This is a genomic window from Kitasatospora sp. NPDC059827, assembly GCF_042731675.1.
Lineage (GTDB): Bacteria > Actinomycetota > Actinomycetes > Streptomycetales > Streptomycetaceae > Kitasatospora.
Map to the genome: position 1 here is coordinate 1 of NZ_JBHWIV010000011.1, position 56,363 is coordinate 56,363.

The following is a 56,363-nucleotide window of genomic DNA, read 5'->3' on the forward strand; positions in this document are numbered from 1 at the left end:
GGGCAGCCGCCCCGGCCGGCCGCGCCGTTTCCCGGTGTCGGCGATGGCGGTGGCGGTGGTGTCGGGGCCGCAGTTTCTCATCACCGACCGGCACAATGCGGTCCGGCCCGACCGGGCCGGACGGCGGCCGGAACGACGGACGGAACGGCGACGGAACCGCGGACGGAACGGCGGGTTTCAGGCCGTAACCGTACCGACCGGTACGGTCGGTGGGCTGCGCCTGAACCCCGACCGGGGTGGGCGCCGTAGAGCGGGACGGAACGGGACGGGGGAGGAACGCCGGATGGAAGCGGACGGGCCGGAGGTGCGGGAGTACATCGCGGCCCTGGTGCAGATGGGCGCACCGGTGGTGCCGGGGCCGTCCGGGCTGGCGGTGCCGGCCTGCGGCGCGGCCGAGGTGACGGCCGTCGCCCGGCGGCTGGCGCTGGGGGTGCTGCCGGAGCGCCAACGGCGCGCGGAGCCCACCCCCGGGCTGCTGGGCCTGGCCCGGGCGCTGGTGGTGGACGAGCACCCCTCCGCACCGGGGTGGACGGTGGCCGAGCGCGAACGGCTGGCCGGCTGGGTCGCGGTGCTGATCGAGCACCGGGGCGAGGACGGGGTGCAGGACCTGGTGGAGGCGCTCAACGGCGGCCCGGCGGCACCCGGCACGGACTGAGCCCGGCGCGGCCGGTCCCGGCACGACGGGGCGGCACCCGGCGCCGCGCCGGGTGCCGCCCGGTCCGGGCGTTGGCGGATCGTTGGCAGGTCCTTGGCGGCGCCCGGCAGGCTGATGTCTACCGCCACGGGGGATGTCCGGCGGAAGCCCTGCCATGTGCCCTTGCCCGACCTGAGAGGTAGCGCGTGTCGAAGCAGTCCGTCGCTCCGCCCACGTCCGTCGCCCAGCCGCCCGCGGGCCCCCCTGCCGACCCCGTCGCGGCGCCGGAGCCGGCGCCGGTCCGACGGACCCTCGACCCCGACACCCTGGCCGAGATCCACCGGCTGCACGGCGGCTACCTGTTGCGCGCCCTGCTGCGCAACACCGGTGGCGACCGCGGCAAGGCCGAGGACATCCTCCAGGAGACCCTGCTGCGCGCCTGGCAGCACCCGGAGGCCCTGGCCGCCGGCCCGGAGCACAGCCGCCCCTGGCTGTTCACCGTCGCCCGCCGGATCGCGATCGACCACTACCGGATGGCCGCCGCCCGCGCCCAGGAGGCCATCGGCGAGCCGGTGGAGGACCGCCCGCTCGCCGACGACCCGTACGAGCAGGTGGTGGTCGCCCGGGACATCGCGCTGGCGCTGCGGCGGGTGCAGAAGCACCACCGCGAGGTGCTGGTCGAGCTGCACCTCAAGGACCGCTCGGTGCTGGAGGCCTCGGCGCAGCTGGGGGTGCCGCCGGGGACGGTCAAGTCCCGCAACTTCTACGCCGTCCGGGCCCTGCGGCCGGTGCTGGCGGCCGAGCACGGGTACGCGCCGGCCACCGGCTGAACCCTCCGGCCGAACCCTCTGGCCGAACCCTCGGTAGGAACTCCGGGGGACGGCCGTTGGGCGACCGCTACGCGACCGGACCGTCCACGGCGGTCCGGTCGCCGCCGGGCGCGCACCCGGCCTCCGGTCAGTCCCCGTCCCCGGCGCGCAGGCTGAGCGAGGCCTCCAGACCGGCCGTGAACTCGCTGCGGTGCCCGGCCAGCCGGTCGTGCCGGCGGAACCGCTCCAGCGCCGAGGCCAGCCGCTCGCGCACCTGCGGCGCGCGGCCCCGGGCCACCAGGTGGGCCGCGTAGGACTGTTCGGTGACCGCGTGGAGGTAGAGCAGGCCCGCCTCCTCGCAGGCGGCCAGCAGCCGGTGCCAGGCCAGGTCCGCGGCGTGGTCCCGGACGGTCGGCGGCAGGGCCTGCGCCTCGGTCAGCAGCGACCACAGGTGCACCTGGGTGACCGGGCGGGGCGGCAGCAGCTCCCGGGCCTCCTGGGACAGCCGCTGGGCGGCCGTCGGATCACCGGTCGCCAGACTCACCCAACCCTGGTGGACCAGGGCGTCGACCAGCCGCTTCCGGTCTCCCGACCGGACGGCGAGCGCGGTCGCCCCCGCCGCCAGCCGCTGCGCCCCGGTGGAGTCCCCGAGCATCGCGGTGACCAGGGCCAGCGAGGCCTGGGCCCGCACCCGGGCCGAGGCGGCGGCCGGCCCCTCGGCGGACTCGGCGGCCGCCACCGCGCGCCGGGACGCCTCGGCCGACTCGTGCCGGCGCTCCAGGGCGACCAGCGCCTGGGCCCGGCAGTTGTGCAGGAACGCCACCGCGACCGGGTCCGCGCAGCGCTCCGCCGCGGCCAGGCCGACCTCGGCGCGGGCCAGCCAGTCGGTGAAGCGGCTGGCGCCGTAGTAGAGCGAACCGGTGGTCAGGGCGAGCCGCCAGGCCCGGCCGGGGTCGCTGACGGCGGCCTCGTCGATCAGCACCCGGAGCGCGGGCTCCTCGGCGCGGAACCAGTCGAGCGCGGTGCGGATGTCCACCGCGGGCGGGACGGCCTGCGGGCTCCGGGCGGGCACCCCGGCGTCCTCCTGGCCGGGGTCGAGGTAGCCGCCGCAGTGCTGCAGCGCGGCCTGGTAGTGGTCCAGCAGCCGGGCGCGGGCCTGCTCCCGGAGCTGCTCGGGCTCTTCGGCGAGCAGCTGGACGCCGAACAGCCGGACCAGCTCGGTGCGGTGGTAGCGGCCCGGGGCGGTGCCGGTGAGCAGGTGGCGGGAGGCCAGTTCGCCGAGCGCCCGGTGGGCGGTGGCCGGGTCGGTGTCGAGCAGGGCGGCGGCCGCCTGGCCGTCCACCTCCGGGCCCGGGTGGACGGCCAGCAGGGCGAGCAGCCTGGCTGCCACCAGCGGCAGTTGGCGGTGGCTGAGGAGCAGCTGCTGGCGCAGGCCGGTGCGCTCGTCGAGCTCCAGGGCGGCCAGCCGGCCCTCCTCGTCGGCGAGGTCGGCGACCAGCGCGGCGACCGTCCACTCCGGGTGGGCGGCCAGCCGCGCGGCGGCGATCCGCAGGGCGAGCGGCAGGGCCTCGCAGAGCCGGACGAGTGCGGCGGCGGCGGACGGTTCGGGGCGCAGCCGGTTCGGCGTCAGCAGGTGCTCCAGCAGGGCCAGGGCGTCGTCCTCGGGCAGCGCGGTCAGCCGCAGCAGGGCGGCGTCGTCGGTGGCGACCAGCTTCTCCAGGGAGCAGCGCGCGGTGACCACGGCCGCGCAGCCCGGCCCCTCGGGCAGCAGGTCGGCGAGCTGGTCGGCGTCGGCGGCGTCGTCCAGGACGACCAGCAGCCGGCGGCCCCGGGTGCGCTCGCGGTAGAGCGCCGCCCGGCCGGCCCGAGTGGGCGGGACGGCGCACTCCGGGACGCCGAGGGCGCGCAGGAAGCGGCCGAGGACGGCGCCGGGTTCGGCCGGACCGGCCGGGTCGAGGCCGCGCAGGTCCGCGTACAGCCGGCCGTCCGGGAAGCGGTCGGCGGCCCGGTGGGCCCAGGCGGCGACCAGGGCGCTCTTGCCGGTCCCGGCGGGGCCGACCACCAGGGCCGGTCCGTCGGTGGCCCGGTCGGGGGCGCAGGCGCGGTCCAGCCAGCGGAACTCGGCGGTGCGGCCGATCAGTTCCACGCGCAGCCCGGGCAGCTGCCGGGGGACCGTCGGGAGCGGTTCGGCGGGCGGGGGAGCGGACCCGCCGGCCGCGGCCGGCACCGGGACGGCCGTCGGGGCCGCGGCCGGTACCGCGGCCGGCGCCGGCCGGTCGTCCGCCAGCACCTCGGCGAACGCCGCCCGCAGCGCCGGGCCGGGCCGGATGCCCAGCTCGCGGTCCAGCCGCAGCCTGGTCCGGTGGTAGGCGCTCAGCGCCTCCGCGGGCCGTCCGGCCTGGTGCAGACAGCGCATCAGCAGCGCCACCAGCTCCTCGCGCAGCCCGTCCCGCCGGACGCTCTGCTCCAGCAGCGGCACCGCCGCCGCCCCCGCGCCCTGCCCCAGCCGCAGCGCGGACCACCGGAGCAGGGCCGCCGTCGCGGACTGCTTCAACTGCTCCGCGGTCGCGGCCCGCAGGGGGGTGTCCGGCAGGTCCGCCAGAGCCTCCCCGCGCCACAGCCACAGCGCCTCCTCCAGCAGCGCGACCGCCTCCCCGTCCGCACCCCGGTCGGCGCGGTCGGCGGCCCGCCCGGCCAGCCCCGCGAACCGCAGCGCGTCCACCTCCTCGGCCGGCCCGCTCAACAGGTAGCCGTGGGCCCGGGTGTGCAGCTCGAACGGGGTCTCGGCGAGCACCTTGCGCAGCGCCGCGACGTGCCCCTGCACCGCCGCCCGGGCACTGGCCGGCGCACGCTCGCCCCACAGCAGCTCGCAGAACTGGTCCATGCCGACCACCTGCCCCAGCCGCAGTGCCGACAGCGCCAGCACCGCGCGCCGCTGCGACCCCGCCAGCGTGGCGAGGCCGCCCGCCGCGAGCCGCAGCTCCACCGGCCCGAGCAGCCGAATCCGCACCCGTACCCCCACCTCGTCTCGCCCGATGATCCGACGGCGGCCCCCCGGGACGGAGCAGTCGTCCTGCGCGCACCGGCCCGGTTCGTGCCCGGACGCTCGTCGCCGCGCGGGCCGCCAGGGGTACAGAGTCCCAGGAGGGGCCGGATGGTTGCCTGGGGGAGTGCCCGGGAGTCCCGCAGTGCCACGCAGTGCCCCGCGGCGGCCCGTGGCCGCCGGTCGCTGCCGGTTGCCGCAGTGGTGCCCGGGCCGGATAGCGTGCGGGCATGGACGAGCACTCCGAGAGACACGTGAACGCCCGGTACGAGCGGATGGCCCAGCGGGTCCGCGACGAACTCGCCGCCGCCGGGCTGCCGGTGACGGCCCCCGGCCTGCACCGCGGCCTCGCCACCGGCGCCGAGGTCCGGGTCAGCACCTGGAACCAGCACTTCGGCGCGGCGGACCCGGAAGTGCTGGTCAGCTGGCACGTCAGCCCCCGGCTGCGCGGCCGGGCCGGGGAGGAGGCGCGGCGGGCCGACGGCGAGACCCCGGCGGTCCGGCAGTCGGGCGAGGCCCAGACGGCGATGGCCACCGCGATGATCGCGATCCTCACGGCGGCCGGCTACACCGCGCGCGACCACGGCAACGAGTACGCGCCGTTCGACGTCCAGGTCCTCGCCGGGCCCGAGCGCCGGACCGCACCGGCCTGGGCCGACCGCGAACCGGCCCCGGGCGGGCCGGCCGACGGGCCCGGGAACTGAACCGCGCAAGGATCGGCAACCGAACCGCGCAGGATCGGCAACCGAACCGCGCAGAGCCCGGGAACTGAACCGCGCAGGGCCCGGGAACTGAACCGCGCGGGCCCGCCCCGTCGTCCCTCCCTACGGGGACGACGGCGCGGCACCGGAGGCCGACGACCCCCGACGGGAAGGGGAGCATGGAGATCGAGCTGCTCGGGCCGATGACGGTCCGGCGGGCGGACGGCACGGTGGTCACCCCCTCGGCCCCCAAGCGGCGCGCGCTGCTGGCGGCGCTGGCCGTCCGGCTGAACCAGCCGGTGGGCGCCGAGGAACTGATCGAACTGGTCTGGGACGGCGCCGCGCCGCCGACCGCCCGGGCCGCCCTCCAGGGGCACGTGGCCGCGCTGCGCCGCCGACTGGACGACCCCCGGCTGGTGCTGGGCACCCGCGGCGGCGGATACGTCCTGGAGGGCGACGCGGACCGGGTGGACTTGGTCCGCTTCGGCGCGCTGCACGACCGGGCCGGGGTGCTGCTGCCCGGCTCCGCCGCCCGGCTCGGCGCCGACGACCCGGCCGTCCCGCTGCTGCGCGCCGCCCTCGACCTGTGGCGCGGCCCGGCGCTCGCCGACTGCGGCTCCGAGCTGCTGCGCACCCGCACCCTCCCGGACCTCACCGACCTGCGGCTGCGCACCCTGGACCGGCTGGCCCAACGGCTGCTGCTGGCCGGCCGCGGTGGCGAACTGGTGGCCGAACTCGGCGCGGCCGCCGACGCCCACCCGGGCCGCCAGCCGCTGGCGGCCCGGCTGGTCCAGTGCCTGGAACAGGCCGGCCGCGGCCTGGAGGCCCGGGCCCGGTACGACCACGCGCTGACCCGGCTGTCCGGCCCGCCCGGTCCGGAACTACGGATGGCCGGCGAGCAGTTGGCCCGCCACACCCCGTCCGACCGGCGCTTCGTCGGCCGCAGCGCCGAACTCGCCGGCCTGCACGAGGCCCTGGCCGTCGCCGCCCGGACCGGCCGTCCGATCCTGGTGACCGGTCCGGCCGGAGCGGGCAAGACCGCCCTCGTCCAGCACTGGGCGGCGCAGCGCTTCCCGGACGGCGTGCTCCGCGCCGACCTGCGCGGCACCCACCCGGACGGGCCGCGCGAACCCGCGGACGTCCTGGCCGGGTTCCTCACCGACCTCGGCATCGCCCCCGAGGCCGTCCCCGTCGGGCTGGAGGAACGCGCCGCCCGCTACCGCGCCCTGCTCGCCGACCGCCGGATCCTGATCCTGCTGGACGACGCCGCCGACCACCCCCGGCTCGCCCCGCTGCTGCCCGGCCGGCCCGCGACGGCCGGCTCCGTCCTGGGCCCGGTCGCCGTCGTCACCAGTCGCGACCGGCTGCGCGCACTGCTGCTCCACGAGGACGCCCTGGCGCTGCCGCTCGGCCCGCTCAACGCCCAGGACGCCCGCGCGCTGCTCGCCCGCGCCCTCGGCCCGGACCGCCCCGCCACCGCCCCGCAGACCGCCGCCGAACTCGACGAACTCGCCGAACGCTGCGACCGGCTGCCGCTGGCCCTGCGCCTGGCCGCCGCCCGCCTGGCCGCCCGCCCGGACTGGACCCCGGGGGACCTCGCCGCCGAACTCGCGGACGAGCAGACCGGCCTGACCGCCCTGGCCGGCGTCGGCGGCGGGCCCGACCCGAGCGGCATCACCGCCGCCCTGGACCGCACCTACCGGACCCTGCCGCCCGCCGCCGCCCGGCTGTTCACCCTGCTGGGACTGCACCCCGGCGCGGTGATCGACACCGCCACCGCCGCCGCGCTCGCCGACCTGCGGCCCGCCGCCGCCCGCACCCTGCTGACCGCGCTCGACGCCGTCCACCTGCTCGCCGAGACCGCACCCGGCCACTACGCCCGCCGCGAGCTGGTCCGCCGCTACGCCGCCGGACAGGCCGCCGAACTGGACTGCGAGGAACGGTTCGGCGCCCTCGACCGGCTGATCGCCCACTACCTGGAGCTGACCGCCCCGTGGGGCCCGGACGGCAGCGGCGGCGGCGGCAGCGGCGGCGGCCACGGCGACGGCGGTGGCGACGGTGCCCGGCCGGCGGCCTGGTTCCGCCGGGAGGAGAGCGCGCTGCACGCCGTCGTCCTGTGCGCCGAGCAGTACGGGCGCACCGGCGCCGCCTGGCTGCTCGCCCACCGGATCGGCCGGCTGTACGAACTGTCCGGGGACACCGGCGGCGAGGACCGGGCGCACCGGCGGGCCGTCGCCGAGACCGGGCTGCGCGCCGCGAAGGCCGCCCGGGACGACGCGGCGCTCGCCCGGCTGGGCACCGACCTGGCCGTCCTGCACGTCCACCGGGCGGCCCACCGCACTGCCCTGGAGCAGCTCGGCGCGGCCGTCGCGGCCGCCGACCGGGCCGGGGACGCGCTGCTGCGCCACCACTGCCGCAGCCGGGTGGCGGCCGCCCTGGCCCGGGCCGGGCAGTACGACCGGGCGGTGCCGCTGCTCACCGAGCTGGTGACCGCCGCCCGCGCCCCGGCCGCCGGGCACCTGCTGGTCGGGGCGCTCACCGAACTCGCCGAGGCCCTGGTGCGGGTCGGGGCCCCGGAGCAGGCGCTGGCGCACGCCGACGAGGCGGTCCGGATCGCCACCGACCGTACGGCCCGGGGGCGTTCGGGCCCCGCCCGGCCGGGCGCGGAGCGTTCCGGTACCGGCGAGGGGGTCCGGACCGACCGCGCGGCGGTGCTCGCCACCCACGGCCGGGCCCGCGCCCTGCACGCCCTCGGCCGCCGGGACGCAGCGCTGTCCTCGGCCCGGCTCGCCGTCGCCCTCGGCCGCACCGTCGGCGACCCGGCCGTGGAGGCGCGCTCGCACGGGCTGCTCGCCGACCTGCTGTTCGCGCTCGGCCGCAGCGTCGAGGGGACGGAGGCCCGACGGCAGGAACGGGCGCTGGCCGCGGGGGAGCGCTGAGCGGGGGTCCTGAGGGGCGCTCAGGGGGCCGCTGGGGCCCCGGCGTGGTCGAGGGAATGGTCGAGGGCGTGGTTGAGGGAGTGGGATAGGAAGTGCACAACTGCCTCCCGGGCCACCGGGGTAGGCGGAACTACAGGCGGTTCCGCTGGGCGGTTCCGCCCGCCGGGCGCCCGTCCCCCCGGCATCCCCGCAGGCCGCGGCCGGGTACGCGCGGTCCGTCCCACGGGGCATACTTCTGCCTGAGACGATCTGCCCGGCGTGCGGCCCGGCAGAACTGCGGCGGAACTGTGCGAGCGCGGACCAGGGGGCGGGGCGGGCAGATGGTGGTTGCGAGCGGAACCGGGGAGTTCGGCCATCTGCTGGCCGGCCACCGGGTGACGGCCGGGCTGACCCAGGAGGACCTGGCGGCCACCGCCGGGGTCAGCCTGCGGGCCCTCGGGGACATGGAGCGCGGCCGCACCCGAGGACCGCAGCGGCGCACCGTGCAGGCGCTGGCCGCCGCCCTGGGCCTGGACGGCCCGCAGACCGCCGCGCTGGAGCGGGCCGCCCAGTCCGGCCGCCCCCGGGGCGTGCGGCAGGTGCCCCCGCAGGGCCCGGCGATCGGCGCTGCGAGCCCGTCGGCCACCGGCCCCGGCGGACCGTCCGCCGCCCCTACCGGACCGTCCGCCGGGCCGTCCGCCGGGCCGCACCTGGCCGCCGGGGCGCCCGGGCCGGGTACGGCCCCGGACCAGGCACCGGCCGGCGGCCCCGGGCCCCGGACCGACCCGCCGGTGCCCGGCGCCCTCGCCCTGCCGCGCGACCTGGCCGACTTCACCGCCCGCGAGCAGGCCCTCGCCGACCTCGCCGCCCTCACCGCGGACCGGCGACCCGCCCACCCCCGGGTGGTGCTGATCAGCGGCCAGCCCGGCCTGGGCAAGACCGCCTTCGCCCTGCACGCCGCCCACGCCCTCGCCCCGGCCTTCCCGGACGGCCAGCTCTCGCTGGACCTCGGCGGCATGGCCGCCACCCCGCTGCCCGCCCGGGAGGCGCTCGGCCAGGTGCTGCGCGCCCTCGGGGTCAAGGACGGCGCGGTGCCCGCCGGGACGGAGGAACGGGCCGGACTGTTCCGCGCCCTGGTGCGCGACCGCCGGCTCGTCCTGGTGCTGGACGACGCCGTCGACGAGAGCCAGGTGCGCCCGCTGCTGCCCGGCGCCGGCCCCGCCGTCACCATCGTGACCAGCCGGCACGCCCTGCCCGGCCTGGAGGCCGTGCACCGGCTGCGGCTCGACGTGCTCTCCCCGGTCGAGGCCACCGCCCTGCTGGCCCGGATCGCCGGGCCGGAACGGGTCGAGGCCGCGCCGTCCGCCGCCGCGGACCTGGCCCGGCTGTGCGGCTACCTGCCGCTCGCGCTGCGGATCGCCGGGCAGCGGCTGGTGGCCCGGCCGCAGCAGCCGGTGGCCCAACTGACGCGCCAGCTCGCCGCCGAGGAGAACCGCCTGGACCTCCTGGAGACCGGGGACCTGGCGGTCCGTCCGGCCTTCGAGCTGTCCTACCGCAGGCTGCCCGACGAAGCCCGGCTGGTGCTCCGGCGCTGCGCGCTGACCGCCGGGCAGGACTTCACCGCGGCCGTCCTGGCGCACTACGCGGGGCTGTCGGCCGGGCGCACCGAGCTGGTCCTGGAGCAGCTCATCGACGCCGGCCTGGTGCAGCCCGCCACCCCGGAGCGCTACCGGCTGCACGACCTGGTGCGGCTGTACGCGGGCGAGCGGCTGGCCGCCGACGAGCCGGCCGGGGCCGTCGCCGAGGCCCGTACCGAGGCCGGGCGCCGGCTGCTGCGCGAGGCGGCCGAGCACGGCCTGCGCTTCGACCCGGACGCCTCGGCCGGTAGTTCCGCCGACGATCCGGCGCTGCTCCTCACCGAGTCGGCCCGCTGGCTGGAGGAGGAGCACCCGGAGTGGCTGGCCGCGCTGTACCGGGCCCAGCGGGAGGGCCGCCACCGGGAGGTGATCGACACCGCCGAGGCCATGCACTGGTTCTCCGACCGGCTGCTGAGCTGGGACCTCTGGGGCGAGGTGTTCCAGCTGTCGGTGGACGCCGCCCGGGCCTGCGGCGACCGGCGGGCCGAGGCGGTGCACGTGAACTACCTGGCCTGGACGTACATCACCTGTCTGCACCGCTACCAGCGAGGCATCGAACTCGCCGGTGAGGGGCTGGAGTTGGCCCAGGAGCTGGGAGACCACGAGCAGCAGGGCTGGGCGCTCACCTACCTCGGCTCCGGGCTTCGGCAGCTGCGACGCCACCGGGAGGCGAGCGAGAGCTACCAGCGGGCGGCGGACGCCTTCGCCGAGGTCGACAACCGGGCCGCCATGATCGGACGGCTGGTCACCCTGCGCGGGGCGGCGACCTGTCTGCGCGAACTGGGCCGGGCCGAGGAGGCGGTGGACGTCCGCCGCCGCGCGCTGGCCGGCGCGCTGGAGCTGGTGGAGCGCTGGTCCTCGCCGCTGATGCACCTGCTGGCGGCCATGACGGCGCACGAACTCGGCCAGGACCGGGCGGCGTTGAAGCGCTGGCCGGCCGCCGAGAAGGCCTACCGGCAGGCCCTGGTGCACTACGAGGCGGTCGGGCGCCCGGACAGCATGACCAAGGCGCTGACCGAGCTGGGCACCGCGCTGATCGAACAGGGGCGGGCGGACGAGGCCCGCGAGATCCTCACCGATGCGCTCACCGACCTGAGCGCGGACGGCCGCCCGGGCCGGGCCGTCGCGCCGTAGCGACGGTCCGGCCGGAGCGGCCGGTGCAGGACCAGGACGTCCGGTCCGGGATCGCGTCGTCCGGTCCGGGGTCAGATCCCGGGTCAGATCCGGGTGTCCTCCACCACCGGCAGCCCCTGGTCGTGCTGGACGGTCCGCTGGTTCTGCTGGGCCGGGGCGTTGCCGGTGCGCGGCGCCACCTTCACCGGCTTCTTCCCGCAGAAGGCCGGCTCCAGCGCGTTCATCAGGCCCTGGGTGACCGAGCCGTTGTTGGAGGCGTTGGCGAAGACCACCACCGAGCGCCGCCCGTCCGGGGTGGCGAAGGACTGGGTCTGGAAGCCCTGGACGATGCCGCCGTGCCCGTACACGTCGCCGCAGGTCAGCGAGATGCGGCGGAGCCCCAGCCCGTAGGAGATCTTGGCGGTCGGGGTCGGGATGGCGGCCTCCATCTGGCGCAGCGAGTCGTCGGAGACGAGCCCGCCGTCGCCGCCGGCCATCAGCGCGCCGAGGAAGCGGTCGAGGTCCGAGGCGGTGGAGATGACGGCTCCGGCGGCCCACACCCAGGAGCCGTTCTGCTCGGTGGAGTCCAGCAGCGGCTTGGTGCGGTCGTCGTTGGTGAGGTAGCCGGTGACGTGGTCGCCCGCGATCTTCTGGTCGGGGACCACGAAGGAGGTCTGGGTCAGGCCGAGCGGCTCGATGATCCGCTCGCGCAGCACGTCGGCGTAGGGGCGGCCGGTGAGGTTCTCGACGGCCATGCCCATCAGCACGAAGTCGGTGTTGGAGTAGGAGTAGCGGCTGCCCGGGGTGTACTGCTGCCCGTGCTTGACGGACATGGCGACCATCTGGGCGGGGGTGTAGACCGTGCTGCGGATCCGGGCCTCGAAGGCGGCGGTGGTCTCCTCGCCGGCCTGCTCCAGCAGGTCGTTGGTGTGGTCGTAGATGCCGGCCCGGTGCTCCATCACCTGGCGGCCGGTCATCGCCCAGCCATCCGGGAGGGTGCCGGCCGGCAGGTAGTCGCGCAGCGGCTTGTCGAGGTCGATCCGGCCCTCCTGCGCCAGCTGCATCACGAGAACGGCCGTGAACATCTTGCTGTTGCTGCCGACCCGGAACCTCCACGAGGAGTTCATCGGGGTCCCGTCCAGATCGGCCTTGCCGACGGTCAGGGAGCGGGTCCGGTCGTCGTCGCCGTGGTCGCTGATCACGGCGAAGGCGCCGGGGGCGCCGGCGGCGGTGGTGGCTTGAAGCGCGCTCTGCACCCCCGCGGTGTCGGGGGCGGGCAGGGCCGGGCCGTCCTGGCCGGCGGCCAGGGCGGGTACGGCTCCGGTGGCCGCCAGGACGGCAGCGGCGGCGGCCACCGCGAGCGGACGCAGCAGACGGGTCTTCGCCATGTTCCTCGGCTCTCTCGTGCGCTGACGCGGTGTCGGATCGCGTCGGGTCGATGATCACTATCACCGGTTCGGACGGTCGGTGGCAATGTGAACCTTCGTGCCCGCTTCGTCCGTTGTCGGGCCGTTTTGCCGGGGCACGGTCCGTTCTCCGGCCCGGGGGCAAGGTTTTACCTCCCGTCATCTACCCGCGTTGACCACCGCGACCGCATGCTGTTCGGGCTGCTCCGTTCGGCGTGTCCACGTCGGCCGCGCCGGCCTGGTCGTCCGCGCGGGCCGCGTCGGCCAGGTGGACCACGCCACCTGACGCGTCCGCTCCCCGGCGCCTCCGCACGCCGACCTCCCCCTCACCGACCATGGAGTCCCCATGCCCCTGGCCACCTTCGCGCGCCGTGCCGGCGCCCTGCTGCTCGTCGGCGCCGGCCTGATATCCGCCTCCGGCGCCGCCCACGCCGACGCCGTCGCCGGCGGCTACTCGACGATCGTCTTCCCGGACCAGGACCACAGCGCGGTCTACGGCCTCATCAACGCGGCCACCAAGTCCGTCGACGTGACGATGTACGAGCTGCGCGACACCACGGCCGTGAACGCCCTGATCGCCCGGCAGCGCGCCGGCGTGCGGGTCCGGGTGATCCTGGACGGGAAGCACGGCTCGGTCAACGGCGCCGCCTACTCCGCGCTCAAGGCGGCCGGCGTCGGCGTGACGTACTCCTCCTCGGCGTTCGTCTACACCCACCAGAAGACCGTCACCGTGGACGGCGCCAAGTCGCTGATCCTGACCGGGAACCTGGACGCCACCTACTACTCCAGCAGCCGCGACTACGGGGTCGTCGACACCGACGCCAACGACGTCGCCGCGATCGAGCAGGTCTTCGCGGCCGACTACGCCAAGACCTCGATCACCCCCTCGGACGGCGACAACCTGGTCTGGTCGCCCACCGACTCGCAGGACCGCCTGCTGGCGCTGATCAACGGCGCCCAGACCTCGCTGGACGTCCAGGAGTTGGAGTTCGGCGACCCGGCCCTGGTCGACGCCGTCACCGCCGCCGCCAACCGCGGCGTCACCGTCCGCGTCGTCGGGATGAGCCCGGACACCTACGGCTCCTCCTTCGACCAGGTCACCGCGGCCGGCGCCAAGGTGGTCACCTACTCCTCCACCACCGGCCTGTACATCCACGCCAAGGCCATCGTCGCCGACTACGGCACGCCCACCGCCAAGGTGTTCGCCGGCTCGGAGAACTTCTCCGACAACTCGCTGAACAACAACCGCGAGCTGGGCCTGATCGTCTCCGACTCCGGGGTGCTCAGCACGATCGAGTCGACCTTCGCCACCGACTTCGCCAACGGCACGCCGTACTAGGCCCTGTCCGGCCCGGACCGGTTCGGTCGGCACTCCGGGTAGCTCAGTCACCTCCCGTCCGGGCGGTCCCGCCGGGGCCGCCCTCCACCCGAGGAAACGTCATGACCTCGTCCGCGAAGCCCCTGAACGACGCCCCCCGTCCGCGCTCCCGCTCCCGCCGCACCGCGACCGCGATCGGCTCGGCCGTCGCACTGGTCGCCGCCTCGGCCGGGCTGTGGGCCGCCACCGCCAGCACCGCGCAGGCCGCCGGGCTGCCCACGCCCGACCACATCGTGGTCGTGGTGATGGAGAACCACGCCTACAGCCAGGTCATCGGCAGCAGCAGCGCCCCCTACCTCAACAACACCCTCAAGGCGGGCGGCGCCAACCTCACCCAGTCCTTCGCCATCACCCACCCCAGCGAGCCGAACTACTACGCGCTGTTCTCCGGCTCCACCCAGGGCCGGGTCGACGACAGCTGCGTGACGGTCGGCGGCTTCCAGGCCCCGAACCTGGCCTCCGAGGTGCTCGCCGCCGGGAAGACCTGGGCGAGCTACAACGAGACCCTGCCCAGCCAGGGCAGCACGGTGTGCAGCAGCGGCAAGTACGCGCAGAAGCACAACCCCTGGTTCGGCTTCGGCAACGTCCCGCTCAGCAGCGCCAAGACCTTCGCCCAGTTCCCGACCGACTACACCACGCTGCCCAACGTGTCGTTCGTGATCCCGAACCTGTGCAGCGACATGCACGACTGCTCGGTCGGCACCGGCGACACCTGGATCAAGAACAACCTCGGCGCGTACGCCGCCTGGGCGCAGAGCCACAACAGCCTGCTCGTCGTCACCTTCGACGAGGACAACAGCCTGTCCGGCAACCGGATCCCGACCCTGGTCTACGGTGCCCACGTGGCGCCGGGCAGCAGCAGCTCCACCACCTACAACCACTACAACGTGCTGCGCACCCTGGAGGACCTCTCCGGGGCGAGCGGCCACGCGGGCAACGCGGCCGGCGTGACGGACGTCACCGGCATCTGGAACTGACCCCGCGCGCCCGCCGCGCACCCCGGACCGGCGACCGCCCCGCGGTCGCCGGTTCCGCCGCTCCCACCGCCGCTGGCGGGGTCGGGCGTCCGGCTGGTATCGATAGGGGCGTGCGATTCGAACAGGTGCCGATGCCGGACCAGGTGGGGGAGCGTCCCCGGGACGCCCGCGGGTACCCGGTGCCGGCGATCACGCCGTGGCAGGACGGGCAGCCGCAGTTCGCGCTGACCGACCACGGGCGCAGCGCCGACTGCGCGCTGGAGCGCCGCTGTTCGGTGTGCGGCGCCGTCATGCCGCGCGGTCCGGTCTGGCGGGTGGTCGGTCCGGCGGAGAGCGCCGCGATGGCGGCGGCGCTCGGGTCCGGGCACCCGTACCGCAACCTGGCGCCGACCATGGAGGGCCCGGGGCACCGCGCCTGCATGCTGTACGCGTCGATGGTGTGCCCGTACCTGGCCCGGCCCAACGCCCGTCGGCGGGTGAGTGCCGAGGGCGCGGGGGAGGGGCTGACCGCCGCCGCCGTGCGCGGTGCGGCGCGCGGCGGGACGGGGGCGGTGGTCGGGTTCGGCGACTACGAGTACGCGGTCACCGAGGAGCGGGTGCTGTTCCGCTTCCTCGACCTGGTCGAGTTCCTGCCGCACGAGTCGGCCGACGAGCACCTCGCGGAGCTGCGCGCCGAGTTGGCGCGCCCGGCCTCGGATCAGGGCCGGTAGACCGGCAGGCCCTTGAGGGTGGAGACCTGGGCCGGGGCCGCCGAGCCGTCGGCCGGTACGGTGCTGACGCCGTCCGGGGTGCGGGCCGCGACGGTCCTGCCGTCGGGGGACCACGCGGGCTCGGTGTAGTCCGTGGTGGCCGAGGGGGTGAGGTCCTTCTCGGCCGTCCGGTCGTGCTCGGTGGAGCGGGTGAACAGGTGGTCGTGGCCGTTCACCGAGCGGACGAAGACGATGGTGCCGGCGTCCGGGGACAGCGCGGGCTGGGAGCCCTTGCCGATGTCCCGGGTGGCCGGGCGGATGTAGTCGTCGTAGATGTACACCTCGCCGGCCGGGGTGTTGGCGTACGCGATGTCGGCCTGCTGCCCGCCCGCGTTGGCCCAGGTGTTGCCGGTCTGCGGCGGCTGCGGGGCGCCGGCCGCGTCGCCGGCCTCGGAGTTGTGCGGGGCGAGCTCCTCGACGGCGCCGCCCTTGGCGGGCACCTTCTCCAGCCGCAGCACGCCGCCCTTGTCGGCGGTGAACACGATGTTGTTGTAGCGGTCGGTCTCGTCGGGCACCGCGCCGCCGCTCGGCCCCTTGTCGGCGTGCTGCCAGGTCGGGTGGGACCAGGTCTCGCCGCCGGGGGCCTTGGCGAGGGTCGCCTTTCCGCTGCCGTCCGGGGCGGCGGTCAGCAGGTTGCCGTTGCCGTCGACGAAGACGACCTTCTTGCCGTCGGGGGACCACGCGAGGTCGCGCACCACGGTGCCGAAGTCGACGGTGGTGCCGTTCATCGCGACCGTCCGGGTGCCCGTGCTGATGGTCAGGTGGTTGGCCGCGGAGGTGCCGTTGACCTCCTTGCCGCCCGGCGCCGGGCTGGCGGAGTGCGATCCGCCGCCCGGCGCCGCCGTGACCGGGGCGCCGGTGGCGGCGGTCGAGCCGGAGTCGCCGTTCTCGGGGCCGCAGGCGGAGAGCAGGACCGCGCCCGCGGTCGTCATCAGGGCGATGGCGGCGGCGGTGCCGAATCTGTTGCGCACGGACATCTCTTGGTCCCCCTCGGTGGTGCCTGTCGCTTCGACAAGGAGGTTCCCAGTCCGAGGTCCGCGGCCGGTGCGGGCTTCGTCACAGCCTTGGAACAGTGCGGACGAAGCCGTCCGACGCCACGTCAACCGCCGCTGCTCGCCCGGTCGGTAGCGCTCAGAGGCCCAGCTCGGTGAGGCCCGGGTGGTCGTCCGGCCGGGGGCCGGCCGGCCAGTGCAGGAGCCGCTCCCCGGGGGCGATCGGCAGGTCGTTGATGCAGGCGAGCCGGCGGGCCATCAGGCCGTTCGCGTCGAACTCCCAGTTCTCGTTGCCGTACGAGCGGTACCACTGCCCGGCGTCGTCGTGCCACTCGTAGGCGAAGCGGACGGCGATCCGGTCGCCGTCGTGCGCCCACAGCTCCTTGACCAGGCGGTAGTCGAGTTCGCGCTGCCACTTGCGGGTGAGGAAGGCGGCGATCTGCTCGCGGCCGATGAGGGACTCGGCCCGGTTGCGCCAGCGGCTGTCGGGCGTGTAGGCGAGGGCCACGCGCTGCGGGTCGCGGGTGTTCCAGGCGTCCTCGGCGGCGCGGACCTTGCGGTGGGCGGACTCCTCGGTGAAGGGGGGTAGGGGAGGGCGCTGTTCGGTCACGGGATTCTCCTCGGGAACGGGCATTCCGCCGGTGAGAACGATCGTTCTCACGTCAGTCGCTACCCTAGGAGAATCATCGTTCTCACGCAAAGGTCACGGCAGATGGAACAGGTGGACCCGCGGACCCGGATCCTCGACGCGGCCGAGGAGCTGTTCTACGGGCGGGGCGTCCAGGCGGTCGGGATGGACGCCGTCCGGGCCGCCTCCGGGCTGACCATGCGCCGCGTCTACCAGCACTACCCGTCCAAGGACGAGCTGGTCGAGGCCTACCTGCGACGGCGCGACGCGCGGTGGCGGGCGAGCCTGGCCGTCCACGTCTCCCGGGCCGGCGGCACGCCCCGGGACCAGGTGCTCGCGGTCTTCGACTGGCTCGGCCGGTGGTTCGCCGAGCCCGGGTTCCGCGGCTGCGCCTTCGTGAACTCCTTCGGCGAGCTGGGCGCCACCAGCCCCGCCGTCGCGGCCGCCGCCCGGCACCACAAGGCGGAGTTCGCCGGCTACCTGGCCGGCCTGGTCGACGCCGCCGGCGCCCCGCCCGCCACCGCGGCCCAGCTCGCCCTGCTGGCCGAGGGCGCGATCACCGTGGCCGCCGTGCACGGGGACCCGGAGGCCGCCGCCGACGCCCGGGCGGCCGCCGCCCTCCTGCTGGACGCGGCGGTACGCGCACGGAGCTGAACGCGGGGGCCGCCCCGGGGTCGGGGTCCGGGCCCACACTCCCGGACCCCGGACCCCGGGCCGGCGGGTGGGGGCGGCTCAGCCGATGGTGTAGCCGGAGCCGTAGGCGGTGATGGTGAACGGGCCGTCCAGGTCGTAGTTGCCGGTGGCGGCGATCCGCCGCAGGCACTCGACCCGGTCGACGGACTTGCGCCATTCCTCGGCGGTGGAGGAGTTGGCCGGGTTGTTCAGGTCGTCGATCCGGACGTCGAAGAAGGCGTCCAGCCAGGCGCGCTCGCCGGCGGCCGAGGGCGCACCGACCTTGGCCGTGGTCCGGCCGATCAGCGCGGGCAGGGCGTCGTACTCGCCGCCGTTCCCGTGTTGGATGGAGGCGTCGTAGAGCTCGGCGCGGGCCAGCGCGGTGGTGAGGCCGAGCCGGTCGGCCTGGTCCATGGCCGGGGTGAAGTAGCGCTGGTCGACCTGGTCGTCCTGGACCTGCCGGAAGGCCGGGTCCTGGGCGGCCTGCTGCCAGGCGGCGATGTAGTCGGCCTCGGGCAGGCCGCCGGTGTCTCCGCTGCCGGCGGCGGCCAGGCGCTCCAGTTCGGGGATGAAGCGGGCGAGCGGGTTGTCGGGGGCGACGGCGGTGTAGGCGCGGACCACCTTGAGGGCGTCGCCGTCGTTGGTGGTGAACCCGGCCCGGCCCGCGGTGACGCCGCGGCCGTCGTTGATGTTCTCCGCGTAGCCGTACTGGATGGTGGTGGTGCTGTTCTCGAAGACGCTGACCAGCTGGTCGGCGCGGCGGCGCTGGTCGGGGGTGAGCCCGCCGGCGGTCACCCGGGGGGTGGTGCCCGCCTGCCGGGCGGCGGCCGCCGGGGCGGCGGGCTGCTCCGGTGCGGCCTGGGCCGGGTCCACGGCCCAGGCGCCGCAGGCGGCGGTGGACAGGAGGAAGGCGGCGAGCGCCGTCCCGGCGGTCACGGCCCGGGTGGTGTTCCTGGTGCTCCTGCGGGAGGTGCTGCGGTCCATGGGGAAGTCGTCCTCTCGGTGGGGGGAAGAGGTCGTGCTCGGATCCGACGATTCGTTGTTAGGAAACCTTCCTAACGATGGGCATTGAACCACCAGCCGATGCCCACGCCAAGCCGTCGGGCGGGGTGGAATGCGGTGCGGGTACGTCCCTTGCGCCCCACACGCCCCTCGTTTATCGCCCGTTGATCGCCGCCGCCTAGCGTCGGGGGCATGGACGACAGGACGGCCGAGCGGCCGAGGGTGGCGCCCGAGGGGCGGATGACCGAGCAGGACGCCGAGCGGTTCCGGCAGTTGCTGGCCGGGTTGGAGAACTCGCTGGCGGCGGACCGGGAGGTGGCGGGGCGTGAGGCCTGAGGCCGCCGAGCCGCGCGGCCCGGTGGCGGTGCTGCCGCTCTGGCGGCGCGCGGAGGAGTACCGGGACGCGAACCGGCCCGGGGTGCTGCGGGGGCACCCCGGGCCGGTGGCGTCGGATCAACCGGAACCGGAACCGGAACCGAAGGGGGCACCGGAGGCGGAGGAGGCGCCGGTGCCGGAGGCGAACTGAGCGATCGTCAGCAGTCGCACCCGCAGTCGCAGCCGTCGCAGCCGCAGGAATCGCAGCAGTCGCACCCGCACTTGCCGCACTCGCAGCAGCTGGGGTCGCAGCAGTCGCAGGCGCTGCAGCAGTCGTGCCGCTCGCAGAAGCCCTTGCGGCGCTCCCGGCTGAACGGGTCGTCGTGCTCGCAGCAGAGCAGCTGGCAGGAGCAGGCCATCAGGGCCCACACCGCGCACCCGGCGAGCAGGTTGCGCGGGTGCGGCGGCTTCCCGCCGATCGGCGGGCCGAAGCCCGGACCCTGGGGCACCCACGGGGGAACGGGCGCCTGGCCGGGCGGCGTCTGGCGCGGCGGCGCGTCCTGCGGGTGTTCGGCGCCGGCGTGCTCGGCGCCGGTGCGCTCAGCGCTGGCGTGCTCGGTGGTGGCGTGTGCGGCGCCGGCCGGCCCGCGGCGGCAGTTCGCCGCGTGCCCGGCCCGGCCGAAGACCCGGTCCACCGCGGTCTCCGTCTCGTGGGCGAGCAGGACGTGCACCAGGGCCCGGTCGGTGAGCTCGACCTCCCGCAGCGCGAGCCGGATGCCGTGCACGGCGTCCCGGCAGAGCCGTTCGGCCTCGGCGCGGTCGGTGCCGGTGGCGGTCAGCGGGTTCCAGGCGCCCGAGGCGGCGTCGGCCGCCTGGTCCTCGGCGGCGTCCAGCAGGTGGGCGAGCCGTCCGAACAGCCGCCCGGCCTCGGCGAGCGGGGCGGCGTTGCCGGGCCGCCCGGCGATCACGGCGGTGTGCGCGAAGGCGGCCGAGGTGGCGGTCTCGGTGGGTTCGGTGACCAGCAGCACGGAGCCGCCGGGCCGCAGCGAGCGCTCCAACTCGCCCTGCCGGGAGGCGGCGTCGAGCAGCACGGCGGTGTCGAAACCGATCGTGGAGGCGCTGCCCGCGCTCTGCCGGTCCCAGCGCCTGGTCACCGCGCGGGCCCCGGCGGCGACCGGGCGGCGGGCGAACACGCCGTCCCGGTCCTCGACGTGGTCGCGGATCTTCACCGAGGCGAGCGTGAGCGAGACGGCGGCCGCCAGCCGGGCGCCCTCGCCCTTGGCGACGGAGGCCGTGCGCATGCCGCGCAGCGGGCAGGGCCCGGCGGTGCGGCGCCAGTTGGTGTCGGTCGGGGCGGCCTGGGCCTCGACCAGGACGGAGATGATCAGGCCGTCGTAGTTGGTGGCGGTCCGGGCGAGCTGCCCGTGGTCGTCCCGCAGGGCGAGGCAGAGCCCGCACAGGTGCGCCATCCAGGAGGTGCGGAGGCCTTCGGACAGTCGGTGGCTGCACGGTCTGATGATGCCGAACACGATCGTTGCTCCCCCTCGCCGGTGGGCCGCGGAAGGGCCCCTCGGGCCGCTGACCGGCCCCTTTGTCGGCGGACATCATATGATCACCGGCTCGACATCGGCCGACGGGCGACCGAACCGAGGCCGCCCCGAGACCGAGCCGCCGTCAGACCTCCACAGTTCCCGGAGAACTCCCGGGAAGATGATCCCGTATCCGGGATAGCATCACGGATATGGGAATCGACACCGCCGCCGACGAACGGCTGGCACAACGGCTCGCCGAGTTGCGGGTCGAACGCGGCTGGACGCTGGAGGAGTTGGCGCAGCTGGCCGACGTCAGCCGGTCCACCCTCTCCCGGGTGGAGCGGGCCGAGGTCAGCCCGACCGCCGCCCTGCTCGGGCGACTGTGCACCGTGTACGGGCGGACCATGTCCCGGCTGCTCGCCGAGGTGGAGTCCGGCCCCGCCCGGCTGGTCCGGGCCGGGGAACAGCAGCTCTGGCGCGACGAGGCCACCGGCTTCGTCCGCCGCTCGGTCTCCCCGCCGCACGGCTCGCTGCACGCCGAGATCGTCGAGGGCCGGCTCCCGGCCGGCGCCGACATCGCCTACGACCGCCCCTGCCTGCCCGGGCTGGAACACCACCTCTGGCTGTTCGACGGGCGGTTGGAGCTCACCCTGGACGGCGAGGCCGAACTGCTCGGCCCCGGCGACTGCCTGCGCTACGGCTCCGGCAGCATGCGCTTCCGCAGCCTCGGCCCCGGCGAGGCCCGCTACGCCCTGGTGGTGGTCGAGTCATGAGCACCGCCACCGGCCCGATACCGGAGCGGGCGGGCAAGCTCCGCTTCGACGCCGCCGGGCGCCGCGTCCTGCTGGTCTGCGTCGCGGGCGGCTTCACCACCCTGATCGACCAGTCCGTCCTGAACACCTCCATCCCCGCCCTGCGCGAGGCCCTGCACGCCCAGCCCGCCCACCTCCAGTGGATCGTCGCCGGGTTCTCGCTCGCCTTCGGCCTCGCGCTGATCCCCGGCGGACGCCTCGGGGACGTCAAGGGCCGCAAGTGGTTCTTCGTCACCGGCCTGGCCCTGTTCACCGCGGTCAGCCTGGTCTCCGCGACCGCCACCGCCCCGGAGGTGCTGATCGCCGCCCGGCTGCTCCAGGGCGTCGGCGCCGGACTGGTCAACTCCCAGATGATCGGCACCCTCCAGGACGTCTTCGACGGGCAGCTGCGCGCCCGCGCCCTCGGGATGTACGCCGTCACCGGCAGCCTCGCCTTCGCCCTCGGCCCGCCGGTCGGCGGCCTGGTCCTGGCGGCGGCCGGCCCCGAACTCGGCTGGCGGCTGACCTTCCTGCTCAACGTCCCGTTCGGCCTGGCGACCCTGCTGCTGGCCGTCCGGCACCTGCCCGCGCCCCGCCCGGCCACCCGGCACGCCGACCTCGACCTGCTCGGCCTGTTGCTGGTCGGCGCGCTCACCCTCGTCCTGATGCTGCCCTTCGTCCAACCGCCCGGCTGGGCCGGCTGGCTGGCCTTCGGGGTCGGCGCCCTGGCCCTGCTCGGCGCACTGGTCGGCTGGCAGCGCCGCTACGCCCGGACCGGCGGGCACCCGCTGATCCACCCCGCCCTCAGCCGCTCCGCCCCGTACGCGCTCGGCACGGCCACCGCGATGGCCCAGTTCGGCTCCTCGCTGGCCGCCTCGCTGGTGCTCACGATGTTCCTCCAGGACGGCCTGGGGCTGTCCCCGATGGGCGCCGCCCTGGTCTCGCTGCCCTCCGCGCTGGCCATGGCGACCGCCTCCGCGCTCGCCTGGCGGGTGGTGCAACGGCTCGGCCGGCGCACCGTCACCCTCGGGATGACCGGCTCCGCGCTCGCCATGCTGCTCAGCGGCGCCGTCGCGCACTGGGCCCCGGCCGCCGTGCTGCCCTGGCTGCTCGCCCTGCTCCAACTGCTCAGCGGCGCCTCGGTCGGCCTGATGGGCTCCACCAACCAGGCCTACGTGCTGCGCCACGCGCCCGCCGAGGCGGCCGGGGTCAGCGGGGCGATCCTGCAGATGGCGCAGCGGATCGCGGCGGCCGTCGCGGTCTCCGCACTGTCCGGGGTCTACCTGCGCGAGACGGCCGGGGGTGGCGGCCACCGCTCCGCCTACCTGGCGGCGAGCCTGGTCTGCGCGGCGGTGGCCGGACTCGCCGTGCTCGCCTCCGTGTTCGCCGGGCGGGCGACCGGGCCGGACCGCACCCCCGAGGACGCCGCTCCGGTGCGCCGAGGGCGAACGGCCGTCCGGTAGCGGCCGGTCGGCGCATACGGTGGGGTCCATGACGACAGTACGAACGGTGGAACTGCCCGGCGTCACGCTCGCCTACCGGGAGAGCGGACGCCCCGACGGCCCGCCGCTGGTGCTGCTGCACGCCCTCGGCGAGCGCGCCGCCGACTGGGACGCGGTGCTGCCCGACCTCGCCCCCGACCACCACGTGTACGCGCTCGACCTGCGCGGCCACGGCGACAGCGGCCGCACCGACCACTACGGCCTGGCCGAGCTGCGCGAGGACGTGCTCGCCTTCCTCGACGCGCTCGGCCTGGCCCGGGTCGACCTGGTCGGCCACTCGATGGGCGGCGTGGTCGCCTACCTGCTCGCCCAGGCCGCGCCCGAGCGGATCGACCGGCTCGTCCTGGAGGACATCGCCGCCCTGTACCCGCGCCCGTCGAGCGTGCCGCCCGAGGGCGCGGACGAACCGGCGCACTTCGACTGGGCGATGGTCCGGGCGATCAAGGCGCAGATCGACACCCCCGACCCGGCCTGGCGGGAGGGACTGGCCCGGATCACCGCCCGCACCCTGGTCGTCGCCGGCGGCCCCACCAGCCACATCCCGCAGGAGCGGGTCGCCGAACTCGCCCGGCTCGTCCCGGACTGCCGCCTGGTCACCATCGAGGCCGGGCACCTGGTGCACAGCACCCGGCCCGCCGAGTACGTCGCCGCCGTGGCGCCGTTCCTGGCGCGCTGAGCGACCCGTCCCGTCGGGTCGGCCTCAGCCGAAGACGATCGCGTTCCCGCTGTCCAGGCTGGCGCGGCAGGCCCGGTACAGCTGGTGCCAGGTGAAGACCTCCGGTTCGAAGGGGTCGTCCGCGGGCAGATCGGTCAACCGGGCGGACTCCGCCGGGCCGAGCGAGCCGTCGGCCGCCAGTCGGACACCGATGGCGGCGGCGAACCCCTGGAGTTCGGCGAGCAGGGCGGCGCTGGAACCCACCATGGCGCCCCCGGGCACGCCGGACTCCGCAGGCAGGAACAGCGGGTCCTCGTCCTCGAACTCCGCCGGTACGTAGTAGCCCTCGCAGTCGGAGTGGCAGAGCAGGTGCGAGTCGAACATGACCGTCTCGTCGTCGACCTGCTCCAGCTCCTCCTCGTACTGCTCCCGGCTCACCCCGCGCGCCCCGGTGACCGGCTCGCCCAGCCGGTGGAGCACGTACACCCGGCGCAGCCCGGACAGGTAGCTGTACGGGAAGCCCGCCGAGAAGACCGCGCCGTCACCCCCCGGCGCGGCCGGCTCCCGCCAGGCCACCCCCGCGGCCTCCAACGCCCGGTGCAGCACCTCGGCGTCGTCCCGCATCTCCGGGGAACCGAGCGTCCCCACACTGATCGACAGTCCCATGACCCTGCAACCTAGTACCGCCCTACGACAACGGAGGTCAGACCCCCTGCTCGGCGGGCAGCCGTCCGCTGCGCACCGCCGCCAGCAGCTCGGCGTGGTCGGCCTCGGTGCGGTCCGCGTAGGCGACGGCGAAGGCGGCGACCGCCTCGTCCAGTGCCTCGTTCTTGCCGCAGTACCCGGCGAGCAGGCCCGGGTCGGCGGTGTGGGCGTGCGCCCGGGCGAGCAGCGCGCCGGTGATCCGGGCGTAGTCGTCCAGCTGGCCCGACAGCAGCGCGGCCGGGTCGACGCTGCCCTTGCGGTTGCGGAACTGCCGCACCTGGTAGGGGAGTCCGTCCACGGTCGTCCACCCGAGCAGGGTGTCGCTGACCACCTGCATGTGCTTCTGGCCGCGCACCACGCGCCGCCCCTCGTGCTCCTGCGGCCGCGACCCCCGGCCGCCGTCCAGGTACGGCAGCAGGACGGACGGCCGGGCCTCCTTCACCTGGAGCACCAGCGGCTGGTCCCGGTGGTCGGTGAGCAGCACGACGTACGAGCGGGTGCCGACGCTGCCGGTGCCGACCACCCGGAAGGCCACGTCCTGCACCCGGTACCGGGACAGCAGGGTGCGCACCTCGGCGGGCACCGTCGCCACGTACGGGCCCAGTGCCCCGGCCACCGCCTGGGCGGTCGCGTCGGTGACCTCGGTGAGCACCGGCGGAGCGGCCGCGAAGCGCCAACCGCCGTCCGCGGTCCGGGTGGTGCTGCGGGCGGCGAACCGGGCGCTGGTGTTGCCGAGGGCCTTCGCGCCGACCTTGCGCAGCACCTCGGCGAGGTCGTGCGCCTCGGTGAAGGACACCAACTGCTCGTCCGCCACGGCGTTCCAGGCGTCCAGGGCGGGCAGCTTGGCGAGGGTGCGCATGGTGCGCCGGTAGGAGCCGGCCGCGTGCGCGGCGGCGTCCCGGGCGGTGGTCTCGCTCGCCCCGGTCTCCCGCCCGGCCAGCACCAGGCTGGTGGCCAGCCGCTTGAGGTCCCACTCCCAGGGGCCGGGCACGGTCTCGTCGAAGTCGTTGATGTCCATGACCAGTTGGCCGCGGGCGTCGCCGTACAGGCCGAAGTTCGCCGCGTGGGCGTCCCCGCACAGCTGCGCGGTGACGCCGGTCACCGGCGTGCCCGCCAGGTCGGCGGCCATCAGCCCGGCCGACCCGCGCAGGAAGGCGAACGGGGTGGCGGCCATCCGGCCCACCCGGATCGGCACCAGCCCGGGGATCCGGCCCGCGTTGGAGGCCTCGATCGCCGCCACGGCGGTGGGCCGGTCGGGCGCGGGCGCGAACTCCGCGTGCCGCTCCCGGGGGACGCGTTCCCGCAGGGCCTTGCCCTGCTCGCGGGCCCGCTGCGCCCGGCCGTCCGGGCCGGTCGCGAATCCGGGGACGCCGAACTGTCGCCGTGCCGTGCTGCTTCCGTTCTCCGCCACTGTCCCCGCCCCGCCCGCCTTGCTCGAACTCCCGCCCGTGACCTGCACGGATGGCTTGCCAGGGGGAGTGACGTCCGGGGCGGCGCGGTGGTTCCCGGGGCCGGTGGGCCCGGTGGGGCCCGCCGCGCCGCGCGGACGTCCCAGGCCTTACCGTGGGGCGGATGACAGAGCTTCGGAACGGCCTGACGGTACGGCTGCCCGCCGTCGGGGCCGCGCTGGTGACGGTGGCGGCGGGCCTGGGCGTGCGCGCCGTGCTCACCGGTGAGGTGGCCAAGTACGCGGGCGACGCGCTCTACACCGTGCTGGTGTACGCCCTGGTGGTGCTGGTTGTGCCCCGGGTGCGCCCGGTGCGGGCCGCCCTGGTGGCGGCCGCGGTGAGCTGGGCGGTGGAGCTGTTCCAGGCCACCGGCCTGCCGGACGCCTGGGGGCGGCACAGCGCGCTGGTGCACCTGGTGCTCGGGTCGACCTTCAACCCGCCGGACCTGTTCTGGTACCTGGTCGGCGCGGCGGCTGCCGCGCTGCTGCACCGGGCGCTGTGGGCCGGTCGGACCGGCCGAGTCGCAGCGCCCGGCGCAAATGCCTGACGGAGCATCAGTACTGACGGTGCATCAGTGTTGACGGTACGTCAGATCTGACGGGGTGTCAGAGCGGCAGCAGGTCGGGGCGCTTGGCCTCCACGTGGTCGCCCGAGGACTCCCCGCGCAGGCGCCGGCCGACCCAGGGGATCAGGAACTCCCGCGCCCACTGGAGGTTCTCCCGCCGCTGGTCGGCGGGGGTGAGCGCGCGGGCGGTCGGCCACGGGGCCTCCGGGTCGTCCTGGGTGCGCAGGCCGAGGGAGCGGGCGGCCAGCAGGGCGACCCGCTGGTGGCCCTCGGGGGAGAGGTGCAGCCGGTCCTCGCTCCAGGCCCGGCGGTCCTGCACCGCGCGCAGCGACCACAGGTCGGCGACCTTGCAGTCGTAGCGGTCGGCGACGGCCCGCATGTGGCCGTTGTAGGTGGCGATCTTGCCGCGCAGGTGCTTGATCAGCGGCACCTCGCGGGTGTCGAAGCCGGTGCAGATCAGCACCGTCCCGGCGTTCTCGGCGAGTTGGGCGACGGCGGCCTCGAAGCGGACGGCCACCTCGTCCGGGTCGCTGCCGGGCCGGAGGATGTCGTTGCCGCCGGCGCAGAAGGTGACCAGGTCGGGCTGGAGCCGGCGGACCTGCGGCACCTGCTCGGCCACGATCTGGTCCAACAGCCGCCCCCGCACTGCCAGGTTGGCGTAGCGGAACCCGCCCGGCGGCCGCCCGTCGGAGAGCAGCCCGGCCAGGCGGTCGGCCCAGCCGGCGAACGCGCCGTCGGCACCGGGGTCGTTCAGGCCCTCGGTGAAGCTGTCCCCGAGGGCGGCGTACGAACTGAGGTCAAGGGTCTCCTGGAGGTTCGGCATGAAAGAGATAGTTCACCCATTCAAGTGACCTACGCCACCGTAGGTGAGCCTGGCGGAACGTGAGATGGGCCACGTACGCTCTACGGCCCCGTCCGGGCGGCAGAGCGGCCGGTCCGGCAAAGCACAAGGTCCGCTCCCCCTTCCGCTTTCCGGCGCGCCCGGACGATGCTCGAAGGACGGCGCGCCGCTCCGGCCGCCGTACCTTCCTTGGGGGAGCACCGGCCATGAACAGCTCCGAGCACTGGACCGTCGACGACCGCTGCACCAACTGCGACGTCGCCCGGCAGCTCGCGCCCGACCTGATCCGGGAGCGCGACCGCAAGTCCGAGCTGGTCCGCCAGCCGCGCGACGAGGCCGAGCGCCGCCAACTGCTCGCCGCCGCCCACGCCTGCCCGACCCGTTCCATCCGCCCCGGCGACGGCCCGCTCGACCGGGCCACCGACCCCTTCCCGCTGGCCCTCGACGAGGCCGGCGAGGTGCTGCTGCTGGGCCACAACTCCCGGCGGACCGCGGGTGCCACCGCCTACCTCTGCCGCCGCCCCCACGGCTGGGCGATGATCGACACGCCCCGCTGGAGCGAGGCCCTCGCGGCCCGCTACGAGGCGCTCGGCCCGGTCACCGACGTCCTGCTCACCCACCGCGACCACGCGGCGCACGGCCGCGCCTACGCCGACCGGCTGGGTGCCCGGCTCTGGATTCACGAGGGCGACCTCGCCGCGGCCCCGGACGCCGACCGGGTGCTGCGCGGCACCGACCCGGTGGAGGTCTCGCCCGGCCTGGTCGCCCACCCCTTCCCCGGCCACACCCGCGGCAGTGTGCTGTACGTCGCCGACGAGCGGTACTGCTTCACCGGCGACAGCCTGTACTGGTCCCGCACCAACCGGGACATCGAGGTACAGGAGGCGGTGACCTGGTACTCGATCGAGGAGCAGGCGGCCTCGCTGGAGCGCAGCCTGGACGCGCTGCGCTTCGAGTGGCTGCTGCCCGGCCACGGCGACAAGCACCGGATGCCCGCCGAGGAAGCGGACCGCCGACTGCGCGCCCTCGCCGTTCGGGCCCGGGCACTGCGGACCGAGCCGGTGGACTTCGCCGCGGTGCGCTGGTGACCGGTCCGGCCCGCCCGGTGAGCCGATCCGGTCCGGCCCGCCGGTGAGCCGACTCGGGCAGTCGGTGACCGGCCCGGCCCGCCGGTCCGTGCGCCGGGGCTCGCGCCGGGTGCGCGGGGGGTTGCGCCCGCCGGGGGCGCCCGCGCGGGTGTGCGAGCGGGGATCGCGGGGCAGCCGCCTGAGCAGCGACCCGCAGCTCCGCACCCGAACTCCCCGCGATCCTAGGACGGTTGAGCAATGCCCACGCACACCCCGGCACGTACGGCGCGGCCCCGGCGCTACCTGATGTGCCGGCCGACGTACTTCACGGTGGACTACGCGATCAACCCGTGGATGGACCCGGCGCAGCCCACCGACACCGCGCTCGCCGTCCGCCAGTGGGAGCGACTGCACCGCACCTTCCGCCGCCTCGGCCACACCGTCGAGCTGATCGACCCGGTGCCCGGCCTGCCCGACATGGTCTACGCCGCCAACGGGGCGACCGTCCTGGACGGCCGGGCCCTGGTGGCGACCTTCCGACACCAGGAGCGGGCCGCCGAGTCCGAGGCCTACCAGTCCTGGTTCCGGCTGCACGGCTACCGCGCGGTGCGCCGCGCCGGGTACGTCAACGAGGGCGAGGGCGACCACCTGGTGGTCGGGCGCCGGGTGCTCGCCGGTACCGGCTTCCGCACCTCGCGGGCCGCCCACGCCGAGGCGGAGGAACTGTTCGGCGTCCCCGTCGTCAGCCTGACCCTGGTCGACCCGCGCTTCTACCACCTGGACACCGCACTGGCCGTGCTCTCCGACGACCACGTCATGTACTACCCGGAGGCCTTCGACGCCCACAGCCGCTCCGTGCTGCGCACCCTCTTCCCGGACGCGATCCTCGCCGACCGGGCCGACGCCGAGGTGTTCGGACTGAACGCGGTCTCGGACGGCCGCCGGGTGCTGCTCCCGGACACGGCCAAGAACCTGGCCGGCCGGCTCGCCGAGGAGGGCTACGAGCCGATCCCGGTGGACGTCTCCGAGCTGCTCAAGGGCGGCGGCGGGGCGAAGTGCTGCACCCTGGAGCTCAGGCTCTGACCGCACCCGGGCGCCGGAAGCGCCGGCGGCCCGCCCGTGGCCGTACCGGGCGGGCCTCCGGCGCCCGGTGAACCCGGACGCCGTGGGACGTCAGGCGCCCAGCCAGAGGTCCGGCCCGAACACCTCGTAGTGGATGTCCGCCGCCGGGACGCCCGCCGCGAGCAGTTGGCCGCGCACGGCGCGCAGGAAGGGTAGCGGTCCGCACAGGTAGGCGGTGGTGCCGGCCGGGACCTCGACGGTCGACAGGTCGACCAGGCCGGTGCGCTCGGCCGGCCAGTCGCCGAGCGGCCGCTCGTAGAAGACGTGGGCGTCGGCGTCGGCGAGCCGGGCGGTCAGCTGCTCCAGGTCGGCGCGGAAGGCGTGGCTGAGCTGGTCGCGGTCGCCGTGCACCGAGACGATGCGTCGGGTGGAGCCGGTGGCGGCGAGGTGGTCGAGCATCGCCGTCATCGGGGTGTTGCCGATGCCGGCGGAGGCGAGCAGCACCGGGCCGTCGCCGTCGGCGAGGCTGATGTCGCCGAGCGGAGGCGCCAGTTCGACGGTGTCGCCGGCGTGCAGGTGGTCGTGCAGGTGGCCGGAGACCTCGCCGCCGGGCTCGCGCTTGACGCTGAACCGCAGGGCGCCGTCGGCTCCGCCGGACAGGCTGTACTGGCGGATCTGGTGGGCGCCGTCGGCGAGGCGGGTGCGCACCGAGACGTACTGGCCGGGGCGGGAGGCAGGGGCGGGGCGGCCGTCGGCCGGGCGGACTAGGTAGCTGGTCACGGTCGAGGTCTCCTGGTGGCGGGCGATCACCGTGTACGTGCGCCACAGGTCGGCCGGGTCGCCGCTGGCCGCGGCCTCGGCGCGCAGCCGGTCCTCGATCGCGATCAGCGCGTTGGCCATCAGCCAGTACACCTCGTCCCAGGCGGCGGCGACCTCGGGGGTGACGGCCTCGCCGAGCACCTCGACGATCGCCGCGAACAGGTGCTCGCGGACGATCTTGTACTGGGCGCTCTCGATGCCGACCGAGACGTGCTTGTGGGCGATCCGGGCGAGCATCGCGTCCGGCCGCCGGTCGGGGTGGGCGATCAGCGCGGAGGCGAAGGCGGCTATCGAGCCGGCCAGCGCCTCGCGCTGGGTGCCGTTGGCCTGGTTGCCCCGGTTGAACAGGTCGCGCAGCAACTCGGGGTGGGCGGCGAACAGCCGGTCGTAGAAGCGCGGGGTGATGTCACCGATCGCGCCGCCCACGACGGGCAGGGTGGCCTCGACGACCTCGGCGGACTTCGCGGACAGCATCAGAGGAGCTCCTGACGGGTAGCTGAGAACTGGTATCTGAGACTCTTATTTAATGCCGTGGGCGCCGACCGACCCCTCGGGGGCGGGGTCAGTCGGCGGGTCGGGTGGTGAGGGCGAGCAGGACCGGTCCGGTGGGGGAGGCCACCAGCTGGTCGATGCTGAGCGGGTCGAGCGCGGCGAAGAACGCCTCCTGGGCGGTGCGCAGCGCCCCGCGCAGCCGGCAGGCGGCCCGCAGCGGGCACGGCGGGTCGTCCTCGCAGCCGACCACGTCGCCGACGCCCTCCAGTTCGCGCAGCAGCAGGCCGAGCGAGCCGGTCCGCCCGGCGAAGGTGATCATCAACCCGCCGCCGCGTCCGCGCCGGGCTTCCACCACCCCGAGGTGCTGCAGCCTGCTCACCACCTTGGCCGCGTGGGTGTACGGCACGCCGACCGACTCGGCCACCTCGCGGGTGGTCGGGTTCTCGCCCTCGCCGATCACGGCGAGCCGCATGGCGATGCGGAGGGCGATGTCGGTGCTCTTGGTCAGCCTCACGTTCGAAACGCTATCGAATGCGACTCCAGAACTCCAATTTCCCGCACGAGGCGATCCGGCGGTGACCCCGACCCCGGCGGTGACATCGACCGCGATCCCGGCCGCGACCCGAGCGCATCCCGGTCGAATCTGAACAGTTGGCGACATTACCGATCAACTCCTGACGTGCCGTCACCACCCGATCTACGCTTCGCAGCGGCTCCGGAGCCAGATCCCTTCGGCACCACCCTTCACCACCTCCCCCTGGTTCGACCTCCCCTGGAGAATCCGTGAGATCACCGCGCGCACCCCGGCGCACCTGGACGGCCGTGGCGGCGATATCCGCAGCCACGGCCGCGCTGCTCTCCCAGCCCGCCACCGCCGAGGCCGCCGCGCCCCCGCCGACCGTGGCGGCCCACGTGCCGGTGGCGCCCTACCCGGCCGGTGTGGCGCTCACTCCGGACGGCGCCCGGGCCTACCTGACCAGCCAGAGCACCGGCACGGTCAGCGTGCTCGACACCGCGAGCCGGACGGTGACCGGCAGCTTCACCGCCGGCACCGGCTCGTACGCGGTCGCCGTCTCACCCGACGGCAAGCACGCCTACCTGACCCACCACCTGGACAACGCGGTCAGCGTCGTGGACACCGCGAGCGGCACCGTCACCGCGACCGTCCCGGTCGGCGTCCAGCCCTGGGGCCTGGCGCTCTCGCCGGACGGCTCCCGCGCCTACGTCAGCAACGCCGGGGCCGGCACCGTCAGCGTGCTGGACACCGCGAGCGGCACCGTCGCCGCCACCGTCCCGGTCGGGGCCGAGCCGCACGGGCTCGCCGTCTCGCCCGACGGCAAGCGGCTGTACGTCGCCGCCTCCGGCGCCAAGGCGGTGAACGTGGTCGACACCGCGAGCAACGCGGTGAGCGCCACCGTCGCGGTCGGCCACAGCGCCTTCGGCCTGGCGCTCAGCCCCGACGGCAGCCGGCTGTGGGCCGCCGACGGGGACGACGCCACGGCCGCCGTGCTCGACACCGGCGCCAACACCCTGGTCGGCACCGTCACCGTCGGCAACGGCCCCTATTCGGTGGCCCTCGCCCCGGACGGCTCCACCGCCTACGTCTCCAACTACGCCGACAACACGCTGAGCGTCATCGACGCGGCCAGCCGGACCGTCACCGCGACCGTCCCGGTGGGCGCCAGTCCGTACACCCTGGCGCTGAGCGCCGACGGGCGGCGCGGCTACCTCGCCGACTTCACCGGCGACGCCGTCGACGTGCTGAACTTCCCGCTGCCGGTGCCGGCGGTGACCGGGATCAGCCCGAACGGCGGCTCCGGGGTGGGCGGCACCACGGTGACCATCGCCGGCACCGACCTGAACGGCGCCACCGCCGTCACCTTCGGCGCGGCCGGCCCGGCCACCTCGTTCAGCTGCACGAAGACCAGCTGCACCGCGACCGCCCCCGCCACCACGGTGACCGGCCCGGTCGACGTCCAGGTCACCACGCCCGGCGGCACCAGCGCCGCCGTCGCCGCCGACCGCTTCGGCTACACCGCGCCCAGCGCCCACCTGGCCGTCGCGCTCACCGCGACCCCGGTCACCGACCTGCTCTCCGGCCGGGTCGACTACACCGTCACCCTCACCAACCAGGGCCCGGACCCGATCACGGCGGCCACCGTCGCCGCGGCCCTGCCCACCGGCCTGACCAGCACCTCGACCGACTGCACGGTCGCGGCGGGCAAGCTCACCTGCACGCTGGCCGCCCCGCTCGCCAAGGGCGCCAGCACCACCCGGCACTTCTCCGTCCGGGTCGGCGCGCTGAGCCTGGTCACCTCCTGGGACGTCACCGTGGCCCGCACCGCAGGCGCCCCCGCCGACCCGTCGCCCGCCACCAGCAAGGCGACCCGCAGCTGCACCTCCGTCCTCGGCCTGCTGATCACCTGCCGCTGATCACCTACCGCTGATCACCTGCCGCTGAACACCTACCGCTGATCACCTGCCGCTGGGCGCCCCCTCGGAGGCCCCGTCCGGTCCGCCGGGCGGGGCCTCTCCCGTGCCCGCTCCCGCCCTCCCTTCTGGACTATGTGTCCGGATCGGACGTACAGTCCATCCATGCCTGCCGAAACCCCCGACCCACGCGTGCGGACCTGGTCGCCGGTCTGCCGCGCGGTCGCCCAGCTGCTGGGGCCGTACGCCGAGGTGGTCCTGCACGACACCGCCACCGACCGGGTGCTGGCCATCTGGAACCCGCTGACCCCCCGCGCGCCCGGCGACCCGTCCCTGCTCGGCGAGCTGGACGAACTGGACCCTTCGGCCCCGGACGTCTACGGGCCGTACGAGAAGCTGCTGCCGGACGGCCGGCGGCTCTCCTCGGTCAGCGCGGTGCTGCGGGACGACGCCGGCCGGCCCTCGGCGGTGCTCTGCGTCAACCTGGACCGCGGCCCGCTGGACCAGGCCGCCGCCCTGCTGTCCAACTTCGCCGCCCCCACCGCCCCCCGCCCCGAGCCGCTGTTCGAACGCGACTGGACGGAGCGGATCAACGACGTGGTCGGCGGCCACGTCCGCGCCCAGGGCCGTCCGCTGGAGCGCTTCACCCGCGAGGACCGGCTCGCCGTGCTGCGCGAACTGGACGCGGCCGGGGTGTTCGCCGTCCGCCGCGCCGTCCCCGCCGTGGCCGTGGCGCTGCGGATCTCCCGCTCCACCGCCTACGCCCTGCTCGCCGAGCTCAAGCACCCCGCCGTGCCCAGGAAGAACTGAGGAGCCCCCGATGACCCAGCTGCCCGACTTCCGGCTCGAAACCTACTTCACCCGTTGGGAGTTCACCGCCCGACACCACCTCACCGCCTCCGACGCCCAGACCATGACGATGGCCGAACTCCTCGCCCTGGCCGGCCCGGAGGACCGCGAGGCCTGGGACACCCTGGCGCTCGGCTACACCGAGTCCTTCGGCGACCCGGGCCTGCGGCAGGCGATCGCCGGGATGTACGAGCGGGTCGACGCGGACGACGTGATCTGCTTCGGCGGCGCCCAGGAGGGGATCAACCTCGCCATGCAGGTGCTGCTGGAGCCGGGCGACCACGCGGTGGTGGTGACCCCCAACTACCAGTCGGCGGAGACCATCCCGCTCTCGCTCTGCGAGGTCACCGGCGTCGCCCTGGACGAGCGGCAGGACTGGGCGCTCGACCTGGACGCGGTCGAGGCGGCGCTGCGCCCGAACACCAAGGTGCTCTCGGTCAACTTCCCCAACAACCCGACCGGCACCCTGATCGACGCCGCCGACCTCGCCCGGCTCGCCGAACTCTGCGAGGAGCGCGGCATCCGGCTGTTCTCCGACGAGGTCTACCGCGGCCTGGAACGCGACCCGGCCCGCATCCTGCCGCAGGCCGCCGACCTCTCGGCCACCGCGCTCTCGCTCAACGTGACCTCCAAGTCGCTCGGCCTGCCCGGCCTGCGGATCGGCTGGATCGCCTGCCGGGACCGCGAGCTGCGCACCCGGCTGGAGCGGGCCAAGCACTACACCACCATCTGCAACTCCGCCCCGAGCGAGGTGCTGGCCCGGATCGCGATCACCGCCCGGGAGGGGATCCTCGCCCGCAACCGGGCGATCATCGCGGCGAACCTGCCGCACTTCGACGCCTTCTTCGCCGAGTTCCCCGAACTCTTCGACTGGCGCGCCCCGGACGGCGGCTGCGTGGCCTACCCGCGCTACCTCGGACCGGACGGCGTGGAGGACTTCTGCACCGCGCTGGTCGAGCAGGCCGGCGTGCTGCTGATGCCCGCGAGCATGTTCCGCTCCGAGCTCACCCCCACCCCGGCCGACCGCTTCCGGATCGGCGTCGGCCGACGTGACCCGGGCCCGGCGCTGGAGGCCTTCGCCGACTGGCTGCGCAAGCGCTGAGCCGCCCCGCCCCGCCGGCGACGGCCCGGGCGGGAGGCACGCGGGCGCGGGAGGCGTGCGGGCGGGGGCGGCCGGGCGGATACGGCGCAGGGCCGGGACACCGAATCGGTGTCCCGGCCCTGCGCCGCAGGTGACCGCAGGGGTCAGAGCTTCTGCCAGGCCGGCTTGGCCGCGTAGGTGTCGCGGAAGTAGTCGGCGAGCTTGAGGCGGGAGGCGGCGGCCTCGTCCACCACCACGGTGGCGTGCGGGTGCAGCTGCAGCGCCGAGGCGGGGACGACGGCGGCCAGCGGGCCTTCGACGGCCAGCGCGACGGCCTCGGCCTTGGCCTCGCCGGTGGCCAGCAGCACCAGGTGGCGGGCCTCCAGGATGGTGCCGATGCCCTGGGTGATGACGTGGTGCGGGACCTCGTCGATGCTGTCGAAGAACCGGGCGTTGTCGACCCGGGTCTGCCGGGTCAGGGTCTTGATCCTGGTCCGGGAGGAGAGCGAGGAGCAGGGCTCGTTGAAGCCGATGTGGCCGTCCGTGCCGATGCCGAGGATCTGCAGGTCCACGCCGCCGGCCTCGGCCAGCGCGCGGTCGTAGGCGGTGGCGGCCGCGGCGATGTCGGCGGCGTTGCCGTCCGGGCCCAGGAAGGACTCCTCGGTCAGGCCGAGCGGCTCCACGACCTCCTTCAACACCACCGAGCGGTAGGACTCCGGGTGGCCGGCCGGCAGGCCGACGTACTCGTCCAGCTGGCAGATGCGCGCCCGGGAGGCGTCCAGGCGGCCGTCGCGGACCCGCTCGGCGAGGGCCTGGTAGATCGGCAGCGGGGTCGAGCCGGTCGCGACGCCGAGCAGGGCCTCGGGCTTGCCGGTCAGCAGATCGGTGATCGCCGCGGCGATGAGTTCGCCGGCCGCTGGGGCGTCAGGGACGATCACGATTTCCATACTGGGTCCACCGTTCTGAGGCGAGGCTGAGGTCTAGACCTCCGAGGTCTAGACCAGTTTGCCGTGAACGGGGCCCCCAGGTCCACCCGGGGCCGGTCTCCGGGCCGGATGTTCTGCCTGGTGGGGGCTTTCCGGTGCCCGGGCCATCCGGGCCACCCGGGCCGCCCGAGGGGGCGGGAAAGGCCGGGAAGTCCGGGAAGCCCGAGGAGCCGGGGCCCGAAGGCCCCGGCTCCCGGCGCCCGGAGGTCCGGGCTGCCCTGTCTTACGGAGGTGTCCTTCCTGGCGGCGCCCCTCCGGCGGCCGATCGGGGTCCGGCCGGCCGGAGCGGAGCGCGCCGGATCAGAACGGGTTGGTACAGGTGGTCACCTGCTTGGCGGCGTCCAGCGCCGGGCCGGCGGTGGCGCAGATGATGCGGGGGGCGGTGGCGGTGACCTTGGGGGTGACGGCCTGGGCGGAGCCGAGTCGGACGGTCGTCGCACTGGCGACCGTCTCCCACGGGCTGCCCCAGGCCTGCTGGGTGCGCACCTCTACCTGAACCATCGTCAACTGGGTGGGGTCCGCGTTGACCTGGGCGATGCCGACGATGCCTTCACCGTCGGCCTGGTGCGTGATGCAGGGGCGGTTGAGCACCGTGGCGCAGGCCGCGGTGCCGGCCTCGGACGTCGCCGTGGCGGCCACGGCGGGGGCGGCCGACAGCCCGGCGATCCCTGCCACCGTCATCATCACGGCTGCAATCCGAGTGCGCATGATACGAACCTCCTTGGAAATAAAGGGAATCTCACTTCTTGAGATGAGTCTTGCACACATCATGAGATCGGCAAGTGTGCGTTGCGTCACACCCATGGTGACGGTTCAACTACTGGCTGCAATCGTTCGCCGGATGTTCAGCACACGGACAAGTCGCGTCCTGACGGATGATCAGTCGGTCCGCAGCGCCCACGGCTTTCGCCAAGTTCCCGACCTGCAAGGGTTCGTGGCCGATCGCGCCCGCGGCCGGGGTCCCGCTCGGGGTGGCGGGAGGCCGGGAGGAGTCCCGTCGGTGCGGCGGGGGAGGGTCGGAACGGTCCGGGGCCCGGTTCCCCGTACTCCGGGTCCGCCGCTTTGACCAGGCCTTGAACCACCCTTTTATCGAAAGCGATCGTCCGGGCCCCGGCCCGCCCCGCCCTTCGTTCGGGCCCCTTCACCCGTCCGGGTAAGTGCCTTGCCTCCGGGGCGAATCGGACGGATACCATCGAACCGATCCCACGGAGGTGGCGGCGTGGCCACGGTCATCGTGCAACTACCCGGCCAGAGGCCGGAGTCGGCGCCCGGCACGGCGCCCGCACTGCTGCGGATGGGCCCCGGTGAGACCGCGGTGTTCGGCCGCGGCGAGCCCGCCCGGCCCGTCCCCATCCCGCTGCCCGACCAGGGCGTCTCCCGCCGGGCCGGCGAAGTGGTCGCCGCCGAGGACTACTGGCTGCTGTCCAACTTCTCCACCACCGCCACCTACGTGGTGGAGAACCTCGAAGGGGCGGGGGAGCACGTCAAGGTCGCCCCCGGCCGGCTCGGCGCACCCGTCCCCTTCGAACTCTCCCGGGTCCTGCTGCCCGCCCTCGGCGAGCCCGCCGCCTTCAAGGTCTTCGCCCCGCAGCACTCCTACCTGGACGGCCACTCCGCCGGCGCGGACGGCGAACGCACCGTCAGCCCCTTCGCCCTGGACCCGACCGCCAAGTACTTCCTGGTGCTGCTCGCGCTCTGCGAACCCCGGCTGCGCTCGCCCTCCGCCGCCGCCGTCCCCGGGGCGACCGAGGTGCTGGCCCGGCTGCGCGCCCTGCCCACCTGCCACGGGCTGACCCGCTCGGCGGTGAACTACCACATCGACTACCTGGTCGGCGCCAAACTGCGGCTGCGCGAGCCCTACGAGGAGGGCCCGGCCGGGGGCAAGCGCGAGGAACTGGTCGCCCTGGCCCTGCGCTTCGACCTCGTCCGGGAGGAGCACCTCTCGCTGCTGCCGCCCCGGCGCCCGGCCACCCGGCCGTGACCCCGGCCGACCCACCGGGGCCACCCCCCGGTTCACGGCCGCCCTTCGAGGTCCCCCCGGGCTACCTCCTGGCCGGCTACCGCACCGGCGCCTTCCTCGGCGCGGGCGCCTGGGGCAGCGTCTACGCCGCCGAGGGCCCGGACGGCACCCCGGCCGCCGTCAAGCTGCTCGGACCGGCCCGCTCCAGCCCCGGCCAGCGCCGTACGGCGGCCCAGATGGCCGCCGGGGAACTGCGGTTCAGCCGCCGCGCCGACCACCCCCACCTGATCCGCACCCTCGCCGTGGTCACCGTCGACGACCCCGGCCGCCCCGAACTGGACGGCGCCGTCGCGCTGGTGATGGAACGCGCCGCCCGCAGCCTCCAGGACCTGCTCGCCACCGCGCGCCCCGGCCGGGCCGTCCCCGGTGCCGAGCGGATCCTCGCCGAGGTGTGCGCCGGACTGACCCACATGCACCGGGCCGGCTGGGTGCACGGGGACCTCAAACCGGCCAACATCCTGCTGATGCCCGACGGCACCGCCAAGATCGCCGACTTCGGCCTGACCGCCGAGCTGGAGGGCACCCACGCCTACGCCCCGCCGCTCGGCTCACCCGACCACGTCCCGCCCGAATGGTGGTCCGAGCGCACCGGCGCGCGCGGGGTCGCGGTGCGCCCCAGCGCCGACGTCTGGGCCTTCGGGGTGATCGCCCACCAGCTGCTCACCGGCGGGCTGCACCCCTTCCTCGGCGCCACCGCCCGGGCCCGCTCGCTCGCCGCCCAGGCGTACGCGCGCGGCGCGGCCCCGCTGCGGCCGGACCAGGCACTGCCCGCCCGCTGGCGGCCCGTGGTGGCGGCCTGCCTGGCCCCGGACCGGGAGGAGCGCGCCCGCACCGACCTGGCCGCCCTGGTGGCCCGGGCCGGCGCCCGGCCGGCCGCCCGCCGCCGGGTGCTGCGGGCCGGCCTCGGCGTGCTGGCCTGCACGGCCGTCCTGCTCGCGCTCACCGGCGGCCCCGAGCCGGTCGGCCGGGGCGGGCCGGGCGGCCACCGCGCCGCACCGCTGCCCGGGGCGATCCCGGCCGGCTCCGACGTCCCGCTCGCCTACCGGGGCATGGTCGAGGACGCCGCCCGGCGCTGCCCGGAGCCGGAGGTCACCCCCGTCCTGCTGGCCGCCATGCTCAAGGCGGAGAGCGGCTTCGACCCGAACGCGGCCCGCCCGGAGACCGGCGAGTACGGCATCGCGATGTGGACGCCCGCGGTCTTCGAGGCCTGGGCCAAGGCCGCCAGCCACCCCGGGCCGAAGTCCTACCTGGACCCGGGCGACGCGATCGCCGCGATGGGCAACTACGTCTGCTGGCTCGACCAGCAGCTCAAGCGGCAGGGCTTCACCCGCGACCTGCCCGCGCTGGTCGCCGCCGCCTACCGGACCAGCGACAAGACCGTGACGGCCGCCGGGGGTGTTCCGGAGCGGGTCCGGCCGCACGTCGACAAGGTGCTTCGGTACCTCGCCGACTACGGCGGGTGAGCGGACGTATCGGGATGAGTTGTGCCACATCCACCCGTATCCCGGCGCGGGCACCCGGGCGACCGGCCTCCGGTCTGGGATCCTCGGGCGCATGATCACGAAGCTCCGCGCGGCCTCCGCGCAGTGGACCGTCGTCGTCCCGGTGGCGGCGTTCGTCGTCCTCGCCCTCACCTGGCACGAGGACCTGCCCGGCTGGGTGGTCGGCGTCGTCGCCGTGTTCCTGGTGGGGGCGGTGCTGGCCGCCGTGCACCACGCCGAGGTGATCGCGCACTGGACCGGGGAGCCGTTCGGATCGCTGGTGCTCGCGGTCGCCGTCACGGTGATCGAGGTCGCGCTGATCGTGACGCTGATGGCCGACGGCGGGGACAAGTCCTCGACCCTCGCCCGGGACACCGTGTTCGCCGCCGTGATGATCACCTGCAACGGGATCATGGGCCTGTCCATCATCGTGGCCGCGGTCAAGTACCGCACCGCCGTCTTCAACGCCGAGGGCACCGGCACCGCGCTCGCCTGCATCGCCACCCTGGCCACGCTCAGCATGGTGCTGCCGACCTTCACCACCAGCACCCCGGGCCCGCAGTTCTCCACCACCCAGCTGACCTACGCGGCCATCGCCTCGCTGGTGGTGTACGGGCTGTTCGTGACCACCCAGACCCTGCGGCACCGGGACTACTTCCTGCCCGTCACCCCGGAGGGCAAGGTCCGCCGGGAGGAGGACGAGGAGGACCACGCGACCCCGCCCACCGTCCGCGCCGCCGGGACGAGCATGCTGCTGCTCGCCGTCTCGCTGGTCTCGGTGGTCGGCCTGGCCAAGGGCGTCTCGCCGACCATCGAGTCCGCGGTGGAGAGCGCCGGACTGCCGCACGCCGTGGTCGGCGTGGTGATCGCCCTGATGGTGCTGCTGCCGGAGACCATCGCGGCGCTGCGCTCGGCCGTGCGCAACCGGGTGCAGACCAGCCTCAACCTGGCCCTCGGCTCGGCGCTCGCCAGCATCGGCCTGACCATCCCGGCGGTCGCGATCGCCTCGGTCTGGCTCTCCGGCCCGCTCGTCCTCGGCCTCGAACCCTCGCACCTGGTGTTGCTGACCCTGACGGTCGTGCTCGGCACCCTGACCGTCATCCCGCGCCGGGCGACCCTGCTCCAGGGCGCGCTGCACCTGGGAGTGCTGGCGGAGTTCGTGGTGCTGGCGGTGAATCCGTGACGGGAGTGAACCACTGAGGCCCCTGTGGCCGTGGAGATGAACGGAAGCCCCTGGCACGTCCCCCCGTGCGGTCAGGGGCTTCCGTCGTCCCCGCCCCTGATCAGGGACGAACTCCGGCCCGCCGACGGACGTCGACGGGCCGGGCGCTTCGGTGCCGCGGCTCGGACGCGGCACCGCGGCCGCCCGGAGGGCTCGGACCCCCGGGGACCGGCGTACCGGGGTGCCTCAGGCGGAGGTGCGGCGACGGCGGGTGGAGACCACCGCGCCCGCGCCGGCGACCAGCAGGGCGGTGCCGGCGCGGGCGTACAGCAGGGTGCCGTCGCTACCGGTGGTGGCCGGCTTCTTGCCGTCGGCGGCCGCGCCCGGGATCGGGGTCGGGACGCTGACCTTGGCCGGCACGACCAGCGGCCGGCTCGGGCTGACCTTGCTGCCGTCCCCGGGGTGCACCGGGACGGTGGCGGTCGGCGGGGTGGACGGGCCGGCGCTCGGCACGGTGCTCGGGCCGCCGCTCGGGGCGCCGCTCGGGACCTCGGCGCCCGGAGTGGTCGGCGCGGGGGTCTTCGCGGGCTCGGTGGCCGGAGCGGTGGCCGAGTGCGACGGCGCCGGGGTGTGCGACGGGCTGGTGCTCGGCACGGCGGTCGGCTTGCCGGTCGGGGCCGGGGTCTGCCCGCCGCAGTCGACTTTGAAGACCTTCTGCTTGGGGTTGCTGACGTCCGGGTTCTCCGGCAGCTCGCCGGATCGCGACGGCGGCCGGGTGGCCGGTAATGGCCGGTTCGCGAGCCGGGTCCGCGTGTCATGGCGGCGGGCGGTGGGCCTGGTTCTCTATCGTCCGTCTGGAACCGTCCAGCCCGCCGATTCCGTTGCGCGTGCGGCCGATCGCGTCAGCCACCGGTCGAGCCAGCAGCCGATCCGACCCCAGGGGGAGTGCTCGATGCCCGGCCCAGAGCAGCAGCTGCGAGCGGAGCGGCAGCGGCCCGCCCCGACCGAGGACAGTGCCGACGTCATCGTGGTCGGCGCCGGACCGGCCGGTTCCACCGCCGCCTACCACCTCGCCCGCACCGGCCTGGACGTCCTGCTGCTGGAGAAGTCCGCCTTCCCGCGCGAGAAGGTCTGCGGCGACGGCCTCACCCCGCGTGCCGTCAAACAGCTGGTCGACATGGGCATCGACGTCTCCGAGGAGGCCGGCTGGCTGCACAACAAGGGCCTGCGGCTGATCTCCGGGCACCGCTCGCTGGAGTTCGACTGGCCCGAGCTCTCCGCCTTCCCCGGCCACGGACTCGTGCGCCGCCGTGCCGACTTCGACGAGCTGCTCGCCCGCCGGGCCGCCGCGGCCGGTGCCCGGCTGATCGAACGGGCCAACGTGGCCGGGCCGTTGACGGACCAGCGGTCCGGCCGGATCACCGGCGTCAGCGCCAAGGTGGGCGAGGAGCGCCGACCCGTCGAGTACCGCGCCCCGCTCGTGGTCGCCGCCGACGGCAACTCCACCCGGCTGTCCGTCGCGATGAAGCGCTACCGGCGCACCGACCGCGCGATGGGCGTGGCCTACCGCACCTACTTCACCACCCCGCGCCACCAGGACCGTTACCTGGAGGCCTGGCTCGACCTGCGCCACCCCGACGACCCGGCCCACCGACTGCTGCCCGGCTACGCCTGGGTGTTCGGCATGGGCGACGGCACCGCCAACGTCGGCCTCGGCGTCCTCGACACCGCGAAGACCGACCTGGACTGGCGCGAGCTGCTGCGGCGCTGGTGCGCCGACCTGCCGCCCGGCTACGGCTACCACCCCGAAGCCGTCACCGAGCCGATCCGCGGCTCCGCCCTGCCGATGGGCCTCAACCGCCAACCCCACTACGCCGACGGCCTGTTGCTGATCGGCGACGCCGGCGGCACGGTCAGCCCCGGCACCGGGGAGGGCATCGCCTACGCGATGGAGTCCGGCCGCTACGCCGCCGAGACCGTCGTCCAGGCGCACGCCCGCCGCACCGACCGCGGCCGTGAACTCGCCCTGCGCGCCTACCCGCAGAAGCTCCGCTCCGCCTACGCGGGCTACTTCGCGCTCGGTCGGCTGGCCGCCGACCTGCTCGGGCGGCCCCGGCTGCTCGGCGCGGCCGGAGCCGCCGGGCTGGGCCACCCGGCGCTGTTGAAGGTGGCGTTCCGGCTGATGGTCAACCTGACCGAGCCCGACTCCAAGGACGCCCTGGACCGGCTGCTCCACCTGCTCGGGCGGGTCGCCCCGGGGCGGTGAGGCCGGCGGCCGGGCCGCTCATCCTTCCGAGTGAGCGGCCCGGCGTCCCGGGCTTGGCCGAAACCGGGGAATCCGGTCGGTCTTCGGCCAAGTCGTGTTGACGAATGATCAGTGAATCCGCTTGCCTGGTGGCGAACCGGCCACGGAGGGTGAGCGCAATGCCCTCCGCGGCTCCTCTCCCACCGATCCTCGTTCGACGGAGACACCGTGCGCCTTCGCCTGCTCGTCGCGCCCCTCGCCGCGGCCGCCGCCCTGACCGCCGTGAGCATTCCCGCCGCCGCCGCCGACACCAGGGCGGCCACCCCGTCCGACCAGTGCTCCGCGGCGTTCTTCGACGGCGACTCCCGCCTCGGCCCCGAGGACCTCCCGACCACCGGCCCGGTCGGCCGCCAACTCCTCGGCTACCAGCGCACCGGCGGCGCCGGCGAGCAGGACTTCCTGACCAAGTACTACGACCCGACCGCCAACGGCGGCAAGGGCGGCTGGATCTACCCGCCGTCCGACGGCTACGTCACCCTCCCCGACGGCAGCCCGGTCGAGTTCGACCTCACCCTGTACCCGAACCAGAACATCGACCGCTACGGCAGCGAGTACGGCTCCTTCCTCGCCCCCGAGGGCCTGCCCTACGCCAACCGCGCGATCCCCCCGCAGAGCCTCGACAGCACCCCGGCGGCCGGCTGCAACTACCACGACTACAAGGTCGTCAAGCCGTTCAAGGTGCACGCCGGCCCGATCGCCCCCTGGTTCAACCAGCCCGGCTGGGGCCTCCAGTACCAGCTCGACGCCGCCCTCGTCCCCAGCGGCCCGGCGAAGCTGAACGTGCTCTGGCTCGTGGAGAACGGCTACCTCGCCCGGATCTGACCGGACTCCGCACCACTGCGTCCCCGTACGCCCGCGCCGGCCGGACCGGCCACCGCCGGATTAATCACTGGCGGGCGCGGCGCGGCGGGAGGTAGGAAGGCGGGGTGACCACCAGTGACCTGGCGACCGACCGGCGCCCCTTCCAGCCCGAGGTCCTCGACCTGGGCGCCTTCCTGCTGCGCCCATGGGGCCGCGCCCTCGACCTGCCCGGCGGCACCGTCGCCGCCGTGACGGCGGCCGCAGCCGACACGGAGATCGCCCGCTGGAACCCCCTGCACGACGCCACCCACCCGGCCGGCGCCGAGGCCTACCTCGACCGCGCCGACCAGCGCTGGGCCGACGGCAGCACCGCCTGCTTCGCCGTCACCGACCGCGCCGACGGCCGGCTGTGCGGCAACGTCGTGCTGCTCTGGACGGACCAGGGCGAGGGCGTCGCCATGGTCGGCTACTGGCTGCTCGCCGCCGCCCGCGGCCGCGGCCTGGCCACCCTCGCCACCACCGCCATCACCGACTGGGGCGTGCGCACCGCCGGGGTGCGCCGCATCGAGCTCTACCACGCCGTCGGCAACGACTCCTCCTGCCGGGTCGCCGCCCGGGCCGGCTTCCCGTACGAGGGCACCCTGCGGGGCTCCTACCGCTACGGCGACGGCCCGTACAACGACGAGCACCTGCATGCCCGCCTGGCCACCGACCCGCCGGTCACCCTCGGCTGAACCCGGGGCCGGACAACCGGGTGACGGGCCGCCCCGGCCTGCCCCGGCCCGCCCCGGCCCGCCCCGGTCTCCGCCGACCCGCGCCCGCCCCCCGCCTCCGCCGGGGCGTCCATCGCCTGTCTACCGGTGCTCCGTAGGTTCCGCCGCAGTAATGTCACCGATCCTCTGGAGCGACATGTTGCGGTTGCGAACGACCGTCCCCGGTCCGGCGGCGGGGGGATCGCCGCCCCGACGCCGGGCCGAGGGGCTGCGCCGGGTCCTGCTGGTCCTGCTGGCGATCCTCCTCCTGCCGATCGGGGCGAACGGGCCGGCGCACGCGGCCCAGGACGACCCGTCCCAGCGCTACCTGAACTTCATCGGGGACCTCCAGCGCAACTTCACCCGTCCGTACCGCGGCGACTACAACGTCACGCTCGACAATGCCACCCCCGTGACGGTCAACCTCTTCGATCTGGTCCACCCGAACCGGGATCAGCCAGTGGGTATGGAGACCGGGCTGATCATCGCGCCGAACGACCTCTACATCTGCGGCTTCTACACCATCCGGGCCGGAGTGTGGACGGTCTACCGCATGCGCGACGACGGCGTCGGCACGTCCAGGGTCGCCCGCGACACGTGGTTCAACCAGCAGCAGCGAGCTCTGGGGGACGGCAGGTACGTCTACCTCAACGACATCGGTGTGGAGTACGGCGACCTCAGGAATGAGAGCGCCAACCGGGACAACCCCTTCACCTTCGAGAACCGCTGGGTGAACATCGACGCCGATACGCTGACGCGCGCCGTCGGAGTCCTGGAGAGCGTCACCTTCAATCGGCGGAATGCGGTGAACGTCGCTCAGCAGACACCGTGGTTGCGCAGCGCTCTGATGGTCCTCGTCGAAGCCCTGGCCGAGGGCACCCGGTTCCGCAATGTCAGGGACGCCATCGGGGCGGCGCTGCGCAGCGGGATCCCGGCCCGCATCGCGCAGTTCGAACCCCAGATCCAGACCTGGAACGCGCGGAGCAGCGACCTGTGGGACGCCAACCAGGACCCGGGCAACTCCTGGTTCGCCGCCAACGCGGCCGCCGTCGGGCTGGCCGTCCTCCAGGTCCGGACGGGGGGTCCGATCTGCCGGATCCCGCGGTCGAGCGACGGCGCGCCCGGGTGCGGCCGCCCGCTGGTGAATGCGAGTTTCAGCACCGGCCGCGACATGTACCTCCTCCAGGGGCCGTTCGTCGCCCGCATCAAGGACGCCGCCGACAACGCCGTCCTGGCCGGAGGGAAGGAGGACACCGTCTCCCACCTGTGGCCGGTCCTGGCGGGCACGCCCTTCGCGAACGGCTTCGACGCGGCCTTCACCCTGCCGGAGGACCCGGACGAGGTGATGCTGTTCCGCGGGGACCAGTACATGCGGATGCGGTTGGACTCCGACGGGAACGCCAAGGTCACCAAGGTGGCGACGACGATCGCGGACGGGTGGCACAGCCTGGCCGGCAGTGACGGCACCAAGCCCTTCACCCAGGGGGTCGACTCGGCCCTGTCGGTGACGAAGAACCAGGTCTTCCTCTTCAAGGGCGACACCTACGTGTCGCTGGAAGTCAACATCGGCAGCTCCACCGACCGCGTGCTCAACGGGCCCAAGCCCATCGGAGACAACTTCAAGGCCCTGGCCAAGGCCGGCTGGACCGACGGGATCAACGCGGCCGTCCGCTGGCCGCAGTCGGAGGGCCCCGACATGGCCTTCGCCGCCTTCTTCCGCGGGAACCAGTGGACCAGGGGATTCGTCGTGGCCGGCGGCCCGGACAGCGACCTCGTCTTCACCGCCGATGCGCTGCGCTGGGGCGTCCTGGCGGGCACGATCTTCGCCGCGGGCGACACCACCGGCATGACGAAGATCCCGCGGGCGGACGACAAGGGCGGCCCGACGAGCACGCCCCCGCCCTCGGCGGCCGGCGTCTCGCTGGTCAACGACGGCACCGGCCGGGTCGCCGACGTCGACCAGGCGAATCCCGCCAGCGGCACCAAGGTCAAGGCCCTGGGCGGGAAGGGGAACCAGGCGCAGAAGTGGAACCTGGACCGCCAGGACGACGGCCGGTTCGCGATCCGCACGGCCCTCGACCCCGGCCAGGTCCTGGACGCCAACGGCAACCGGTCGCAGACCGTGGACGGCACCAGCTACTACACCGCGCTCCAGCGGGACGGCGGTGGTGCGAACCAGCGCTGGCGGCTCGACGCGCTGGGCGGGCAGACCTACCAGCTCGTCACCTCGGACGGCGGCTGCCTGACCGACCAGGGCGAGGACAGGGCCCTGGCCTTCTGGAGGTGCACCGGGGCCTTCGAGCAGCGGTGGCACCTGGAGGGCGGCACCGGCACCGGTGATCCCGGGGGGCCGGGCTCCGCGGGAGCCCCCTTCGACGACTCCGCGGACGACCGGGGGACGAAACCCGCGTCCGCCGGTGACTGCCGGCCGGAGGGGATGACGCCCACGGACGGTGTGTCGGCCCGCTACTGCGACGTCTACGACGGCAGCGGCCGGGAGTGGGTCGGCAACGGCCGTTCCCGGCGCGCGGTGGGCTACTTCACCGGGTGGCGCTCCGGGGCGAAGGGCGATCCGGCGTACCTGGTGTCGAACATCCCCTGGTCGAAGGTGACGCACGTCAACTACGCCTTCGCCAAGGTGGAGGGCGACCGCATCAGCGTCGGCGACGTGAACGACCCGAAGAACCCGGCCACGGGCATGACGTGGGAGGGGGACCGGAACGCGATGGATCCGTCGCTGCCGTACAAGGGGCACTTCAACCTGCTGAACACGTACAAGAAGAAGCACCCGGCGGTGAAGACGCTGATCTCGGTCGGCGGCTGGGCGGACACGCGCGGCTTCTACGCGATGGCGACCAACGCGGACGGCTCGGTCAACCAGGCGGGGATCGACACGTTCGCCGACTCCGTGACGGAGTTCCTGGACCGGTACGGGTTCAACGGTGTCGACATCGACTACGAGTACCCCGGCGCCCTGCCCAGTACGGGCAACCCGCTGGACTGGGACGTGTCCGATCCGCGGCGCAAGGGGCTGCAACAGGGCTACACCGCGCTGATGAAGGCCTTGCGGGCGAAGCTGGACCGGGCCGGTGCGGACAAGGGCCGCTACTACCTGCTGACCTCGGCCGGGTCCGCCTCCGGCTACCTCGTGCGCGGGCTGGACGCCGGCCAGGCGCTCCAGTACCAGGACTTCGTCAACGTCATGAGCTACGACCTGCACGGCTCGTGGAACAAGTACGTCGGCCCGCAGGCCCCGCTGTACGACGACGGCCGCGACAACGAGCTGGCGGACGCCGGGATCTACGACGACCAGCGCGCCGACACCAAGGACTACGGGAAGAACGGGTACTTCAACGTCGACTGGGCCTACCACTACTACCGCGGTGCCCTGCCGCCCGGGCGGATCAACCTCGGCATCCCGTTCTACTCACGCGGCTGGCAGAACGTGCAGGGCGGTACGGACGGCCTGTGGGGCACCTCCGCCATGCCCGACCAGTCCAAGTGCCCGCGGGGCGTGGGCGGCCGGGGGCCGGCCAAGGGCCAGGACTGCGGACTGGGCGCGACCGGCATCGACAACGTGTGGCACGACACGGAGGACGGCCGCGAGGTCGGGGCCGGGTCGAACCCGCTGTGGCACACCAGGAACCTCCAGGAGGGCCGTACCCCCGGCTACCTGAAGGCCTACGGCGTCGACCCCGGCACCGACGCGGGGAAGGCGACCGGTACGTACGCGGAGAAGTACTCCGACCCGCTCCAGTCGTCGTGGCTGTGGAACGACTCCAGGAAGGTGTTCCTGTCGACGGAGAACGAGAAGTCCGTCGACGCGAAGGCGAAGTACATCGCGGACAAGGGCATCGGCGGGGCGATGATCTGGGAGCTCGCCGGTGACTACACCAAGCGCGCGAACGGCGAGTGGGGGATGGGCTACGACCTGACCACCCGGCTCGACAACGCCCTCAAGGGCGCGGGGGCCTCCGGCAACGCCACCGGCGGCGGCAAGTCCCTCCCCTCCCAGGTGATCGACGTCAAGGCCGAGCTGGTGGACTTCCCCACGGCAGTGGCGGACATGTGGCCGATCCAGCCGAAACTGCGGATCACCAACCGGTCCAAGGTCGCCCTCGCCCAGGGCACGGAGATCTCCTTCGACCTCCCCACCTCCACCACGCCGGTGGTGAAGGACGGCGCCTGGAAGGTGATGGGCGGCATCACCCCCGGCCACAGCGGTCCGAACGCGGGGGGCTTGAAGGGCGACTTCCACCGGGTGACGATCAAGCTCGGCTACTGCGAGGACGTTCCGGCCGGCAAGTCGAAGGACATCGACGTCAAGTACTACCTGCCCGTCACCGGGCCGGCGAACGTGACGTTCAGGATCGGCGGGACGGAGTTCGGTTCGACGGGTGACCGGCGCCGCGCCGTGACGACGGTCGACCCGCCCGCCCCGGCGTCCGGCTCCCAGTGTCAGGCCGCGCCGTGGCAGGCGCACGCCTACAACCCGAACCCGTCGTTCGCGTTCTGGCAGACCGGTGACAAGTGGATCATCGAGGACCGCAACAGCGGCAACGTCCTCGACCACCCCGGGAGTTGGGCCGACGCCCACCTGTCGATGAAGCAGGCCGGCAACGCCAACCAGCTGTGGACGGTGAGCGAGGACTCCCAGGGGTGGTACCACATCAAGTCCGGTACCAGCGGCCACGACCAGTGCCTCGGCGCCACCACGGCCAGGGGCACCCTCACCGTGCGGGACTGTGACGGCAAGGTCGACCAGTGGTGGCGCCTGGTGCGGCTCAGCACGGACCAGGCCACCGCGGGCAAGCCGATGCTGGACTCGTGGGCCCCCGGCGGCCCCGTGCACGGCGCCGCCTACGCACTGGGCGGCTTCGTCGGCGGGAACGACGACTGGTGGAAGGTGCCGGCCTACCTCGCCGCACCCGCCAACAGCGCCACCGCCTCCAGCACGAAGATCATCGCGGGGGACACCGACGGGGCCTGGGCCTCGACGGTGTCGTGGAACGGCTCCTACTGGCGCGCCAAGTGGTGGAACAAGGCCACGGACGAGCCCGGCAGGAGCGACGCCTGGCAGAAGCTCGGCCCCACCCCCTGACCGCCCCGCCCCCTGATCGCCCCACCCCCTGACCGCCTCGGACCCCGACCGGAGGGTGCCGGAACTCGGGTAATGACGACCGAGGACCTGGACACCCCCGGCCGGGGCCCCGGTCAGCCGGGGCCCGGCTAGCGGGCGAACTGGGCGAGCTGGATGAGGTTGCCGCAGGTGTCGTCCAGCACCGCGACGGTGACCGGGCCCATCGCCGTGGGCTCCTGGGCGAACCGCACCCCGAGCCGGTGCAGGCGGTCGTACTCGGCGTGCACGTCGTCCACCGCGAACTGGGCGGCCGGGATGCCGTCCTCGACCAGCGCGGTCTTGTACGGCCCGACGGCGCGGTGGGCGTCGGGCTCCAGCAGCAGCTGGGTGCCGTCCGGCTGCTCGGGGGAGACCACGGTGAGCCAGCGGTACGCGCCGAGCGGGACCTCCGCCTTCTTCACGAAGCCCAGCACCTCGGTGTAGAAGCGCAACGCCTTGTCCTGGTCGTCGACGAACACGGTGGTCAGGTTGATCCTCATGGGGTGCCCTCCTACGCGCCCGGGTGGTGGCGGCCGTCGCCGAGCCGATCGTAGATCGCCCGCAGCCAGGGTTGCCGGACGGCGGGCAGCCGGGCGAGGTGGTGGCGCAGCAGGTACCGGTCGGGTTCGAACAGGAAGGCGGGGCGCAGCGGCAGCGGGTCGTCCCGCTCCTCCCCGGCGGGCAGCCTGGTGGCGAGACGGGGCGGCGGGAAGGCCAGGTACGTCCACACCCCGGCGTCCAGCGGGACGGCCACGGTGCCGGAGGGCGCCGGCCAGGCGGCGCCGGTCCACGGGTGGCGGGGGACGAGGGCGATGTCCGGTGCTGGGACGGCTGCCAGGCCGGGCCCGGCCAGGCGCAGGGCGCGGGCCGGGGGGCCGCCGGGGAGCAGCCGGCGCAGGGCACGGCCGAAGGTCTCGGTCGGCAGGCCGGGGGCCGTGGCCACCGGCTCGCCGTCGGAGGCCGCCAGCACCCCGGCCAGGGCCGACCCCACGGCGGCGCTCCAGCGCTCGTTCCACCAGCCGCCCGGCTCGACCGGGGGCGCCGGCGGCACCGTCCAGCCGTCCCCGGCCGGCCGGGCCGGGCCCTCCACCGGGAGGCGCCGCACGGCCTGCGGATGGAGCCACACCGCCTGCCAGCGGTAGCAGTCGTCGATCCGGGCGCCCACCTCGCGCCCGCAGCCCGCGCAGGCCAGGTTCGGGTCGCCGGCCGCCGCGCAGCAGCCCTCGCAGCGCTCGGGCAGCAGTACGGTGGCCCGGGTGTCACCCGGTGCCAGCAGCACCGCGCCGCCGGGGCCGCTCCACAGGCCGTCGACCGGCGCGTACACGCCGCGTTCGGCGGCCTCCGCCGCCGTGATCGCGGACCAGGGGCGCCAGGGCCGTTCGGTCGGCTCCGGGTCGAGGGCGAAGGTGCCCGGCTCCAGCAGCGGCGGCAGGTACCGGTCCCCGCCCTCCCGGTGGGCGTGCGGCGGCAGCGCCACCTCCGTGACCGGCACGGTCAGCTCCGTACCGCACCCGGCACACGCGAACACCGCCACCCGCACTCCTCCCCGTCGACGGACCCCCGGAGTATTCCGGCCCGTGCGGCCCCCGCCAAGCGGTTTTCCGGTGCCCGGGGCGGCCGTTCCCGGCAGGCTGCGCGCCGGGCCGGGGAGCGTCCTAACCTGGAAGGGCGCGCGGTGCGTGACCTGCGCGGGGGAAGCCCCGACGCAGGGTCCGGAGCACGGGAGAGGTGGCCATGACGGTGATCTCGGCGGCCCTGATCGGCACCGACTGGCGGCCCCGGCTGCCCGGCGGCGCCGAGCTGTTGCGCGAGTGCGCCGTGCGGGGCTGGACGGTGGTGCTGACCGGCCCCGGCCCGGCCGGGGTACGGGCACTGACCGTGACCGCCCCCGGTGGCGATGGTGTGCGGGCTGCACTGGCGCTGGTGGGCGGCGGACCCTCGCACGCGGTGGCCGTCGCCGGGAGCGTGCGCGAGGTGCTGGCGGCGCGCCGGGCTGGGGTGCCCTGCGTCGCCCTGGAGGCCGGCGGGGACGCCGGTCCCGAGCTGCGGGCGGCCGGCGCGGTCGAGGTCCACCGCGACGCCGCCGCCCTGCTGCGCGTCCTGGACGACAGCCTGCTCGCCCGTCCCCGGGCCTTCGGGCGCGTGGCCGCCGCAACCGGCGGCCCCCGGAACGGTTAACGCCGGCCCGTACCGGGCAACCGCCCGGGTGCGAGCACGTCACCCGAAGTGTCGGAGGTGACCGAGATGGACGGACCCGCGTTGAGCGGATGGGAGCGGCGGCTCCTCGAGGAGATCGAGTCCGATCTGCGCCAGGACACGCGCCTCGACCGGAAGTTGAGCACGATGGGGGCCAAGCGGCCGAACCGGCTCCTGGACGCCCTGCGCGGCGTCGGACGCCGGATCTCGGTCGGGGTCCTGTTGACCGTACTGGTGATGACGTCGATCTGCGTGGGCATCGGCGTGCGTACCCCGACCACCGCCGTGCTGACCGCCCTCGGGGTGGTCTGGGCCGCCTCGGTGGCGGCCTCGGTGGCCGCCACGGTGCTGCTGCGGCGGCGACGGGCGCCGGGCCGGGACGACGGCGTCGTCGGCGGTACCGGCCCGGACCGGGAGGACGGGCGGGAACGCCGGGAACGCCGGGAACGCGGGGAGGGACGAGAACGCGGGGACGGCCGGGACGGACGTGAGCGAAGGCCCTGGGACCGCCCGGAGGCGTGACGCGACGGGGGCCGAACCATCGAGAGGTGCGCATGAGTACCGACCTGTGGGAGTACCGCCCGGGCTCCCACCCCGCCGCCGACCTCAGCCTGGTCGGGTACGAGGTCCAGGCGACCGACGGACCCCTCGGCCGGGTCGACCAGGACGCCGGCGACCAGCTCGCCGTCGACGCCGGCGCCTGGGTGCCGGGTGCGAGGGTGCTCGTCCCGGTCGGTCTGGTCGCCCGGATCGACCACCTGGACCGCGCCGTCCACCTGGACTGCCCGCGCGCCCGGCTGGGCACCGTCCCGCCGCCCGCCGAGCACCTCACCACCGCCCGCCGGCGCCGAGCTGTGGACCGCTGACCATGGGCTGGCCCGCCACCACCCTGACCGGCCGGACGATCGCCTTCCTGGTCGCCCCGTACGGCGCCGAACAGGAGGAACTGGCCTCGCCCTGGCAGGCGGTGCTCGAAGCCGGCGGGCGCCCGCGCCTGCTCTCCACCGCGCCCGGCCGGGTCCAGGCCGTCCGGCACCGCGCGCCCGGGGACACCTTCGCGGTGGACGCCCCGGTGGCCGGGGCGGACCCGGCCGACTACGCCGGGCTGGTGCTGCCCGGCGGCGTCGCCAGTCCGGACGCGCTGCGGCTCGACCCGGGTGCGGTCGCCTTCGTCCGGGGCTGCTGCGCCGCCGGCCGCCCGGTCGCGGCGATCTGCCACGCCGCCTGGACCCTGATCGAGGCCGACGCCGTCCGCGGCCGCACCCTCACCTCCTGGCCCAGCCTGCGGACCGACCTGGTCAACGCGGGCGCCCAGTGGGTCGACCAGGAGGTGCACGTCTGCCGGGACGGCCCGGGCCCGCTGGTGACCAGCCGCGCGCCGGGCGACCTGCCGGTGTTCGAGGACACCTTCGTCACCGAGTTCGCCCACGCGGCGGCCGGGCGAAGGAAGTGACGCGGGGTCAGAGGGTTCGTCCGAGGGTGCACGTTCGGGGCGGAGGGGCGTGACCGCGCCGGGGTCAGTCCCCGCGCAGGCGGACGAAGGTGGCGGTGGGCGGGCGGCCGGTGAGGGTGACCTCGGCGCGCAGCGGGGCGGTGAGCGGGTGCACCCGGCCGTGGTCGGGGTCGGCGGTGGGCGGGCCGAGCAGCGGCCCGGCCGCCCGGGCGACCTCCCGGGCCTGCACCGGGGTGAGCCGGGGGGTGGTCAACAGCACGCGGCCGTCGCCGAGTTCGAGCACCAGCGCGTGCGGCCGGTCGGCCGGACCGGTCAGGGCGCGGACGGTGGCGTCCTCGGTGTCGCTGCGCCGGTACTTGACCCAGGCCCGGCCCGCGCCGCGCGCCCGGTACGGGGAGGCGGCGGCCTTGCACACCAGGCCCTCCACGCCGGTGTCGGCCAGCTGGGTCATCCACGCCACGGCCTCCGCCCGGTCGGTGGTGGCCAGCACCGGTTGGATCGGCGGCGGGACGTCGGCCAGCGCGGCCAGCAGCAGCCGGCGCCGGTCGGCGAGCGGCAGGCGCCGGACGTCCCGGCCGGGCAGGGCGAGCAGGTCGAAGGCGATCAGCCCGAGCGCGACGTCCGGGGCGGCGGCCCGGGCCTGCCGAGTGTGCAGCAGCTCCTCGAAGGCGAACCGCCCGGCCCGCCAGGCGACCAGTTCGGCGTCCAGCACCAGCCCCTCGGGCAGCCGGGCGACGGCGGCCGCGATCGGCGGGAACTCGGGGGCGAGGTCACGGCCGCTGCGGGACTGCAGGAAGGCCGGCCGGTCGCCGCGGGCGAAGGCGACGCAGCGGAAGCCGTCCAGTTTCAGCTCGTACTGCACGCCGCCCCCGCCCAGCCCGTCGGCGGGCGGCACGGCGGTGACGGCGGCGGGGCGCATCACCTCGACGGGCGGGTGCAGCACCTGCCGCGGCTGGGAGGGCCGCGTCGGGGCTGTGGGGGCTGTGGGGGCCGAGGCGGCCGAGGGTGCGGCACCGGCGGTGGGTGCCGCGGGCAGCGGCCGGGCCTGCTCCGGGTCCAGCAGCGGCGCGAACAGGTCGCCGTGCGCCGCCAGCCGGCCCGGCAGCTCGGCGAGGGTGAACACCAGCTCCGCCTCCCCGCGGGCCCGCTCCAACTCGGCCCAGGCCAGCGGCGCGGAGACCGTCGGCAGCGGCCGGGCCCGCAGGGTGTACGGGGCGGCGGTGGTCTTCTTGGCGTTGTTCTGCGACCAGTCGACCAGCACCCGGCCGCGCCGCCGGGCCTTGGCCATGGTGTGCACCACCAGCTCCGGGTGCTCCGCCTCCAGTGCGGCGGCCAGCGCCTTGGCGTACCCGGAGACCTCGGCGCTGGGCGTGGGCTCGATCGGCACCAGCAGGTGCAGGCCCTTGGAACCGGAGGTCTTCACCCAGGCCGACAGGCCGTCCGCGGCCAGCCGCTCGCGCAGCAGCAGCGCGACCGCCCGGCAGGTGAGCACGTCGGCGCCCTCGCCCGGGTCGAGGTCCAGGACCAGCCGGTCGGCCAGCCCGGGCGCGGCGGCGTGCCACTGCGGGACGTGCAGTTCCAGGCAGCCCAGGTTGGCGACCGCCAGCAGCGCCGCGCCGTTCTCCAGCACCACCTGGCGCAGCTCGCCGCCGGTGCTCGGCACGTCCACCGTGCGCACCCAGTCCGGGGTGCCCGGCGGCGGGTTCTTGGCGACGAACACCTCCGCCTCGACGCCGTCCGGGCAGCGCAGGAAGGAGACCGGGCGGTCCCGCAGGTGGGGCAGCAGGGCGGTGTGCACCGCGGCGTAGTAGCGCAGCACCTCGCCCTTGGGGGTGCCGATGCTCGGGTAGTACACCTTGTCGAGGTGGGACAGGGCGAGGGTGTGCCCGTCGACCGTCATCTGCGGCATCGGCGCTCTCCGGGAGTGCTGCGGTGGTCCCCTCAGCCAGTCTGCCCCGCCCCCGCCGCCCGGGCCCGGCGGCCGGGGCCGGAGCCCGCGGCTGCTCCACCGGGGTCCGGCTCACGGCACCGGGGTCCGGCTCACGGCGCCGGGGCGGGCCGGGGCGCGCCCGGGTAGGTGCCGAAGTACCAGTGGTTGCCCTCCGGGTCGGCCGCGGCGAAGTCGCGCGAGCCGTAGTCGGTCTCGGTCAGGCCGGTGGTGATCCGGGCCCCGGCGGCCACGGCCCGGGCGTGCACGCCGTCCGGGTCGGCGGTGACCACGTACGCGCTGAACGTGCCCGGCTCGCCCCGCCACTGGCCCGGCGCGGTCTCGCGCACCGATCCGAGCATCACGCCGCCGCCCTCCGGCCAGGCCAGTTCGGCGTGCGCCACGAACTCGCCCTCGCCGTAACTGGCCACCTCCTGGAAGCCGAAGGCCTCCACCAGGAAGCGGATCAGGGCGCGGGCGTCGGTCGCGCGCAAGGTGGGCCAGACCTGCGGGGCAGGGGTCTCGGTGTCCATGACTCTCACTCCTCGGATGCGGTGGTTACGCCTCCCACTCTGCGGCCGCCCCCGCCGCCCCGCCTTGGACGTTTCGGAACTTGCCCTCCTCCGGCCCCTCCGCCGCCAGCCAGGCACTCGGCGCCGACCCCGCCAGCGCGCGGAACTCCCGGGCCAGGTGCGCCTGGTCGAAGTAGCCGCAGCGGACCGCCAGTTCCGCCAACCGGGGCGGCGGCGCGCCGGTCGCCAGCAGGTGCCGGGCCCGGTCGAAGCGGATCACCCGGGCGGCGGCCTTCGGGGTCAGCCCGGTCTCCCGGCGGAACCGCTCCTGGAGGTGCCGGGCGCTCCACCCGGTCTCCCGGGCCAGCTCGGCCACCGGCAGCGCCCCGCCGCTGCGCCGCAGCGCCCGCCAGGCCCAGCCCACCTCCGGCGGCACCAGCCCGGACGGCCGGGCGGCCCGCAGCAGCGCCCCGTCCAGTACGGCGAACCGCTCCGCCCAGCCGCTGGCCGCCCGCAGCCGCTCCTGCAACTGCGGGCCGAGCCGGCCGAGCACGTCCTCCGCCGGGACGTCGATCCCGGCCAACTCCCCTGCGGGCAGCCCGAACAGCGCCCGGGCGGCGAGCGGATGCACGGCGATCTGCACCCCGGACTGGGCGCCCTCGTGGGTGATCAGCGCGGGGGAGGTGTGCAGCCCGCCGAGCAGCGTCGGATAGCTGCCGGGCGGCTGCGCCGGATCGGGGTGGCCGGCGATCACCAGCGGCTCGTCCAGGGTGAGGATGAAGGTCAGGTACGGGGAGGGCAGGCCGCGGTGCACGGCCGGGGCGAGGCCGCGCTGG

At 75.1% G+C, this 56,363-nt stretch carries 50 protein-coding genes and 1 pseudogene (1 of these 51 running past the window's edge); 31 read left to right on the plus strand and 20 right to left on the minus strand.

Going from position 1 to position 56,363, the window contains the following annotated elements:
* Positions 1-283 precede the first annotated feature (283 nt).
* Positions 284-655: a hypothetical protein gene (locus ACFV8H_RS09425; protein ID WP_375886647.1), complete on the plus strand. Its 372-nt coding sequence runs from the start codon at positions 284-286 to the stop codon at positions 653-655.
* A 185-nt stretch (positions 656-840) separates the two neighbouring features.
* The gene (locus ACFV8H_RS09430) at positions 841-1,464 is read left to right on the plus strand and encodes a sigma-70 family RNA polymerase sigma factor (RefSeq protein WP_380397919.1); all 624 of its coding nucleotides are present in this window, start codon (positions 841-843) and stop codon (positions 1,462-1,464) included.
* Positions 1,465-1,591: 127 nt separating this feature from the next.
* Here the strand turns inward: ACFV8H_RS09430 and ACFV8H_RS09435 are convergent, their stop codons facing one another.
* Entirely contained in the window at positions 1,592-4,453 is a 2,862-nt protein-coding gene (locus ACFV8H_RS09435; RefSeq protein ID WP_380397921.1) for a BTAD domain-containing putative transcriptional regulator, read from the minus strand.
* A 263-nt stretch (positions 4,454-4,716) separates the two neighbouring features.
* Between ACFV8H_RS09435 and ACFV8H_RS09440 the strand changes: the two genes are divergently transcribed.
* From ACFV8H_RS09440 to ACFV8H_RS09450, 3 genes are all read left to right on the plus strand, one after another.
* Entirely contained in the window at positions 4,717-5,190 is a 474-nt protein-coding gene (locus tag ACFV8H_RS09440) for a hypothetical protein (protein ID WP_380397923.1), read from the plus strand.
* 176 nt (positions 5,191-5,366) lie between these two features.
* Entirely contained in the window at positions 5,367-8,126 is a 2,760-nt protein-coding gene (locus ACFV8H_RS09445) for a BTAD domain-containing putative transcriptional regulator (protein ID WP_380397925.1), read from the plus strand.
* A gap of 320 nt (positions 8,127-8,446) precedes the next feature.
* Complete coding sequence (locus tag ACFV8H_RS09450; RefSeq protein ID WP_380397927.1) at positions 8,447-10,876, plus strand: tetratricopeptide repeat protein; 2,430 nt, start codon at positions 8,447-8,449, stop codon at positions 10,874-10,876.
* Positions 10,877-10,959: 83 nt separating this feature from the next.
* Here the strand turns inward: ACFV8H_RS09450 and ACFV8H_RS09455 are convergent, their stop codons facing one another.
* Positions 10,960-12,243 carry a serine hydrolase domain-containing protein gene (locus ACFV8H_RS09455; RefSeq protein WP_380397928.1) on the minus strand — a complete coding sequence of 428 codons (1,284 nt, stop codon included), beginning with the start codon at positions 12,241-12,243 and terminating at the stop codon, positions 10,960-10,962.
* A 364-nt stretch (positions 12,244-12,607) separates the two neighbouring features.
* On the opposite strand from ACFV8H_RS09455, the gene ACFV8H_RS09460 reads away from it, so the two are divergent.
* The 3 genes from ACFV8H_RS09460 (at position 12,608) to ACFV8H_RS09470 (ending at position 15,326) form a co-directional block, all read left to right on the plus strand.
* A complete protein-coding gene (locus ACFV8H_RS09460) occupies positions 12,608-13,600 on the plus strand; it encodes a phosphatidylserine/phosphatidylglycerophosphate/cardiolipin synthase family protein (protein ID WP_380397930.1) in 993 nt (330 codons plus the stop codon).
* A 101-nt stretch (positions 13,601-13,701) separates the two neighbouring features.
* Entirely contained in the window at positions 13,702-14,616 is a 915-nt protein-coding gene (locus ACFV8H_RS09465) for an alkaline phosphatase family protein (protein WP_380397932.1), read from the plus strand.
* A gap of 110 nt (positions 14,617-14,726) precedes the next feature.
* Complete coding sequence (locus ACFV8H_RS09470; protein WP_380397934.1) at positions 14,727-15,326, plus strand: hypothetical protein; 600 nt, start codon at positions 14,727-14,729, stop codon at positions 15,324-15,326.
* Here ACFV8H_RS09470 and ACFV8H_RS09475 read toward each other — a convergent pair.
* Positions 15,314-16,342, minus strand: a complete 1,029-nt coding sequence (locus tag ACFV8H_RS09475) for a TolB family protein (protein ID WP_380397936.1) — start codon at positions 16,340-16,342, stop codon at positions 15,314-15,316. The genes ACFV8H_RS09470 and ACFV8H_RS09475 overlap by 13 nt on opposite strands.
* Before the next feature lie 154 nt (positions 16,343-16,496).
* Positions 16,497-16,967, minus strand: coding sequence for a DUF1348 family protein (locus ACFV8H_RS09480; protein ID WP_380397938.1), 471 nt, complete (start codon positions 16,965-16,967; stop codon positions 16,497-16,499).
* 102 nt (positions 16,968-17,069) lie between these two features.
* Here ACFV8H_RS09480 and ACFV8H_RS09485 point away from each other — a divergent pair, with 102 nt between their 5' ends.
* A complete protein-coding gene (locus tag ACFV8H_RS09485) occupies positions 17,070-17,639 on the plus strand; it encodes a TetR/AcrR family transcriptional regulator (RefSeq protein WP_380397940.1) in 570 nt (189 codons plus the stop codon).
* Positions 17,640-17,717: 78 nt separating this feature from the next.
* On the opposite strand, the gene ACFV8H_RS09490 is transcribed toward ACFV8H_RS09485, so the two are convergent.
* Complete coding sequence (locus ACFV8H_RS09490; protein WP_380397941.1) at positions 17,718-18,641, minus strand: chitosanase; 924 nt, start codon at positions 18,639-18,641, stop codon at positions 17,718-17,720.
* Positions 18,642-18,851: 210 nt separating this feature from the next.
* Between ACFV8H_RS09490 and ACFV8H_RS09495 the strand changes: the two genes are divergently transcribed.
* Positions 18,852-18,995 carry a hypothetical protein gene (locus ACFV8H_RS09495; RefSeq protein WP_375886680.1) on the plus strand — a complete coding sequence of 48 codons (144 nt, stop codon included), beginning with the start codon at positions 18,852-18,854 and terminating at the stop codon, positions 18,993-18,995.
* A complete protein-coding gene (locus ACFV8H_RS09500) occupies positions 18,985-19,185 on the plus strand; it encodes a hypothetical protein (RefSeq protein ID WP_380397943.1) in 201 nt (66 codons plus the stop codon). The genes ACFV8H_RS09495 and ACFV8H_RS09500 overlap by 11 nt, the downstream gene beginning before the upstream one ends.
* Before the next feature lie 7 nt (positions 19,186-19,192).
* Here ACFV8H_RS09500 and ACFV8H_RS09505 read toward each other — a convergent pair whose 3' ends face one another.
* Positions 19,193-20,503, minus strand: coding sequence for a DUF5685 family protein (locus ACFV8H_RS09505; RefSeq protein ID WP_380397945.1), 1,311 nt, complete (start codon positions 20,501-20,503; stop codon positions 19,193-19,195).
* A 212-nt stretch (positions 20,504-20,715) separates the two neighbouring features.
* Between ACFV8H_RS09505 and ACFV8H_RS09510 the strand changes: the two genes are divergently transcribed.
* The 3 genes from ACFV8H_RS09510 to ACFV8H_RS09520 are packed head-to-tail and all read left to right on the plus strand — an operon-like array spanning position 20,716 to position 23,475.
* Positions 20,716-21,279, plus strand: coding sequence for a helix-turn-helix domain-containing protein (locus tag ACFV8H_RS09510; protein ID WP_380397947.1), 564 nt, complete (start codon positions 20,716-20,718; stop codon positions 21,277-21,279).
* Positions 21,276-22,760: an MFS transporter gene (locus ACFV8H_RS09515; RefSeq protein WP_380397949.1), complete on the plus strand. Its 1,485-nt coding sequence runs from the start codon at positions 21,276-21,278 to the stop codon at positions 22,758-22,760. Before ACFV8H_RS09510 ends, ACFV8H_RS09515 begins: the two co-directional genes overlap by 4 nt.
* A 28-nt stretch (positions 22,761-22,788) precedes the next feature.
* The gene (locus ACFV8H_RS09520) at positions 22,789-23,475 is read left to right on the plus strand and encodes an alpha/beta fold hydrolase (RefSeq protein ID WP_380397951.1); all 687 of its coding nucleotides are present in this window, start codon (positions 22,789-22,791) and stop codon (positions 23,473-23,475) included.
* Positions 23,476-23,499: 24 nt separating this feature from the next.
* Here the strand turns inward: ACFV8H_RS09520 and ACFV8H_RS09525 are convergent, their stop codons facing one another.
* Positions 23,500-24,120 (minus strand): hypothetical protein, encoded by a 621-nt coding sequence (locus ACFV8H_RS09525; RefSeq protein WP_380397953.1) that lies wholly within the window; start codon positions 24,118-24,120, stop codon positions 23,500-23,502.
* A gap of 37 nt (positions 24,121-24,157) precedes the next feature.
* Positions 24,158-25,570 (minus strand): DUF2252 domain-containing protein, encoded by a 1,413-nt coding sequence (locus ACFV8H_RS09530; RefSeq protein WP_380397955.1) that lies wholly within the window; start codon positions 25,568-25,570, stop codon positions 24,158-24,160.
* A 161-nt stretch (positions 25,571-25,731) separates the two neighbouring features.
* Between ACFV8H_RS09530 and ACFV8H_RS09535 the strand changes: the two genes are divergently transcribed.
* Positions 25,732-26,154: a DUF2809 domain-containing protein gene (locus tag ACFV8H_RS09535; protein WP_380397957.1), complete on the plus strand. Its 423-nt coding sequence runs from the start codon at positions 25,732-25,734 to the stop codon at positions 26,152-26,154.
* A 58-nt stretch (positions 26,155-26,212) separates the two neighbouring features.
* Here ACFV8H_RS09535 and ACFV8H_RS09540 read toward each other — a convergent pair whose 3' ends face one another.
* Entirely contained in the window at positions 26,213-26,995 is a 783-nt protein-coding gene (locus tag ACFV8H_RS09540; protein WP_375886702.1) for an SGNH/GDSL hydrolase family protein, read from the minus strand.
* A gap of 224 nt (positions 26,996-27,219) precedes the next feature.
* Between ACFV8H_RS09540 and ACFV8H_RS09545 the strand changes: the two genes are divergently transcribed.
* Positions 27,220-28,101: an MBL fold metallo-hydrolase gene (locus ACFV8H_RS09545; protein WP_380397958.1), complete on the plus strand. Its 882-nt coding sequence runs from the start codon at positions 27,220-27,222 to the stop codon at positions 28,099-28,101.
* Between the two features lie 237 nt (positions 28,102-28,338).
* A complete protein-coding gene (gene ddaH, locus ACFV8H_RS09550) occupies positions 28,339-29,163 on the plus strand; it encodes a dimethylargininase (RefSeq protein ID WP_380397960.1) in 825 nt (274 codons plus the stop codon).
* 90 nt (positions 29,164-29,253) lie between these two features.
* Here the strand turns inward: ddaH and ACFV8H_RS09555 are convergent, their stop codons facing one another.
* Both ACFV8H_RS09555 and ACFV8H_RS09560 read right to left on the minus strand, forming a co-directional pair.
* Positions 29,254-30,435 carry a globin domain-containing protein gene (locus ACFV8H_RS09555; RefSeq protein WP_380397962.1) on the minus strand — a complete coding sequence of 394 codons (1,182 nt, stop codon included), beginning with the start codon at positions 30,433-30,435 and terminating at the stop codon, positions 29,254-29,256.
* Positions 30,436-30,523: 88 nt separating this feature from the next.
* Positions 30,524-30,967, minus strand: coding sequence for an RrF2 family transcriptional regulator (locus tag ACFV8H_RS09560; protein ID WP_380397963.1), 444 nt, complete (start codon positions 30,965-30,967; stop codon positions 30,524-30,526).
* 269 nt (positions 30,968-31,236) lie between these two features.
* On the opposite strand from ACFV8H_RS09560, the gene ACFV8H_RS09565 reads away from it, so the two are divergent.
* The 3 genes from ACFV8H_RS09565 to ACFV8H_RS09575 all read left to right on the plus strand — a co-directional run bounded on the left by ACFV8H_RS09565 (position 31,237) and on the right by ACFV8H_RS09575 (position 34,834).
* On the plus strand, positions 31,237-32,886 hold the full coding sequence (locus ACFV8H_RS09565; RefSeq protein WP_380397965.1) for a beta-propeller fold lactonase family protein: 1,650 nt from the start codon (positions 31,237-31,239) through the stop codon (positions 32,884-32,886).
* Between the two features lie 162 nt (positions 32,887-33,048).
* The gene (locus ACFV8H_RS09570; RefSeq protein ID WP_380397967.1) at positions 33,049-33,693 is read left to right on the plus strand and encodes a transcriptional regulator; all 645 of its coding nucleotides are present in this window, start codon (positions 33,049-33,051) and stop codon (positions 33,691-33,693) included.
* A 10-nt stretch (positions 33,694-33,703) separates the two neighbouring features.
* Complete coding sequence (locus ACFV8H_RS09575; protein WP_380397969.1) at positions 33,704-34,834, plus strand: aminotransferase class I/II-fold pyridoxal phosphate-dependent enzyme; 1,131 nt, start codon at positions 33,704-33,706, stop codon at positions 34,832-34,834.
* A gap of 143 nt (positions 34,835-34,977) precedes the next feature.
* On the opposite strand, the gene nagB is transcribed toward ACFV8H_RS09575, so the two are convergent.
* Together nagB and ACFV8H_RS09585 are read right to left on the minus strand one after the other, a co-directional pair.
* The gene (gene nagB, locus ACFV8H_RS09580) at positions 34,978-35,760 is read right to left on the minus strand and encodes a glucosamine-6-phosphate deaminase (RefSeq protein WP_375886721.1); all 783 of its coding nucleotides are present in this window, start codon (positions 35,758-35,760) and stop codon (positions 34,978-34,980) included.
* Between the two features lie 339 nt (positions 35,761-36,099).
* Positions 36,100-36,507 carry a hypothetical protein gene (locus ACFV8H_RS09585; RefSeq protein WP_380397971.1) on the minus strand — a complete coding sequence of 136 codons (408 nt, stop codon included), beginning with the start codon at positions 36,505-36,507 and terminating at the stop codon, positions 36,100-36,102.
* A 511-nt stretch (positions 36,508-37,018) separates the two neighbouring features.
* On the opposite strand from ACFV8H_RS09585, the gene ACFV8H_RS09590 reads away from it, so the two are divergent.
* From ACFV8H_RS09590 to ACFV8H_RS09600, 3 genes are all read left to right on the plus strand, one after another.
* On the plus strand, positions 37,019-37,780 hold the full coding sequence (locus tag ACFV8H_RS09590; RefSeq protein WP_380397973.1) for a serine/threonine protein kinase: 762 nt from the start codon (positions 37,019-37,021) through the stop codon (positions 37,778-37,780).
* Positions 37,777-39,282: a serine/threonine-protein kinase gene (locus ACFV8H_RS09595; RefSeq protein ID WP_380397975.1), complete on the plus strand. Its 1,506-nt coding sequence runs from the start codon at positions 37,777-37,779 to the stop codon at positions 39,280-39,282. Before ACFV8H_RS09590 ends, ACFV8H_RS09595 begins: the two co-directional genes overlap by 4 nt.
* Before the next feature lie 91 nt (positions 39,283-39,373).
* Positions 39,374-40,483 (plus strand): calcium:proton antiporter, encoded by a 1,110-nt coding sequence (locus ACFV8H_RS09600; protein ID WP_380397977.1) that lies wholly within the window; start codon positions 39,374-39,376, stop codon positions 40,481-40,483.
* Positions 40,484-40,708: 225 nt separating this feature from the next.
* On the opposite strand, the gene ACFV8H_RS09605 is transcribed toward ACFV8H_RS09600, so the two are convergent.
* Positions 40,709-41,116: a hypothetical protein gene (locus tag ACFV8H_RS09605; RefSeq protein ID WP_380397979.1), complete on the minus strand. Its 408-nt coding sequence runs from the start codon at positions 41,114-41,116 to the stop codon at positions 40,709-40,711.
* Between the two features lie 298 nt (positions 41,117-41,414).
* Here ACFV8H_RS09605 and ACFV8H_RS09610 point away from each other — a divergent pair, with 298 nt between their 5' ends.
* The 4 genes from ACFV8H_RS09610 to ACFV8H_RS09625 all read left to right on the plus strand — a co-directional run bounded on the left by ACFV8H_RS09610 (position 41,415) and on the right by ACFV8H_RS09625 (position 49,421).
* The gene (locus tag ACFV8H_RS09610) at positions 41,415-42,728 is read left to right on the plus strand and encodes a geranylgeranyl reductase family protein (RefSeq protein ID WP_380397980.1); all 1,314 of its coding nucleotides are present in this window, start codon (positions 41,415-41,417) and stop codon (positions 42,726-42,728) included.
* A gap of 207 nt (positions 42,729-42,935) precedes the next feature.
* Positions 42,936-43,589, plus strand: coding sequence for a TNT domain-containing protein (locus tag ACFV8H_RS09615; RefSeq protein WP_380397982.1), 654 nt, complete (start codon positions 42,936-42,938; stop codon positions 43,587-43,589).
* 104 nt (positions 43,590-43,693) lie between these two features.
* Positions 43,694-44,302 carry a GNAT family N-acetyltransferase gene (locus tag ACFV8H_RS09620; protein ID WP_380397984.1) on the plus strand — a complete coding sequence of 203 codons (609 nt, stop codon included), beginning with the start codon at positions 43,694-43,696 and terminating at the stop codon, positions 44,300-44,302.
* A 178-nt stretch (positions 44,303-44,480) separates the two neighbouring features.
* On the plus strand, positions 44,481-49,421 hold the full coding sequence (locus tag ACFV8H_RS09625) for a glycosyl hydrolase family 18 protein (protein WP_380397986.1): 4,941 nt from the start codon (positions 44,481-44,483) through the stop codon (positions 49,419-49,421).
* 128 nt (positions 49,422-49,549) lie between these two features.
* Here the strand turns inward: ACFV8H_RS09625 and ACFV8H_RS09630 are convergent, their stop codons facing one another.
* Both ACFV8H_RS09630 and ACFV8H_RS09635 read right to left on the minus strand, forming a co-directional pair.
* Positions 49,550-49,939 carry a VOC family protein gene (locus tag ACFV8H_RS09630; RefSeq protein ID WP_380397988.1) on the minus strand — a complete coding sequence of 130 codons (390 nt, stop codon included), beginning with the start codon at positions 49,937-49,939 and terminating at the stop codon, positions 49,550-49,552.
* A gap of 11 nt (positions 49,940-49,950) precedes the next feature.
* Positions 49,951-50,931: a hypothetical protein gene (locus tag ACFV8H_RS09635; RefSeq protein WP_380397990.1), complete on the minus strand. Its 981-nt coding sequence runs from the start codon at positions 50,929-50,931 to the stop codon at positions 49,951-49,953.
* Positions 50,932-51,173: 242 nt separating this feature from the next.
* On the opposite strand from ACFV8H_RS09635, the gene ACFV8H_RS09640 reads away from it, so the two are divergent.
* From ACFV8H_RS09640 to ACFV8H_RS09655, 4 genes are all read left to right on the plus strand, one after another.
* Positions 51,174-51,617 carry an HAD family hydrolase gene (locus ACFV8H_RS09640; RefSeq protein WP_380397992.1) on the plus strand — a complete coding sequence of 148 codons (444 nt, stop codon included), beginning with the start codon at positions 51,174-51,176 and terminating at the stop codon, positions 51,615-51,617.
* Positions 51,618-51,683: 66 nt separating this feature from the next.
* The gene (locus ACFV8H_RS09645) at positions 51,684-52,157 is read left to right on the plus strand and encodes a hypothetical protein (RefSeq protein WP_380397994.1); all 474 of its coding nucleotides are present in this window, start codon (positions 51,684-51,686) and stop codon (positions 52,155-52,157) included.
* 32 nt (positions 52,158-52,189) lie between these two features.
* The gene (locus ACFV8H_RS09650; protein WP_380397996.1) at positions 52,190-52,501 is read left to right on the plus strand and encodes a PRC-barrel domain containing protein; all 312 of its coding nucleotides are present in this window, start codon (positions 52,190-52,192) and stop codon (positions 52,499-52,501) included.
* A 2-nt stretch (positions 52,502-52,503) separates the two neighbouring features.
* A complete protein-coding gene (locus tag ACFV8H_RS09655) occupies positions 52,504-53,088 on the plus strand; it encodes a type 1 glutamine amidotransferase domain-containing protein (protein WP_380397998.1) in 585 nt (194 codons plus the stop codon).
* A 64-nt stretch (positions 53,089-53,152) separates the two neighbouring features.
* Here ACFV8H_RS09655 and ACFV8H_RS09660 read toward each other — a convergent pair whose 3' ends face one another.
* The 4 genes and pseudogenes from ACFV8H_RS09660 to ACFV8H_RS09675 all read right to left on the minus strand — a co-directional run.
* The gene (locus tag ACFV8H_RS09660) at positions 53,153-54,007 is read right to left on the minus strand and encodes a DNA ligase (protein ID WP_380398154.1); all 855 of its coding nucleotides are present in this window, start codon (positions 54,005-54,007) and stop codon (positions 53,153-53,155) included.
* A 111-nt stretch (positions 54,008-54,118) separates the two neighbouring features.
* Positions 54,119-54,997, minus strand: a pseudogene (ligD, locus tag ACFV8H_RS09665) (non-homologous end-joining DNA ligase); the annotation flags it as partial.
* A gap of 131 nt (positions 54,998-55,128) precedes the next feature.
* Positions 55,129-55,548, minus strand: coding sequence for a VOC family protein (locus ACFV8H_RS09670; RefSeq protein ID WP_375886761.1), 420 nt, complete (start codon positions 55,546-55,548; stop codon positions 55,129-55,131).
* A gap of 25 nt (positions 55,549-55,573) precedes the next feature.
* Positions 55,574-56,363, minus strand: partial view of a helix-turn-helix domain-containing protein gene (locus ACFV8H_RS09675; RefSeq protein ID WP_380398000.1) — the 3' portion only. The gene runs 95 nt beyond the window's last position; 790 of the gene's 885 nt are visible here — the last part of the coding sequence; its start codon lies beyond the right edge, outside the window; it ends in the stop codon at positions 55,574-55,576.

Coding starts and splice junctions, on each gene's coding strand:
- ACFV8H_RS09425 (WP_375886647.1), top strand. CDS start 284: ATGGAAGCGGACGGGCCGGAGGTGCGGGAGTACATCGCGGCCCTGGTG.
- ACFV8H_RS09440 (WP_380397923.1), top strand. CDS start 4,717: ATGGACGAGCACTCCGAGAGACACGTGAACGCCCGGTACGAGCGGATG.
- ACFV8H_RS09445 (WP_380397925.1), top strand. CDS start 5,367: ATGGAGATCGAGCTGCTCGGGCCGATGACGGTCCGGCGGGCGGACGGC.
- ACFV8H_RS09450 (WP_380397927.1), top strand. CDS start 8,447: ATGGTGGTTGCGAGCGGAACCGGGGAGTTCGGCCATCTGCTGGCCGGC.
- ACFV8H_RS09455 (WP_380397928.1), bottom strand. CDS start 12,243: ATGGCGAAGACCCGTCTGCTGCGTCCGCTCGCGGTGGCCGCCGCCGCT.
- ACFV8H_RS09460 (WP_380397930.1), top strand. CDS start 12,608: ATGCCCCTGGCCACCTTCGCGCGCCGTGCCGGCGCCCTGCTGCTCGTC.
- ACFV8H_RS09465 (WP_380397932.1), top strand. CDS start 13,702: ATGACCTCGTCCGCGAAGCCCCTGAACGACGCCCCCCGTCCGCGCTCC.
- ACFV8H_RS09475 (WP_380397936.1), bottom strand. CDS start 16,342: ATGTCCGTGCGCAACAGATTCGGCACCGCCGCCGCCATCGCCCTGATG.
- ACFV8H_RS09485 (WP_380397940.1), top strand. CDS start 17,070: ATGGAACAGGTGGACCCGCGGACCCGGATCCTCGACGCGGCCGAGGAG.
- ACFV8H_RS09490 (WP_380397941.1), bottom strand. CDS start 18,641: ATGGACCGCAGCACCTCCCGCAGGAGCACCAGGAACACCACCCGGGCC.
- ACFV8H_RS09495 (WP_375886680.1), top strand. CDS start 18,852: ATGGACGACAGGACGGCCGAGCGGCCGAGGGTGGCGCCCGAGGGGCGG.
- ACFV8H_RS09510 (WP_380397947.1), top strand. CDS start 20,716: ATGGGAATCGACACCGCCGCCGACGAACGGCTGGCACAACGGCTCGCC.
- ACFV8H_RS09515 (WP_380397949.1), top strand. CDS start 21,276: ATGAGCACCGCCACCGGCCCGATACCGGAGCGGGCGGGCAAGCTCCGC.
- ACFV8H_RS09520 (WP_380397951.1), top strand. CDS start 22,789: ATGACGACAGTACGAACGGTGGAACTGCCCGGCGTCACGCTCGCCTAC.
- ACFV8H_RS09525 (WP_380397953.1), bottom strand. CDS start 24,120: ATGGGACTGTCGATCAGTGTGGGGACGCTCGGTTCCCCGGAGATGCGG.
- ACFV8H_RS09535 (WP_380397957.1), top strand. CDS start 25,732: ATGACAGAGCTTCGGAACGGCCTGACGGTACGGCTGCCCGCCGTCGGG.
- ACFV8H_RS09540 (WP_375886702.1), bottom strand. CDS start 26,995: ATGCCGAACCTCCAGGAGACCCTTGACCTCAGTTCGTACGCCGCCCTC.
- ACFV8H_RS09545 (WP_380397958.1), top strand. CDS start 27,220: ATGAACAGCTCCGAGCACTGGACCGTCGACGACCGCTGCACCAACTGC.
- ddaH (WP_380397960.1), top strand. CDS start 28,339: ATGCCCACGCACACCCCGGCACGTACGGCGCGGCCCCGGCGCTACCTG.
- ACFV8H_RS09555 (WP_380397962.1), bottom strand. CDS start 30,435: ATGCTGTCCGCGAAGTCCGCCGAGGTCGTCGAGGCCACCCTGCCCGTC.
- ACFV8H_RS09570 (WP_380397967.1), top strand. CDS start 33,049: ATGCCTGCCGAAACCCCCGACCCACGCGTGCGGACCTGGTCGCCGGTC.
- ACFV8H_RS09575 (WP_380397969.1), top strand. CDS start 33,704: ATGACCCAGCTGCCCGACTTCCGGCTCGAAACCTACTTCACCCGTTGG.
- nagB (WP_375886721.1), bottom strand. CDS start 35,760: ATGGAAATCGTGATCGTCCCTGACGCCCCAGCGGCCGGCGAACTCATC.
- ACFV8H_RS09585 (WP_380397971.1), bottom strand. CDS start 36,507: ATGCGCACTCGGATTGCAGCCGTGATGATGACGGTGGCAGGGATCGCC.
- ACFV8H_RS09600 (WP_380397977.1), top strand. CDS start 39,374: ATGATCACGAAGCTCCGCGCGGCCTCCGCGCAGTGGACCGTCGTCGTC.
- ACFV8H_RS09610 (WP_380397980.1), top strand. CDS start 41,415: ATGCCCGGCCCAGAGCAGCAGCTGCGAGCGGAGCGGCAGCGGCCCGCC.
- ACFV8H_RS09630 (WP_380397988.1), bottom strand. CDS start 49,939: ATGAGGATCAACCTGACCACCGTGTTCGTCGACGACCAGGACAAGGCG.
- ACFV8H_RS09640 (WP_380397992.1), top strand. CDS start 51,174: ATGACGGTGATCTCGGCGGCCCTGATCGGCACCGACTGGCGGCCCCGG.
- ACFV8H_RS09645 (WP_380397994.1), top strand. CDS start 51,684: ATGGACGGACCCGCGTTGAGCGGATGGGAGCGGCGGCTCCTCGAGGAG.
- ACFV8H_RS09650 (WP_380397996.1), top strand. CDS start 52,190: ATGAGTACCGACCTGTGGGAGTACCGCCCGGGCTCCCACCCCGCCGCC.
- ACFV8H_RS09655 (WP_380397998.1), top strand. CDS start 52,504: ATGGGCTGGCCCGCCACCACCCTGACCGGCCGGACGATCGCCTTCCTG.
- ACFV8H_RS09660 (WP_380398154.1), bottom strand. CDS start 54,007: ATGCGCCCCGCCGCCGTCACCGCCGTGCCGCCCGCCGACGGGCTGGGC.
- ACFV8H_RS09670 (WP_375886761.1), bottom strand. CDS start 55,548: ATGGACACCGAGACCCCTGCCCCGCAGGTCTGGCCCACCTTGCGCGCG.